A 56,046-nucleotide genomic window follows, 5' to 3' on the forward strand; every position below is an offset into this window, starting at 1 on the left:
AGCCCTTGTACTTGATGAGCTCCTTGAGCCGGTCGACGATCCGGTAGATGCCGTCGTGCGTGACAGTCGCCACATCGCCGGTGTGCAACCAACCATCGGCGTCGAGCATCTCCGCCGTGGCATCCGGGCGATTGAGGTACCCGACCATCACCTGGGGGCCGCGCACCCACAGCTCACCGGGCTCGCTCGTTCCCGACTCGGGCACCGTGACGTCCTCGCCCGACTCGGGGTCGACGAGGCGTGCTTCCGTGTTCGGAACGAGGGGACCGATGCTCGAGCGGTCGATGTCGGTGCGTGTTTCGGAGGTGAGGTTCACCGCGGGACTGGTCTCGGTCATGCCGTAGCCCTGGGTGACGATACAGCCCAGCCGGTTGGCCACCGCCGAGGCCAGCGCTCCGTCGAGAGGGGCGGCGCCGGAGAAGACGACCTTCACAGAGGAGAGGTCGTACTGGTCGATGATCGGGTGCTTCGCAAGGGCGACCGCGATCGGGGGAGCGACGAACACCCACGTGGTGCGGTGCTCGGCGATGATGCGCAGGAACTCGGGAAGGTCGAACTTCGGCATCGTGACGAGTCCGGCGCGCTGTCGCAGCGCGAAGTTCAGCAGCACCGTCATGCCGTAGATGTGGAAGAAGGGCAGGACGGCGAGCACCCGGTCGCTCGCAACGACGCCGAGCACCGGGCCGCACTGCGACACGTTCGCGACCAGGTTGCGGTGCGTGAGCATCACGCCCTTCGGGCGTCCGGTCGTTCCCGAGGAGTAGGGGAGCACGGCGAGGTGGGTGGACGGGTCGAAGGACACAGCCGGTGCCGGGTGCCCTTCGCCGAGGAGTGCAGCGAGCGATGTGTGTCCGTCCGCGCCGTCGAGCACGATCACATGATCGGCATCGAAGCCGAGCTTCTCGGCAGCGGCCTGAGCTCCGGGGAGGAGCGGGGAGACCGTCACGAGCCAGGTCGCGCCGGCATCTGTGAGCTGATTCGCGATCTCCTCCGCCGTGTAGAGGGAGTTGATCGTGGTGGCCGTCGCCCCCGCGCGGAGGATGCCGTGGAACACGGTCGCGAAGGCGGGGACGTTGGGGCAGAGCACCCCGACCGTCGTGCCGACTCCCACCCCACGCGCCGCGAGAGCGCCGGCGAACAGATCGATCTGCCCGACGAGTTGACGATAGGTCGTGGTCGCGCCGCTCACGCCGTCGACGAGCGCGACGGTGTCGAGTTCGGCGTCGGTGAGGTCGCCGAAGAGGAACTGGTGGATGGAGACCTCGGGGATCTCCACATCGGGATAGGTACTGCGAACCATGAGATCTCCTTCGATCCGGGCAGGCTGACGACGTCGTCGGATGCGATCCAGTGTCGCACACAATGGCACTGCGTCCCAGGTGAATCGCGTACGTCCGAGAGTCAGACGGCGGCGCGATACCGGGTGCTCGGGCGGCCCTTGGTCGAGTAGTCGAGGGAGCGCGTCGCACTGCCGGACGCGGCGAGGTGCTCGAGGTAGCGGCGGGCACTGACGCGCGAGATGTCGAGGTCTTCGCCGATCTCGGTCGCCGACGCATCGGGGCGGGCGACGAGGGCGGCGGAGACACGGTCGAGCGTCTCCGCGCTGAGGCCCTTGGGCAGGCCGAGCCGCTGTCGGAAGGCGATGATGGCATCCGCCGCCTCCACGCGGCGGACCACGTCGTGCAGCTCGGTGTGATCGCGCAGCAGGAGCGTCGCGCCGATGCCACCGGTGCCCGCATCGCTTCCGGTGCTCCGGGCGACGAGCACGTGCGACCCCACGATCACCGGCCGTCCGGCCGACTCGCCCTCTCGGAGCACGGTCGTGAGCTCCTCGCCGAGCGCGTCGGCGGCGGGCTCACCGTCGAGGTCAGCCGCGTCTCGGCCCAGGAAGCGGGCGGCGGCGTCGTTCACGAGCGTGATCCGTCCGCCGTCGTCCACCGTGATGACCCCTTCGCTGAGACCGTGCAGCGTCGTCTCCTGGTTCTTGACGAGGGCGGCGATCTGATGCGGCTCGAGACGGTAGATGCGCCGACGGATGATCGAGGTCACCCACGCGGATCCGAACACTCCGAGCACCGCGGCGGCCAGCATGGCGGAGATCAACCACACCAGGTTGGACGAGAACTCCTCGCTGAGCTCCGACTCGAGGATGCCGACGGACGCGGTGCCGATCACGTCGCCCTCGTCGTCGCGGATGGGCACCTTGACCCGCCAGGAGGTGCCCAGCGTGCCGGTCTGCGTGCCGACGTAGATCTCGCCCGAGAGCGGGATCGACGGGTCGGTGGAGACCTTCTCGCCGATGCGGTCGGGGTTCGGGTGGGAATAGCGGATGCCCTCTTCGTTGGCGACGACGACGTAGGCGAGATCGGATGCCTCGCGGATGACCTCGGCGATCGGCTGGATCACGGCGGACGGCTCGACGTCGTCGAAGGCCGCGTGCACCGTGGGGAGGGCGGCGACCGATTGCGCGACGGCCTGCATCCGATCCTTGTAGGCCTCGCGGAGCGCCTGTTCCTGGAACGCTCCAGCCACGATGCCGGTCGCCAGGGTCACCAGGAACACGATCAGCGCTTGCAGCACGAGCAACTGCACGCGGAGCGTCATCTTCGAGGCCACGTGCTCATTCTGGCCTCTCCACGAGTGGGGCGCGAGCGGGGTCGGGAGCCGCTCGCGACCAATAGTTCCGAAACTCCGACCAATGGTTTCCGAAGCTGGAGCACCGGTACTCCGACCTCCATGGTGGATCCACAGCATCACGAACGCTCAAGGAGGAGCGCACATGAAGAACGCACGCATCGGAACGTGGACCGCCCTGGCCGCGGTGGCCGCACTCACACTCACCTCGTGCGCCGGAGGCAGCGCAGCGACCGACGACGCGGGAGGGGAAGCGGAGGTCGCCGCGATCACCGACGTGTCGATCGTCGTGCCGGCGGACCCCGGTGGTGGATGGGATCAGACCGGACGTGCCCTCTCGCAGGTGCTCACCCAGGACGACCTCGTGACCTCCGCTCCCGTGACCAACGTCGGCGGTGCAGGCGGCACCGTCGGCCTCGCGCAGCTCGCGAACGAGAAGGACCCGAACACGCTGATGGTGATGGGTCTGGTCATGGTCGGCGCGGTCGAGACCAACGCCTCGGCGGTGCGGATCGAGGACACCACCCCGATCGCCCGGCTCACCGACGAGCCGCTCGTCGTGGTGGTGCCGGCCGACTCGAAGTACGACACCCTGGAAGACCTCGTGGACGACATCGTCGACAACGGCCAGTCCGTCACGATCACGGGCGGCTCCGCGGGCGGCGCCGACCACATCCTCGCCGGACTCATGCTCGAGGAGGCCGGGCTCGATGGCGCCGAGATCGCGGAGAAGCTCAACTACACTCCGAACTCCGGCGGCGGGGAGGCCGTTCCGCTCCTCATCGGCGGCAAGGTCGCTGCGGGCATCTCGGGGGTGGGCGAGTTCGCCCAGCACGTCGAGAGCGGCGCGCTCAAGGCCCTGGCGGTGTCCAGCGACGAGCCGGTGTCGCAGCTTCCCGATGTACCGACCATCACAGAAGAGGGCTACGACGTGGTGCTCACCAACTGGCGTGGGGTGATCGCTCCCGGCGGCATCTCCGACGGCGAGAAGGACGAGCTCGTGCGGGTGATCACCGAACTGCACGAGTCCGAAGCCTGGACGGAGCAGCTCGAGACCAAGGGCTGGACCGACGCGTTCCTGGTGGGCGAGGAGTTCGACGAGTTCCTCACGGGGAACATCGAAGAGGTCACCGCGACGCTGAAGAACATCGGTCTGGTGCAGTGACATGACGGTCCCCGCATCGTCGGGGACAGGGGAGCAGGGGGTGCGGGTCGACCACGGCGGTCGGCCCGCACGCCGCTCTCCCTCCGTCCCCGTCGGCGAACTCGTGTTCGCCGGAATCATGGTCGCGCTCGGTGTCTTCGCCGTCGTCGGCATCTTCCTGATCCATGTCCCCGTCGGCATGAAGGCCGGCCCCACGGTCTTCCCGATCTTCGTCTCCGTGATCCTGCTCGCCTCCGCGGTCGCTGTGCTCGTCGGCGTGCTGCGCGGGGAGCGCGGCGGTGCCGAGGAGGCGGAAGACATCGATGAGAGTCTGCCCACCGACTGGGTCACCCTCGCCAAGCTGGCCGGCCTCGTCGTCGCGCACCTGCTCCTGATCGAACCCCTCGGCTGGGCACCCGCTGCAGCCCTGCTGTTCGGCGGGGTGGCGTGGTCGCTCGCCGCCAAGCGGTGGTGGATGGCGTTCCTCGTCGGCATCGTCGTGGCGTTCGTGATCCAGGTCGTCTTCGGCGGTCTGCTCGGTCTGTCGCTGCCGTGGGGACCGGCCCTCGGCTGGCTCGGAAGGATGTTCTGATGGACAGCTGGACTCTGCTCCTGGAGGGCTTCGCGACCGCGCTGCAGCCCGAATACCTCGCGTTCGCCTTCCTCGGAGTCTTCGTGGGCACCGCGGTCGGCGTGCTCCCCGGTATCGGCCCCGCCATGACGGTGGCGCTGCTGCTGCCCCTCACCTACACGCTTGACCCCGCCGCCGCGTTGATCACCTTCGCGGGCATCTACTACGGCGGCATGTACGGCGGCTCGACCACGAGCATCCTCCTGAACACACCGGGGGAGTCGGCCTCGATCGTCACGGCCATCGAGGGCAACAAGATGGCCAGGATGGGACGCGGTGCCGCCGCCCTCGCCACCGCCGCCATCGGATCGTTCATCGCCGGCACGCTGGCGACCCTCGGGCTGACCCTCCTCGCTCCGCTGCTCGCGCAGTTCGCGGTGAACCTCGGACCCGCCGACTACGTCGCCCTCATCGTGATCGCGTTCATCACGGTCGGTGCGCTGATCGGCAGCTCGATCTCGCGCGGCATGCTCTCGCTCGGCGTCGGCCTGTTCCTCGGGCTCGTCGGCACCGACTGGCTCTCCGGGCAGCAGCGCTACACGCTGGGTCTGCCCGCGCTCTCGGACGGCGTCGACATCGTCCTGGTAGCGGTCGGACTGTTCGCGGTCGGTGAGACGTTCTACATCGCGGCTCGGCTGCGACACGGCGGGATCGACGTGATCCCGGTCACCCGCGGGTGGCGGTCCTGGATGACGAAGTCCGATTGGCGCAGGTCCTGGAGACCCTGGCTGCGGGGCACCGCGATCGGGTTCCCGATCGGGACGATCCCCGCCGGTGGGGCGGACGTGGCCACTTTCCTGTCCTACGCGACGGAGCGGAAGCTGTCGAAGCACAAGGACGAGTTCGGGCGTGGCGCGATCGAGGGCGTCGCCGGACCCGAGTCGGCGAACAACGCCGCCGCGGCCGGTGTGCTGGTGCCTCTGCTCACCCTGGGCCTGCCGACCACGGCGACCGCGGCGATCATCCTCACCGCGTTCCAGTCCTACGGCATCCAGCCGGGGCCGCTGCTGTTCGAGAGCCAGTCGAATCTGGTGTGGGCGCTCATCGCGAGCCTCTACATCGGCAATGTCATCCTGATCGTGCTCAACCTTCCGCTCGTGGGCATGTGGGTGAAGCTGCTGCAGATCCCGCGGCCGTACCTGTACGCGGGCATCCTGCTGTTCGCGGTGTTCGGTGCGTATGCGCTGCACAGCTCGCCGTCGGACATCGTGATCCTGCTGATCGTCGGCATCCTCGGTTACTTCATGCGCAGATACGGATACCCCGTCGCGCCGCTCGTGGTCGGGATGATCCTCGGACCGATGGCGGAGGAGCAGCTGCGCAAGGCACTGCAGCTGAGCCAGGGCGACCTGAGCACGCTGGTCATGCAGCCGTTCGCCGCCATCGCCTACGGGGTGCTCGCACTGCTGATCGTCGGGGGCCTGTGGCTGCGACGCCGTCAGCGCCGGTACGAGCAGGCTCTCACCGAGTCGATCGCCGTGCCGATCAAGGCCGACTCCGAGGTCTGATCCGGGAGCGGATTCGAGCGGACAGGAGGCCGCGAGTAGGCTGATCCGGTGAATGATGCCCAGGCTCCCGCACGAGGGCCTCGTGCCTACACGGCGTTCATCGGGATCGGCCTTCTCGCAGGCCTCCTCTCCGGTCTCTTCGGCGTGGGAGGCGGTACGGTCATCGTCCCGCTACTGGTGCTCCTGCTGCACTTCGATCAGCGCCTTGCAGCGGGCACCTCGCTCGCCGCTATCGTGCCGACCGCCGGCGTGGGAGTGATCTCGTACGCGACGACCGGATCGGTGGCCTGGATCCCGGCGATCATCCTCGCGGCCGGTGCTGTGGTGGGCGCGCAGATCGGCACTCGACTGCTGCCGCGCATCTCGCAGACCGCCCTGCGCTGGGGCTTCGTCGGCTTCCTCGTCGTCGTGATCGTCAGCCTCTTCCTCGTGATCCCGTCGCGCGATGCCGTGTTCGAACTCTCCTGGCTGAGTGGCCTCGCCCTCGTCGGAGTCGGCGTCGGCACCGGTATCCTCGCCGGGCTGATCGGCGTCGGCGGCGGAGTGATCGTCGTCCCCGTGCTGATGCTGGCCTTCGGCACGAGCGACCTGGTCGCCAAGGGCACCTCGCTGCTCATGATGATCCCGACGGCGATCTCGGGCACCGTGGGGAACTTCCGCAACCGCAACGTCGATCTGCTCGCGGCGCTGCTCATCGGCGTCTCCGCCTGCACGACGACAGCTCTCGGCGCGTGGCTGGCCACCATCGTCGACCCCACCCTGGGCAACATGCTGTTCGCGGCATATCTCGTCGTGATCGCCGTGCAGATGGCGATCAAGGCGGTCAGAGGGCGCAAGCGGGCCTGACGCACGGCGCGGCCTCGGTAGGATCGAGGGGTGGCAGTGAACCAAGAACTGGTCGGCAGGGAATTCCCGCCGACGGCCCCGTACCTCGTCGGCCGCGAGAAGGTGCGCGAGTTCGCTCGTGCGGTCTTCGCCGACGCCCCGCAGCACACCGACGTCGAGGCGGCCCGCGCTGCCGGCTTCTCCGACGTCGTGGCGCCGCCGACGTTCGCGATGGTCATCCAAGACCTCACGCTCCAGCAGCTGCTGGGCCAGGAGGATTCCGGCATCGCGCTCGAGCGCACCATCCACGCAGAGCAGCGCTTCACCTACACGCGCCCGATCGTCGCAGGAGATGAGCTCACCGCCCAGCTGCGGGTCACCGGCATCCGCATGATGGGCGGGAACGCGATGATCACCAGCGAGGCCGAGATCACCGACCCGGCGGGAGCCCACGTCGTGACCGCCACCAGCGTGCTGCTCGTCGGCGCCGAGCCGAGCGCCGAGGAAGAGGGGGCCGCCTGATGGGCTACACCGTCGGAGACGTGGTCGCCGAGCGCACCGTGCACCTCACCCGCGAATCGCTCGTCCGCTACGCGGGAGCATCCGGGGACTTCAACCCCATCCACTACCGCGACGACGTGGCGGCCTCTGTCGGGCTCCCCGGCGTGCTCGCGCACGGCATGCTCACGATGGGCATCGCCTCGTCGGTGGTCGTCGCCGCACTCGCACCGGAGACGCGCATCCTCGATTACGGGGTGCGCTTCACCAAGCCCGTCGTGGTCGACCCGGTCGAGGGCGCCGATGTCACCGTCGTGGCCACCGTCGGCGCTGTCGACGAGGAGGTCGCCCGCATCGACCTCAAGGTCACGTTCGGCGACACCACCGTGCTCGTCAAGGCGCAGCTGCGCGTCGCCGTCTGATGAGGACGGTCTGATGCGGGAGATCGAGGCGGTCCGGCTCGCGGAGCTGACCACACTGCGCACGGGCGCGGCGCCGGAGCGGATGTTCGAGGCGACCACGACTTCCGGACTGGTCGACGCTCTGCGCGAGACCTGGGCTCGCGGCGACGAGTGGTTCGTCCTCGGTGGCGGATCCAATCTCTTCGTGGGCGACGAGCCGTTCGAGGGCACGGTCATCCGCGTGCGCACCGAGGGCATCGACGAGCTGCCGTCCCCCCACGCGGGTCGCATCCGTCTGCGTGCGCAGGCCGGACACGGCTGGGACGACTTCGTCGCGTACGCCGTCGCGCACGGCTACGCGGGTCTCGAGGCGATGAGCGGGATCCCCGGTACCGTCGGCGCGGCCCCCGTGCAGAACATCGGCGCGTACGGCCAGGAGATCCAGGAGACGCTGGTCGAGGTCGAGCTGATCGACGAAGCGACCGGTGAGGTCTCGACCGTTCCCGCCGCGGAACTCGGGCTGGGCTTCCGCACCTCGGTGCTCAAGCATCACCACGGCAGCGTGCCGCTGCGCCGTGCCGTGATCCTCTCGGTGACCGTCGACCTGCTGGTCGCCGGTGAGCGCGTGGTGCGCGGCGAGCAGCTGCGTCGGGCGCTCGGCCTCACGGACGACACCCCGGTTCCGCTGGGCTGGGTGCGGGAGCGCATCCTGGCGACTCGGGCATCGAAGGGCATGCTGCTCGATGCGGACGATCCGGACACTCACGGTGTCGGCTCGTTCTTCCAGAACGCGATCGTGACGGCGACCGTGGCCGCAGCGCTGCCGCCGGAATGCCCGCGCTGGCCGGTCGCCCCCGACCTCGACGCCGTGACGGTCATCCCGCTCGCGTCCTACGACGGGCAGGTGCCGCTGTCGAAGCCGGCCGCCGTCTCCGACGTCAAGGTGAGCGCGGCGTGGCTCATCGAGCAGGCAGGCATCCGCAAGGGGTTCAAGCTGCCGCACTCCCGCGCATCCGTGTCGACGAAGCACGCGCTCGCTCTGACCAACCGAGGCGGCGCGACCGCTGGTGAGGTCGCCGAGCTCGCGCGGTTCATCCAGAGCAGGGTGCACGCCGAGTTCGGTCTCGTGCTGCAGCCGGAGCCCGTTCTCGTCGGCGTCGAGCTCTAGAGCGTCGAGGGGTAGGGCACGTCGTCGGTCGCGGCTACACTCGCGGCATGAGCGGACTGATCCCGTACCTGTTGTTCCCCGGCAACGCCGCAGAGGCGCTCGGTCACTATCGATCGGTGTTCGGCGGTGAGCTCCAGCTGCTCGACTATGCCACGGCAGGACGCCACGACGGTCCGGGCGACGCGGTCGCGCACGGACAGCTGAGCGGGCCGGTCGAGGTCGCCGGGGCGGATGCGGGTGCGGATGACGACGCGGTGCAGATGAGCGGCATGTTCCTCTCGCTCCTCGGCACAGCGGATGCCCTGACCCTCACCGACTGGTACGACAAGCTGGCGGCAGACGGACGAGTCATCGACGCGCTGCAGAAGCGTCCGTGGGGAGACTTCGACGGCACGCTCGTCGACCGCTACGGCGTCCGCTGGCTGATCGGCTTCCACCCCGAGGACTGAGGTGTGTCCCTGCCGAAGTAGGGACGAGACGACGGCAGGAAGATCAACACGACCGCCGTGGTGGTGAGGACGAGGGCCGCGAGGCCGACCGGGAACTCCCAGGTCGTGCCCGTTGCCGCAGGGACGTAGAGCGCGAGCGGGAGCGGGAACAGCACGGTCGCGTATCGGGCCCACGACTTTCCTCTTGTGACGAGCACGGTGATGGTCGCGTAGACGACCACCGGTACGAAGGGGAGCACACTGAGCAACGCTCGCCACTCTCCTCCCCAGTACCAGAGGAAGGGGGCGACCAGGAGCGAGGCGAAGAAGATCAGCACGGTCACCGTGATCAGGATGGCGAAGGCCACCCGCAGACTCACAGGCATCCCCTCACCCTCCACTTCGTCCCTCTCCATCCCCACACCTCCAGTATCCCCCCTCACCCCTCGCCCCTCACCCGCGTCGAGACCCATCGTCGACGCCGAGACCCACTCCCGCAAGCGACTGCAGGAGTGGGTCTCGGCGAGTGCAATGGGTCTCGACGGGGGTGCCGGGGGCGTGGCGCGACTCAGGCGAACAGACGCTGCAGGCGCTGGACGCCCTCGAGCAGCTGGTCGTCGCCCAGTGCGTACGACATGCGGATGTAACCGGAGGGGCCGAAGGCCTCACCGGGCACGACGGCCACCTCGGCCTGGTCGAGGATGAGGTCGGCGAGCTCGAGCGAGGTGGTCGGCGTCACACCGCCCCAGGTGCGACCGAGCAGACCCTGCACGTCGGGGTACACGTAGAACGCGCCCAGCGGGTTCGGCACCACGAGGCCGTCGATCTTCGACAGCTCCGAGACGATGAGCTGGCGGCGGCGGTCGAAGGCCTGTCGCATCTGCTCGGCCTCGTCCTGCGGACCGGTGAGGGCGGCGATCGCAGCCTTCTGGGCGACGTTGTTCACGTTGCTGGTGAGGTGCGACTGCAGGTTGCCCGCGACCTTGATGGCGTCGGCCGGGCCGACCATCCAGCCCACGCGCCAGCCGGTCATGGCGTAGGTCTTCGCGACGCCGTTGACCAGGATCGTCTGGCCGGCGACCTCGGGGACGGCTTCGACGATCGAGGTGGCCTTGACGCCCTCGTAGATGAGGTTCTGGTAGATCTCGTCGCTGATGATCCAGATGCCGTGCTCGAGCGCCCACTCGCCGATGGCTCTGGTCTCCTCGGCGGTGTAGACGGAGCCGGTGGGGTTCGACGGTGAGACGAACACGAGTGCGGTGGTGCGGGCGGTACGAGCGGCCTCGAGCTGCTCGACCGTGACCTTGTACTCCTGGTCGGCGCCGGCGAAGACCTCGACGGGGGTGCCGTCGGCGAGGCGGATCGCCTCGGGGTACGTGGTCCAGTACGGCGCGGGCAGCAGCACCTCGTCGCCCGGGTTCACCACGGCCTGGAAGGCCTGGTAGACCGACTGCTTGCCGCCGTTGGTGACGATGACCTGGCTCGGCGACACCTCGAGGCCCGAGTCGCGGAGGGTCTTCGCCGCGATCGCCTCGCGCAACGCCGGGAGGCCGGGAGCGGGCGTGTACCGGTAGCTCGCCGGGTCGGCTAGAGCTTCGGCCGCCGCATCGACGATGAACTGCGGCGTCGCGAAGTCGGGCTCGCCGGCGGCGTAGGAGATGACGTCCTTGCCTTCGGCCTTGAGGGCCTTGGCCTTGGCGTCGACCTTGAGGGTCGCGGACTCGGCGATGGCGGACAGCTTGCGAGAGAGAGGAGCGCGTTCGGTCACGATTACGAGCGTACTCGGGTCGGTGCGGCAGGTGAGGTGTGGGATGCCGCCAAGATCCGGAGTTCTTTCGGGTTCGGAAGGTCAGTCGGTCGTGAGTCCGTGGGCCTGCGCGACGGCCTGGAGCGTGATGCGTCCGCCCTGCACGTTCAGCCCCTTCGCGAGCGCTGCGTCCTCAGCCGCCGCACGCTCCCAGCCCTTGCCTGCGATCGCCGAGACGTAGGGGAGGGTCGCGTTGGTCAGCGCACGGGTCGCCGTCTCCGGCACCGCGCCCGGCATGTTCGCGACGCAGTAGTAGATCGAGTCGTGCACGGCGAACGTGGGGTCGTCGTGGGTGGTCGGGCGCGACCCCTCGAAGCATCCGCCCTGGTCGATCGCGATGTCGACGAGCACCGAGCCCGGCTTCATCGCGGCGACCATGTCGTCGGTCACCAGCTTGGGAGCGGCGGCACCCGGGATCAGCACGGACCCGATCACGAGGTCGGCGCTCTTCAACTCCTCGGCGATGTCGTAGCGGCTCGATGCGCGGGTCTCGAGAGCGCCGCCGTAGCGGTGCTCGAGCTCACGCAGGCGCGGCAGGGAGACGTCGATCACGGTGACCTTCGAGCCGAGTCCGAGTGCGTTCGCCGCGGCGTGCTCGCCCGCGACGCCGCCACCGATGACGACGGTCTTGGCACGCGGCGTGCCGGCGATGCCACCGAGCAGCATTCCGCGTCCGCCCTGCGACCGCAGCAGTGAGTACGAGCCCATGGTGACGGAGAGGCGTCCCGCGATCTCGCTCATCGGCACCAGAAGGGGCAGGCTGCGGTCGGGAAGCTGCACGGTCTCATAGGCCACGGCCGTGGTTCCCGCGTCGACGAGGGCGGTCGTCAGCGCACGGTCGGCGGCGAGGTGCAGGTAGGTGAAGAGGGTGAGGTCCTCGCGCAGGAAGCCGTACTCCTGGGCGATCGGCTCCTTGACCTTGATGACCAGATCGGCCTCGCCCCACGCGTCGGCGGCGGTCGTCACGATCTCGGCGCCGGCCGTGCGGTAGTCGTCGTCGGTGATGCGCGAACCGAGCCCTGCTCCGGACTGCACCAGCACGCGGTGGCCCTCGCGCACCAGGCGGTCGGCGCCGGCGGGAGTGAGGGAGACGCGGTTCTCGTTGTTCTTGACCTCGGTGGGGACGCCGATCTTCATTGATCCTCCAGGTTCGATGTGGTGCGGCACCAGGATCGCAGAAACATCGACGGAACAACAGAATCGGTGAAGATGATTCGCTCTGCGCACGGATCCTGAATAATGCTTCGTATGGAGACGACATCGGAGGCCCCGGAGCCGAATACCGTTCGGGCGCCGGCGCTCGATGCGGTCGACGCGAAGATCGTGCAGCTGCTCACGGCGGACGGCCGCATGACCAACGCCGAACTCGCCGGACGACTCGGCGTCGCCCCTTCGACGGCGCACACCCGCCTGCGCGCCCTGGTGGACCGCGGGGTGATCACGGGGTTCCACGCGAGTGTGGACGAGCGGATGCTGGGTGCCGGGCTGCAGGCTGTGATCGGCGTGACCCTGCGGCCGAGCGGACGGAGGGAGAGCATCGTCGAGTTCGCGGATCGCGTGCGGGTGCTGCCCCAGGTCATCCAGGTGTTCTTCCTGGGTGGAGACGACGACTTCCTCTTGCACATCGCCGTCGCGGACTCATCCGAGATGCGCGAGTTCGTGCTGGAGCACCTCTCGGCGCAGAGCAGCGTCGCCTCCACCCGCACGAGCATCGTGTTCGACTATCACCGCAACTCGGTGGCCGCGTCCTTCCGCTGAGGCGCCGGAGCGTTCTCGTCAGGCGCCGTAGGAGGCGGGCAGGGCGCAGTAGTCCGCGAACCGCCGCTTCGGATGTGCCGGGTCGGAGACGTCGACGATCGAGCCGGCCACGGTGTGCGGCGGCTCGTCGCCCGCCAACTGCCACAGGGCGTAGTTCCACATTCCCCTGGTGCGCTCGCCGATCAGGGCGGCTGGGCCGGAGACGAGCAGGATGTCGTCGCTCTTCGGTCCCTCCCGGAACGCGGTGACCACGCTGCGGAGCTCGGTCTCGTCGCCCTCTGCGGAGTGTTCGCGCACGACCTGCTGTCCCGACGCCGTCAGAGCGGTGGCGAGTTCGTCGCCTGCCTGTCGTGAGCGCTCGGCGTCCGCCCCGGCCACCGCGAGCAGCCGCCGCCCACGCGGATAGAAGTGCAGGAACTCGGTGGCGATGTCCGCCCAGACGTCGGTCATGCCTCCAGGCTACGCCCGCGTGCCCGCCCCGGCTCCGGACGCGGAAGAGTCCCGGGCCGCAGCTGCCGCCCGGGACTCTTTCGTCTCCTGCTCAGTCCTCGTCGATCAGGTATCGGCTGTAGGCGCCCAGCGTGAGGAAGGTCGGGAACTCCTCCTGCAGGGCGACCTCGCGGAAGATCTCCGCTGCGTCGTCGTAGCGGTCGCCGTGGCTGCGGGTCGCCTGTGCGAGCACCTGGTCGATCAGCCCCTCGATGTACTCCGCCGTGATGGGGGTGCCGTCCTGCGTGGTGCGGTCCTGGTGGATCCACTGCCACACCTGTGAGCGGCTGATCTCCGCGGTCGCGGCATCCTCCATGAGGTTGTCGATCGCCACAGCGCCGAGCCCGCGCAGCCAGGCCTCCAGGTAGCGGATGGCGACCGACACGTTGTCCCGCACACCCTGGGCGGTGATCGGGCGGCCGATGTGCAGGTCGAGCAGGTCGCGCGCCTCCACGTGCACGTCGTCGCGCTGGCGGTCGACCTGGTTCGGGCGGTCGCCCAGCACGGCGTCGAACTCGGCCTGCGCCGTGGGGATCAGGTCGGGGTGCGCGACCCACGTGCCGTCGAAGCCGTCTCCGGCCTCGCGCTTCTTGTCGGCAGACACCTTCTCGACCGCACGCGCCGTCACCTCGGGGTCGCGGCGGTTCGGGATGAACGCACTCATGCCGCCGATCGCGAAGGCTCCGCGCTTGTGGCACGTCTGCACGAGCAGGTCGGTGTAGGCCCGCATGAACGGCACCGTCATCGTGACCTCGCTGCGGTCGGGGAGCACGAAGCGCGCCCCACGGCCACGGTAGTTCTTGATGATCGAGAAGATGTAGTCCCAGCGCCCGGCGTTCAGGCCCGCGCAGTGGTCGCGCAGCTCGTACAGGATCTCGTCCATCTCGAACGCGGCGGGCAGCGTCTCGATCAGCAAGGTGGCGCGGATGGTGCCGTGCGGGATGCCGATGTACTCCTCGCTGAACGAGAAGACGTCGTCCCACAGCTTCGCCTCCTCGCTCGACTCCAGCTTCGCGATGTAGAAGTACGGGCCTCGCCCGGCCTCGATCAGCGCCTGTGCGTTGTGCAGGAAGTAGAGACCGAAGTCGACCAGCGACCCGGATGCCGAGGTGCGACGGCCGGCCCGGTCGATGAAGGCGACGTGCTTCTCGGGCAGGTGCCAGCCGCGGGGGCGCATCACGATCGTGGGCGTGCGCTCCGCGGTGACGCGGTACTCCTTGCCGGGTCCGGATTCGGAGGCGGGGGCGGTGAAGGAGAGTTCTCCTCGGATCGCGTCCTTGAGGGAGAGCTGACCCTCGATGACGTTCTTCCAGGTGGGACTCGTGGCGTCCTCCTGGTCGGCGAGCCAGACGCGGGCGCCGGAGTTGAGCGCGTTGATGGTCATCTTCGGGTCGGTGGGTCCGGTGATCTCCACGCGGCGGTCCTCGAGGCCGGGCCCGGCACCGGCGACCCGCCAGTCCCGGTCCTCGCGGATGTGGGCCGTGTCGTCGCGGAACTTCGGGTCGTGCCCGTTGCCGATCTCGAAGCGTCGGCGCATCCGGTCGGCGAGCCGATCGTGACGGCGGGACGCGAACCGATGGTGCAGCTCGGTGAGGAAGGCGATCGCCTCAGGCGTGAGGATCTCCTCGTAGCGGTCGCGGATGGGGCCGGTGACCTCGATCGCCGGACCCTGCTGGGTCGTCTGGATCGGTGCCGTGGTGGTCGGAGTGGTCATGATGAGTCCTTGTACGTCGGTGTCCTCATCCGCCGAGACCCACGGTGGTCGCCGAGACCCAACGCTGCAGACGATCGCGGCGGTGGGTCTCGACGGCGGGGATGGGTGTCGGCGAGACGGGAACGAAGTGGGGATCAGTGGAACTGCGCGGCTTCGGTGGAGCCGGCGAGGGCGAGGGTCGCGCTGTCGGGGTTGAGCGCGGTGGAGATGACGTCGAAGTAGCCGGTGCCCGCCTCGCGCTGGTGCTTGGTGGCGGTGTAGCCGTCCGCCTCTGCGGCGAACTCGGCCTCCTGCAGCTCGACGTAGGCGCTCATGGCGCGATCCGCGTAGCCGCGGGCGAGGTCGAACATCGAGTAGTTCAGGGCGTGGAATCCGGCCAGCGTGATGAACTGGAACTTGTAGCCCAGGTCAGCCAGCTCCTGCTGGAACGTCGCGATCTCGGCGTCCGACAGGTGCTTCTTCCAGTTGAAGCTCGGCGAGCAGTTGTAGGCCAGGAGCTTGCCGGGGAACTGTGCATGGATCGCCGCGGCGAACGAGCGGGCGAGCTCGATGTCGGGCTCTCCTGTCTCGACCCACAACAGGTCGGCGTAGGGGGCGAAGGCGAGGCCGCGGCTGATGACAGACTCCAGACCGGGGTGGATCCGGTAGAACCCCTCGGTGGTGCGCTCGCCGGTGGTGAACTGCTGGTCGCGCTCGTCGACGTCGCTGGTGAGCAGGTCGGCGGCGAGGGCATCGGTGCGGGCGATGATGACGGTCGGGACGCCGGCGACGTCAGCGGCGAGACGGGCCGCGTTCAGGGTGCGGATGTGCTGCTGGGTGGGCACGAGCACCTTGCCACCGAGGTGGCCGCACTTCTTCTCGCTCGCCAGCTGATCCTCCCAGTGGATGCCGGCGGCACCGGACTGGATGAGCGACTGCGCGAGTTCGTAAGCGTTCAGCGGTCCGCCGAAGCCGGCCTCGGCGTCGGCGACGATCGGGGCCAGCCAATCCTGCGTGGTCTCACCCTCGGCGTGCTCCAGCTGATCCTGGCGGATGAGCGCGTTGTTGATGCGACGCACGACCGCCGGCACCGAGTTCGCGGGGTACAGCGACTGGTCGGGGTAGGTCTGACCGGCGAGGTTGCCGTCGGCGGCGACCTGCCAGCCGGAGAGGTAGATGGCCTTGAGGCCGGCCCGCACCTGCTGCACGGCCTGGCCTCCGGTGTAGGCGCCGAGCGCCCTGACATAGTCCTCGGTGTGCAAGAGGTTCCAGAGGTTGTCGGCCCCGCGGTGAGCGAGCGTGGCCTCTTCGCGAACCGATCCACGGATGCGGATCACATCCTCGGCCGTGTAGGTGCGCTCGACACCGTCCCACCGGGGATCGGTATCCCAGATCTCCTGGAGCTCGGCTGCCGTCTGAACCTGGTCGCCGGCTCGCAGACCGGCGGGGCGGGGCGTCGGGGTGTTGGCGGTGTTCGTCATGGTGTCTCCTCGGTGGATCCGGCTGCGGTGCCGGAGTGGCGTGGTTCCACTGTGAGTGAAGTTCCGCACCCCAGCTGACCGAATTCCAAGAGAAGATCGGTCGAAATTCTGTTTCTGTGACAGAATCGCCCGCATGAGCACCATCGACGCTGCAGAAGAGACCGACGCCCTCACGATCGGCCGCCGCATCCGCCAGCTCCGTACGGCGAAGGGGATGACCCTCGACGACCTCGCCTCCGCCGTCGACCGGGCGCCGAGTCAGATGTCGATGATCGAGACCGGCAAGCGCGAGCCGAAGCTCACGCAGCTGCAGGCGATCGCCCGGGCTCTCGGGGTCACGATCGACGCGCTGCTGGAAGGCGAGCCGCTCGATGAGCGCAGCGCGGTCGAGATCGCCCTGGAGCGGGCGATGAAGGGCCAGACGTTCCAGGCCCTGGGCATCGAGCCGTTCCGCATCGCGAAGAGCCTGCCCACGGATGCGCTGAAGGCGCTGCTCGCTCTGCACGGCGAGATCGACAGGCTCAAGGACGAGCGGGCCGCGACGCCCGAAGAAGCTCGCCGGGCGAACGTCGAGCTGCGGCACCTGATGCGGCGGCAGGACAACCACTTCGCCGACCTAGAGACGAAGGCCGCCGAGATCCTCGCCGCGGTCGGTCACCCCGGCGGCCCGCTGACGCAGCGCACCGCATCCGAGATCGCGGCCTACCTGGGCTTCACCCTGCACTACGCCCCCGACCTGCCGCAGACCACTCGCAGCGTCGCCGACCTCGCCAACGGCAGGCTCTACCTCTCCAGCAGCGTGCCCGCGAAGGGCGATGCCCGCACCGCGGTGCTGCAGGCGCTGTCGAGCCGCATCCTCGGGCACTCCGAGCCGCGCAGTTACGCCGAGTTCCTGCGTCAGCGCGTCGAGACGAACTACCTCACCGGCGCCCTGCTCGTCCCGGAGGCGCACGTCGTCCCCGCCTTGAAGGACGCCAAGCAGCGGAGGGCGATCTCGATAGAAGACCTGCGCGACGGATACTCGGTGTCGTACGAGACGGCGGCGCACCGCTTCACCAATCTCGCCACTCGACACCTCGACATCCCGGTGCACTTCCTCAAGGTGCACGAGTCGGGCACGATCACCAAGGCGTACGAGAACGACGACGTGAACTTCCCGACCGACCGTCTCGGGGCCATCGAGGGACAGATGTGCTGCCGCCGGTGGACCTCGCGCGTGGTGTTCGACGAGGACGACCGCTTCAACCCCTACTACCAGTACACCGATACCGGCAACGGGACGTACTGGTGCACCGCGCGGGTGGAGTCGTCGAGCGAAGGGCTGCACTCGGTGAGCGTGGGCGTGCGCTTCGACGACACGAAGTGGTTCGTGGGTCGCGACACCTCGCACCGCGGCGTGTCAAAGCACTCGGTCGAGGTGTGCTGTCGTCGGGCTCCCGCGGACCTGGAGGACCGCTGGCGCGAGAACTCCTGGCCCAACGTGAAGACTCCTCGCACACTGCTGGCGACTCTGCCCACAGGAGCCTTCCCCGGCGTCGACACCACCGACGTGTACGAGTTCCTGGAGGCCCACGCACCGCGGTGAGACCCCGGTCGATACGCTCAGTCGATGAGCAGCGACGTCTTCCCCGGTCCGTTCGGCCCGATGCCCGAGGTAGGGTCCGCCGCGATCATGTGGATGCCGTCGCCGGCGGATGCGCGGAGATCGGTGCGGTTCGTCGACGGCTTCGAGCTGTTCGCCGGGTTCGCCCGGAGTCAGGGCGCGGACCCGAATCTCCTGGCCGACGACCTCGCGGCGACGTGGGATTTCGTGGCCGCGCATCATGCGATCCTCGACAGCGCCGACCTGGCCGCTGCGGCGGCGCGTTTCGTGGGCAACGTCATCGCCATGGTGCATCCGGCAGCGACATGGCGGATGGCGGCCGAGCCCGAGATAGGGACGAACACCCTCTCCATCCCGGTCGAGGCGCTCGTGCAGGGGATGGTGCGGCAGCCCGACCAGCGCGAAGCCTTCCTGCGGATGATCGAGTCGTGGGATCAGGACGACCTCGACGACCAGGAGGTGAGGGCGCTGTCCGCCGAGGCGCCCGAGCGCACCGCCGTGCTCCCTGCGAGCGCCTACGTCCGTCCCGCTCTCCCGCTCCTGCTCTTCCGCGACGACCGGGGCGAGGTCATCCGCTACGGACGCCGCTGGTCCGAGGGTGCCCCGCCGGAGGAGGCCTACTCCCGGGAATCGCACCCGGAGCGCTTCGAACCGTTACTTCTCGTGGTCGAAGCCCTCGTCGAACACCTTCGTGCCGGGTACGAAGTCGAGGTGCGGCGTGAGCGCGATGAGGGAGGTGCCGAATGCATCGTGCTCGACCCCGCGGTCGGAGCGGCGATCAGCATCGCTCCGATGCCTCCCGTCGTCCGCGTCGAAGCCGGGGCACTCTTCCATGCGATCGTCCCGTTGTGCGTGTGCGACGCCTGCGACGAGACTGCCGAAAGCGCGGCGGACGAGATGGAGCGGATCGTGCTGTCCGTCGCCTCAGGCGGGTTCCGGGAGAAGTACCCCGTCGGGCGACGCGCCTGGCTGTACACGGAGGTGCGGTCCCCCGACGGGGAGCGTCGGGAGACCGCCGCGGGTCCGGCCCCGGAGCTGACCGCGGACGAGCGGGAGCGCGTGACGTCGCTGTTGAGCGGACTCGATGGCGGCTGGTGGCCGGCCTGGCCCCTCCGCTCGACCTCGGTCTGACCTCCGGTCTCCGCTGTCCTCATGGGCGGAGGCATGGTGCGCCCGTCATGCCGTTCGTCAAAACTTAGTTTGATCTTGCTTAGTCAAGATTGACTATGTTACTTTCATCGAGCCATCAACGACGAACGGCCGAGAAGGGACCCTCATGGCTACTTCCCCTGCGGAAACCCGATTCCGCATCACTGCCACCCTGACGTGCGTTCTCGCCGCCACGCTGACGCTCGGAGCATGCTCCGCGCAGACGCCAGGCGGCGATACCGCCCCCACGAGTGCGAACGACAGCGACGCCTGCAAGCGGAATCAGGATGCCGGCACCATCACCTACATCTCCGGTTACGGCTACTCCGCCAGCGCCGGTCAGCTCGATGTGTTCCTCGCCGAGGAGCTGGGCTACTTCGACGATCTGTGCCTCGATGTCGAGATCAACGCCTCAGGGGCGAACGGGCAGCAGCTCGTGGCTTCGGGGCAGGCGCAGTTCACCGCGCTCGGCTCCGCGTCCGATGTGATGCTGGCGGCCGCCAACAGCAGGAACCTCACGGCGGTCGCCACCTACGGCACCACCCCGCCGTTCTCCATCTTCGGCAACGAGAAGCTCGAGAGCCTCAAGGACCTCGAGGGCGGATCGCTCGGGTACTTCATCAACCTGACACCGATCGCCTCGGCCATGCTCGACGAAGCCGGGGTCGACGTCTCGAAGGTCGAGATGGTGAAGATGACCAACTACGACCCGACCGTCGTGGTGCGCGAGCAGGTCGACGCGATCGTCGGCTACGCCTCGAACCAGCCCCAGTCGCTCAAGGCACAGGGCCTGCCGTTCAGCGAGTTCCTCCCCTCCGACCTCGGCGTCGAGGGCACGTACAACGTGATGGAGGTCAACTCCCGGTTCCTCGATGAGCACCGCGAGGTCGCCGCCGACTTCATGCGCGCGAGCCTCAAGGCGCTCCAGTACTGCCTCGACGAATCCGATGCGTGCATCGACAAGCTGGCGAAGCTGGCCGAGGACAACGGGCAGGGAGCCGCGTTCCCGCGCGAGCAGCTCGCCCGCACGTGGGAGGTGGAGTCCGCCTGGGTGCGCGAGAGTGCCGGCGGCAACCCCGGCGTGCAGAACGAGTCCATGTGGGAGCCCGAGTACGCCCTCGTGAAGAAGTACGGCGACGTCAAGGAGCTGCCCGCGATCGCCGACATGATGGACGCCGACCTGGTCGCCGACCTCTACGACGGTGACACCCTGATCTGGCAGGAGAAGTGATGACGGTCGCACACGGCGCCGGCGTCGAGGTCAGGAACGTCTCGAAGTCCTTCGGCGTCGACGGCGCGAAGGTCACCGTGCTCGATGACGTGAGTCTCACGATCGGGATGGGCGAGTTCGTCTCGGTGATCGGGCCCAGCGGTTGCGGGAAGTCCACGCTGCTCAAGGTGGTCGCCGGACTCCTCGACGCCGACTCCGGCACCGTCACGATCGACGGCGAGAGCGTCAGGGCGGCCTCGCGTGACAAGAAGATCGGACTCGTGCCGCAGTCTCCGGCGCTGCTGCCGTGGAAGACGGTGCGCGAGAACGTCGAGCTCCCCGTGCGGATCAACCGCGGGGCCAACGGCGACCGTGCGCTCCGCGACCCGGCCGAGCTGCTGTCGACCTTCGGCCTCGGCCATGCGCTGAAGAAGTACCCGGGGCAGCTCTCCGGGGGTATGCAGCAGCGCGCCGCGATCGCCAGGGCGTTCGTGTTCGACCCGGCGATCATGCTGATGGACGAGCCGTTCTCCGCCCTCGACGAGATGAACCGGGACCTGCAGCGGATCGCTCTGCTGGACTTCTGGCAGTCGAACCGCAAGGCCGTGATGTTCGTCACGCACTCCGTGCCGGAGGCGATCATGCTCTCCGACCGCATCGTGGTCATGGCCGCGCACCCGGGACGCATCGCCCAGGTGATCGACGTGAACCTGCCGCGACCGCGTACCGAGGAGGCCTACGCGACGGACGAGTTCCGCGAACTGGAAGCAGTCGTGCGCGGTGCGCTGCGCGCGCAGACGGAGAAGGCCCATGTCTGAGCTGACGATGAGAGACACCACCGCGACGATCGCAACCGCCCGTCTGAAGGCCCAGCCCCGCCGCGGCGCTCCCTCCTGGCTGCGGTGGGGATCGTGGGGCCCCACTCTGATCACCTTCGTGATCGCCGCGCTGCTGTGGCAGCTGGTGGCCTGGACCAATCCGTATGTTCTCCCGACGCTGGAGGCGATCGGTACCAGCCTCGTCGACGACGCCGGCATGTACTGGTCGAACTTCCTCGTCACGCTGCTCGAGGTCGTGGTCGGTGCCTCCGCCGGCATCCTCGCCGGGTTCCTCCTGGCTGTGGTGATGGCGGAGTTCCAGATCATCGAGCGGGCGGTCATGCCGCTCGTGATCATCGTGATGGTGACCCCCATCGTCGCGATCGCCCCGGCGCTGGTCGTGGCGTTCGGCTTCGGCATGGTGCCGAAGTTCATCGTGACCGGCCTCGTGGTGTTCTTCCCGATGCTCGTGAACTCCCTCGCAGGGCTCCGCGACGTCGACCAGAAGGCCATGGACGTGTTCAAGACGCTGCATGCCTCGCGGTGGGAGATCTTCCGCGAACTGCGCTTCCCCGGCAGCATGCCGTACGTGTTCGCCGGCCTCCGCATCGCCCTGCCGCTCGCCGTGGTCGGCGCCGCGGTCGCCGAGTTCGTCGCGGCGGGGCAGCAGGCCGGCCTCGGCTCGCTCGTCACCACCTCGGCCGCCCAGGCGAACCTCCCCGTCACCTGGGCCAGCATCGCCCTGCTGTGCCTGCTCGGCGTGCTCCTCATCATCGTCCTCGCCCTGGTGCGCAAGCGCGTGCTCTGGTGGAGCGACGGCGAGGTCACGGCCAAGGGCTGACGCGGCACCCGCCTCCCGGGACGGGATCCCCCACCCGTCCCGGGGTTCCTCCGGCGTGCCCGGAGAACAGCCCAGATCCACCCGAACCACCCACAAGGAAGGCACCCGCACATGACCGATCAGAACACCGTCAAACCGCTGCGTCTCGGCCTCTTCGAGAACGCGCAGGCGAACGACTCCGGTACCGCGACCTGGCGGCACCCCGACAACGGGCGCTACCTGTTCGACAAGCTCGAGTACTGGCGCGACACTGCGCGCATGGTCGAGGACGCCGGGTTCGACTTCCTTTTCCTCGCGGATGCCTGGGGCTGGGCCGACGTCGCGGGTGAACGCCCCGACATCTGCTCCGTCGAAGGCCTCGATCTGCCCCGGCTCGACCCGGCGATCATCCTTGCCGCACTCATCCCCGAGACCACGCGACTGGGGCTCGTCGCCACCGGATCCACGCTGCTCGAGCCGCCCTATTCCTTCGCCCGCCGCATGGCGACGCTCGACATCCTCTCGGGCGGACGCATCGGCTGGAACGTGGTCACCACGGGCACGGCCGACACCGCGGTGCAGGGCTTCGGTGTGCCGATGGTCGGCCACGACGAGCGCTACCTCATGGCCGACGACTTCATGCAGGTCGTCTACAAGCTGTGGGAGCAGGCCTGGGAGGAAGGCGCCCTGGAGCGCGACAAGGCCGGTCGCTTCGCCGACCCGTCCAAGGTGCACCGCATCGCGCACGACGGTCCCTATTTCCGCTCGCACGGCTACGGCAACACCTCGCGCTCGCCGCAGGGGACGCCGGTGCTGTTCCAGGCCGGGGCATCGCCCGCCGGTCGCGAGTTCGGCGGCAAGCACGGCGAGGCGATCTTCGTCGGCAGCGGTTCGGTCGAACAGCTCAGTGCGCACTCGAGTGCGATCCGCGAGGAGGCCGTCAAGAACGGTCGCGGGGCCGACGAGGTCAAGATCATGTCGGCGTTCGCCGCGGTCGTCGGCAGCACCGAGGAGGAGGCCCGGCGCAAGTACGCCGAGGTCGCCGACGCGCAGAACCCCGATGTCACGGTCGCCTCCTATGCATGGTTCACCGGCCTCGACCTCTCGGCGTACGCGCCGAACACGCCGATGTCGGAGCTCAGCACCGAACTCTCGCAGACGCAGGTCGCCCGCTTCGCGGACAAGACCGTCGGCGATGTGCTGGGGGATTGGCACGCGCACGGCGTCGGAGCCCGCCCCATCGTCGGCACCCCGGAGCAGGTCGCTGACCGGATGATCGAGCTCGCCGACGGCGCCGACCTCGACGGGTTCCTGTTCGCCCCCGTCATCCCGCCGGCCTCGACCGTCGACTTCATCGAGCACGTGCTGCCGATCCTCAAGGAGCGCGGCGCGATCGCGGAGCCCTCGTCCGAGCCGCAGTCGCTGCGCGAGCGCCTGATCGGCACGCCCACGCCCGCGCTCGCAGAGTCGCACACGGGCTCGCAGTACCGGCGGACGATGTCGCGTGTCTGACACCCTCGCCGGCGTCGCCGTGGTGGGGAGCGCGAACCTCGATCTCGTGGTCGAGGTCTCGCGCCCCCCGCTCGTCGGTGAGACCCTGCTCGGCCGGGCCGGTGGCCGCTTCTGCGGAGGTAAGGGGCTGAATCAGGCCGTCGCCTCCGCCCGCAGCGGGGCGTCCACGCGGTTCTGCGGGGTCGTCGGAACGGACGAGGCCGGCGACGTGCTGCAGCGGACGCTGGCGGATGCCGGAGTAGAGGCGGCCCTGCGCCGAAGCGCCGTCGCCCCGACCGGTGTCGCCCATGTGCTGGCCTTCGACGACGGGGACAACAGCATCATCGTGGCGGCCGGCGCGAACGGTGAGCTCGGCGCCGATGACGCGGTCGCCGGGGTCGAGGGCGCCGCGGTCGTCCTCGCTCAGCTGGAGGTTCCTCTCGCGAGCGTGGCGGCGGCGCTGCGGGCCGGCCGCGCAGCGGGAGCGCTGACGATCCTGAACGCCGCGCCCGCACACGCGGCGACGATCGGGATGCTCGCCGACGTCGATGTGCTGGTCGTGAACGAGACCGAGTGCGCCGAGCTCGGCGGCATCGACCGGCTGTACGCCGCCGGTGCCGGGCTCGTGGTCCTCACCCGAGGTGCCGGGGGAGTGACGCTGCACCGGGCCGGAGACGACCCGCTGCACGTCGACGCCTTCCGGATCGATCCGGTGGACACGACCGGCGCCGGTGACGCGTTCTGCGGGGCACTGGCAGCTGCGCTCGCTCAGGGGGCTGCCATCGAAGCGGCGCTGATCCGCGCCTGCGCTGCCGGCGCCGTCGTCGCCCAGCACCGCGGCGCGACGACGACTGCTCTCTCGCCCACCTCGATCGCGGCGCTCGCGGCGTCGCGCTGAGGTCAGTCCGACGCGGCAGCGTCAGCCGTTGCCGCGCTCTCGGCCGTCTCGCCGGCGAAGGTGTACTCGCCGGCGCGCAGACGATCCAGCAGGTCGAGCAGCCACTGCTTCTCGGCGGTGAGACGGGCGGTGGAGAGGTCGAAGATCTCCCGCACGTACTTCGGTGTCGTCTCGGAGCGCAGGGTGTCCTGCACATCGAAGCCGTTCTGCGTGATGATCGCGTCGCTCTTGATGAGGCGGTGCTCGAGGCCGGCGATCACCTCCTGCCGGCTCAGCACGAACATGAACGAGGCCACGGTCATGATCGCCTGCGTGTCGAAGGCCGCCACGTTCCAGAGGTTCTCGCGCAGCATCCGCTGCAGCTCGACCTCGCCGGCCGGAGTGATGCGGTACGTCGTGCGGGCGGGGCGCTTGCCCTCGGCCTCGGTGCCGCTCTCGGCAATGTACCCGTCGACCTCGAGGGCACGCAGGGCGTTGTAGATCGATCCGGGCTGAATGTGCGCCCATTCGTCGACATGCCACGTCATGAGCTCGCGGCGGAGGAAGTATCCGTGCACGGGCTGGAACTGCTTCACGGCGCCGAGGACGACGAGGCGGGTGGTCGACATGACCCTCATGCTAACGGCTGGCCTCGCACATTCCTGTTGTTTGCATGATCAAAGTTGCCTATTATCAATACTAGTCAAAGTTGACTAACGAAAGGAAGCCGAAATGACGACTGCCGTGACCGACGCCCTGCCGCGCGACCTCGCCCTCCGCCGGGCCTTCTCGGTGTATCCGACCGGTGTCGTGGCCCTCGCCGCGCACATCGACGATCGAGCCGTCGGGATGGCGGTCAACTCCTTCACCTCGATCTCGCTCGAACCTGCACTCGTCGCGATCAGCGCAGCCCGCACGTCGAAGACCTGGCCGGTGCTGCGCACGGTGCCCGAGCTCGGCATGAGCGTGCTCGCCGCGCACCATGAGCCACTCAGCCGCTCGCTCTCGGCGCGTGAGGGCGACCGGTTCGGCGGACACGAGTGGCAGCGCACCGACGGGGGAGCCGTGCTGATCGCGGATGCGGCGCTCTGGCTCACCTGCCGCCTGCACAGCACGTTCGACGGCGGGGATCACGAGATCGCCCTGTACGAGATCGCCGACGTCACGCTCTTCGACGATGTCGAGCCCCTGGTCTTCCACCAGAGCCGCTACCGGTCCATCGCCGCGCCCGAGAGCGCGTGAGCGCTCCGCCGCTCGGGGCGATCGTCGGAATGGTCGTCCCGGGTGACGGCCGGGGGCGTGAGCTCGGCTTCCCGACGGCGAACCTGGAAATGGACGAGGGAGACCTCCCTGAGGACGGGATCTACGCGGCCTGGGCGCGGATCGACGACGATCAGCCGCTCTGGGCGGCGAGCGTGAGCGTCGGTGCGAATCCGACGTTCGACGGCGACCGTGCGCGACGTGTCGAGGTGCACCTCCACGATGCGGATCTCGAGCTGTACGGCCGGCGCTTGTTCGTGACCCTCGTTGCACTCCTGCGCCCGACCCTGCGCTTCGACCGCGTCGACGCGCTGATCGCGCAGACCGCTGAAGACGTCATCCGCTGCCGAGCGCTGCTGGCTGATCGCGCTCGGGTCCGCTCCTGACCCCCCTGCTCCGGTCGCAGTTGCTGCCGTTCAGAAGCCGCGCGGGCGGTACGAAGCGCGACCGGAGGCGTCGGAGCCGGGGAGGCTAGACCGCGTTCCAGCGCAGGCGCGGATCCGCGAGGAACTCCGTGAGGGGGATGGTCGCATCGGCGACCGGGAACATCGTGACCAGCAGAGGGGTGGTGCCTGCGGTCGGCGCGACGGCGTAGGCGAGCGCGGTCGGGCCCTGCACTGCACCGAGGGCCAGCCTGGCCTCGCGGGCGTCGATCACCTGGGTCGCGCCGGCAGAGGGGGTGGCGAGGAGTGCGGATGCGGCGGCGGTCGCTCGCGCGAGCAGCGTCGGCCCCTCGCCCCAGGGGCGGAACGCGTCCGGAGGCAGGTGGCATGCCCGAGCCAGCGCGCCCTCGGTCCAGCGTTCGCGCTTGAGGCCGTAGGGCGTGGGCTCCAGCGACAGCAGGTAGCCGTAGCAGTGCAGCACTCCCGCGTTGCCGAGCGGCCAGTCTGCGGCGATGTCCGCGTGCCCGTGCAGTTCCTCGAACAGCGCGCGGGGGATGACCGCCGCACCCGTGTTCTCGTCGATCACCGACGACCGCCCCCACACGGCGAAGCGGCCGGCCGCGCGGTCGTCGTGGATCGCGGATGCCAGCCAGGGGAGCGCATGGAGGGCGGAGCGTGCACCGGCGTCGGATCCGTCGGCGGCGAGGTGCGCCGCATGCGTGAGCTGTTCGAGTTCGGACACGGCGCTCACCATACGCGAGTGGAGTGGACGGATTGTTCACACGGCGTTCACGCGTTCGGGACTTTCTGTCCACAATCGTTCCTCATCATGGACGGAGCGTCCCCACAGAAAGAACTCCGTGAACTCCATCCTCCTCTTCGATTTCGACGGCACGATCGCCCTCGGCGACGGTCCGGTCCTCGCCTACGCCCAGCAGGTCGCTGCCGGCCTCGGTGACGATGTCACCTTCCTCGACGACGTCCGCGCGGTCCTCGCCGCAGCCGACGGGGATGCGCTCGACGGCTACGACGCGGTGCGCCGGGTCGCCGAAGCCAGGGGAGCGGATGCCCGTCTCCTGAGCAACGCCTATCTCGCCAGTCGTGCGCAGCTCGGCACTGCCGATGCCCCGATCACCGCACCGGACGGGCTCGCCGAGTTCCTCTCCTCGGTCGACGCCGAGCGGATCCTCGTCACGAACGCTCCGGCCATCCGCATCGTCGACGCGCTGGAGACCCTCGGGCTTCGCGGACTGTTCGACCGGATCGTCACCGGTGCCGGCAAGCCCCGGGGGCTCGAGGCCGTGCTCGCCGAGCTCCCCGCGGACGCCCGGGTGCTGAGCATCGGCGACATCTGGCACAACGACCTCGCCCCCGCGCACGCCCGCGGCCATGCGACCGCGCTGATCGGCGGATTCTCCGACCCTGACGCCACCCCGACCTTCCGCGCCGCCGAGTTCTCGACGCTGGTTCCCCAGCTCGAGGCCTGGCTGCGCGGCTGAGACCTCTCCCTCCCCGCTCATACCCCTCCCTCACACACCCACCCCCATCGAAGGATGAACATGCGTACCTCTCTCCTCCGCTCCTCCGCAGCGGGCGTCGTCGCGGTCGGCGCCCTGCTGACCGTGGTGCTCGCCGGCTGCTCCAGCAGCACCGCCGCGCCCAAGGATTCCGCAGCCCCCGCTGCCGACCCCGACTCGATCGTGCTCGCCCTCGTGCCCTCGCAGGACCAGGACGGACTCGTCGACACCGCCGCGCCCCTCACCGACTACCTCACCGAGGAGCTCGGCATCGAGGTCACAGGCGTCGTGTCGAAGGACTACCAGGCCGCCGTCGAGGCGATGGGCGCAGGCCAGGCGCAGATCGGCTTCCTGCCGTCGCTGCAGCTGTGGCAGGCGAACGACATGTACGACGCGAAGGTCGTGCTGCAGACCGAGCGCAACGGCAACATCACCTACCCCGCGCAGTTCATGACGAACAACCCCGACAAGTACTGCGACGACGAGCCGGTCGAGCGTGACGGGATGCTGTTCTGCAACGGCGCCGACGCCATGAAGGGCCCGGCCGGCCTCGACAGCATCGACAAGGTGAAGGGCGCGAAGGTCGCCGTGCTCGGCCCCGGTTCGCCCGCCGGCTACATCTACCCGATCGTCGCGCTGCAGGAGGCAGGTCTCGACACGGACACCGACATCCAGCAGATCCCTGTCACCGCGAACGACGCCTCGGTGCTCGCGGTCTACAACGGCGACGCCGAGGTGGGATTCAGCTTCTGGGACGCCCGCACGATCGTCGCGAAGGACACCCCCGACGTCGGCCAGAAGGTCGTTGTGTTCGCGATGACCGAGGAGATCCCGAACGACGGCGTCGCCCTCTCGTCCGACCTGTCACCCGAGCTGCAGGATCGCATCACGAAGGCGCTCGAGGACTTCTCGAACACTCCGGAGGGTTCCGAGATCCTCACCAGCATCTACTCGATCACCAAGCTCGCGCCGGCCGACCCCGACTCGCTCGACGTCGTGGCCCGTGCCGCACAGGCTCTGGGGCTCCAGTAAATTGTCCGATCAGATCCAGCACGTGGACGCCGCAGCTTCGGTTGCGGCGTCCACGCCGTGGTCCATCCGCCTCGACGAGGTCACGGTGCGCTATCCCAACGGGACGGTCGGTCTGAACCGGGTGTCGCTCGACATCGAGGCCGGCGAGATGGTCGCCGTCGTCGGGCTCTCCGGCTCGGGCAAGTCCACCCTCATCCGCACGATCAACGGCCTCGTGCCGGTGACGAGCGGCGCCCTCGACGTGGGGGAGCACCGGGTGAGCGGCGCCTCGTCGCGCACCCTCCGCCGCCTCCGCGGCGACATCGGCATGGTCTTCCAGGGCTTCAACCTCGCGGGCCGCGCGAGCGTGCTGCAGAACGTGCTCGTCGGGCGCCTCGCCCACACGCCGCTCTGGCGCACGCTCCTGGGCGTCTACCGCGAGGCGGACAAGCAGCTTGCGTATCACGCGCTCGATCGTGTCGGCATCCTGCCAAAGCTGCACTCCCGCGCTTCCGAGCTCTCGGGCGGCCAGCAGCAGCGGGTCGCGATCGCCCGTGCCCTCGCCCAGGAGCCGCGCATCGTCCTCGCCGACGAGCCGGTCGCGAGCCTCGATCCGCCCACCGCGCACGGGGTGATGAACGACCTGCGCCGCATCAACCGGGATCTCGGGATCACGGTGCTCGTCAACCTGCACCTCCTCGACCTCGCCCGCGAGTACGGGGCGCGGATGATCGGCATGCGCGCCGGGGAGATCGTCTACGACGGGCCCGCCACCAGTGCGACGGACGCCGATTTCGAGAGCATCTACGGCCGCTCGCTCACGCCCGACGACCGGCTGGACGCATGAGCGGCGCCCAGAACGCGACCGTCCTCGACATTCCCGCCCGCCCGCGAGGAGCGTGGAAGGGGCCTGTGATCCTGGCCGCCGTCGTGACCGTCACAGTGGTGATGTGCCTGCCGGTGATCGGCATCGGCGTCGACTTCTCGGCCATCGCGCGCAACTGGCAGAACGGCGCCGACAAGATCGTGAAGCTGCTCCTGCCCGACTGGAGCTTCTTCCCCCGCACCGTCGCGCCCCTCATCGAGACCCTGCAGATGGCGGTGATCGCGACCGCCATCGGAGCCGCCGTGTCGCTGCCGCTCAGCTTCTGGGCCGCGCGTGCCACCAACCCGAACACCACGGCGCGCGTCATCGTGCGCGGCATCCTCAACGTCATCCGCAGCGTGCCCGACCTGCTGTATGCGGCGATCCTGGTCGCGATGGTCGGGGTCGGTGCGCTCCCCGGAATCCTGGCGCTGCTGCTGTTCAACGTCGGCATCATCGTCAAACTCGTCTCGGAGGCCATCGACACCAACGACCGCGGCCCCCTCGAGGCCGGACGCGCGGTGGGGGCGACGCAGGCGAAGATCAACCGTACGCTCGCGCTGCCCGACGCCTGGCCCGCCTTCGCGAATCAGACCCTGTACGTGTTCGAGCTGAACGTGCGCGCCTCGACCGTGCTCGGTCTCGTCGGCGCCGGAGGCATGGGGCTGCTGATCGACGCGGTGCGCACGTTCTACCGCTACGACCAGCTCTCGCTCATCATCCTGGAGATCCTCATCGTCGTCATCGTGATCGACCTCGTCTCGGACGCCATCCGACGGAGGCTCGTATGAGTGCGGCGCTCACCGTCATCCCCGCCAAGCCTCGCCGGCCCTGGCTGATCGCCGGATGGGCGCTCGTCACCGGCATCGTGGTCCTGGCGTTCTGGTCGATCGACATCGACTGGTCCCGCCTCTCCGATCTGCCGTCCGAGATCATCCGGTACACGTTCCTGATGTTCGCCGATCCGAACTGGGAGAAGCTGCCGGAGGCGCTGTGGCAGACGTGGCGGAGCATCGAGATGGCCTGGGTCGGCACGATCCTCGGCATCCTGCTCGCCACCCCGCTGAGCCTGGTCGCCGCGCGCGGATTCGGGCCCGCGTGGCTGCGGGCGCTCCTGCGCGGACTCTTCTCGCTGATCAGGGCGGTCCCGGAGATCATCATTGCGATCGTGATCCTCTCGGTCACCGGCCTCACCCCGTTCACCGGCGCGCTCGCCCTCGCCATCAACGGCGTCGGCACGCTCGGCAAATGGGGGTATGAGGCGGTCGAGGCCGTGCCCCGAGGTCCGATCGAGGCGGCGCGCGCGGCCGGTGGCGGCACGCTGCAGGTGCTGCGCTGGGGTGTGTGGCCGCAGGCCGAACCGGCGTTCTGGTCGTTCTGGCTGTACCGCTTCGAGATCAACGTGCGCTCCTCCGCGGTGCTGGGGCTCATCGGCGTCGGCGGAATCGGCGACATGCTCACCTCCTACACCCAGTACCGTGAGTGGTCGACGGTGGGTGTCCTGCTCATCGTGGTGGTCGTGGTGACGATGCTGATCGATGCGGCGTCCGGTGCGATCCGTCGCCGCATCATGGAGGGAGCCCGAGCCCGTGTTCTCGCCTAGCGCCCCGCCCACCGCACGCATCGCGGCCGTGCTCAACACCCTGCAGCCGGCCGAGCGCCGCGTCGCCGAGCTGATCGTCGAATCGGCCGACGAGGTCGTGGAGTGGACGGCGCAGGAGCTCGCCGATCGGGCCGGCGTCGGCCGCGCCACCGTGGTCCGCACCTGCCAGGGCATCGGCTATCGCGGTTATCCGCAGCTGCGGGTCGCGCTCGCCGCCGAACTCGGCAGCACGCCCGGGGAGGCGGCCGTCGACCACGGTCCCGGCGTGCTCGGACGCATGCGGGGGGAGATCGATCGTCTGGCGGGCTCCCTGCCGGCGCTCGCCAGCCTGCTCGACCCGGATGCTGTCGCCGAGGCCGTGCGCCTCTCGGCATCCGCCCGTCGTCTGCTCGTGCTCGCCAACGGACTGTCGTCGCCGATCGCCAACGACCTCGCCATGCGGCTGACTGCCGCCGGGCGGTCGGCGGAATTCATCGCCGACGCCATCGCCCAGCAGATCGCGGCCCGCCACCTCACGGCCGAAGACGTCTGCCTCGTGGTGAGCGGTTCCGGTGCGAACGAGGCGAGTCTGCGCGTCGCGACGGCGGCCGCGCGGGGCGGTGCGACCGTGATCGCCCTGACGTCGTTCGCCTCGTCGGCCTTGACCGAGGCGGCGTCGCTGTCGCTCGTGATCGCGCCGACCGGGGTGAGCTTCCGCGACGAGCTCGAGCACACCTCCCGCGTGGCCTACCTCGTGTTCGCCGAGGTGTTCGCCGCCGCGGTCGCGACCGAGCGTGGCGTGGATGCGGTCCAGGCGCGCGCCCACGCCCTCGAGGTCGTCTCCGCGAACCTCGGCGAGGGATCCACCGACTGACCAGGCATCAATCCCGAGCGGTCTGCAGGATCGTCCAGAGCTCGGCGCGAGCCGGGAAGGTCGACAGGTCGATGTCGAGCAGCGCGCCCGCGTGGGCGATGCGGGAGCGCAGGGTGTGTCGGTGCACCCCGAGAGCGTTCGCGGCGGATTCGGCCTTCGCATCGTGCTCGAGCCAGGTGCGCAGCGAGCCCTCGAGGTCGGCGCCGGTGCGGGCATCGTGCTCGCGCACCGGGGCGAGTCGAGACTCGGCGACCAGGCGGGCCTCGTCGGTCGCGAGGGCGGTGAGGATGCTCGACCCCACGGTGTCGGCGTACCGGGCGACCCCGTGCGAGCCCTGCTGGCGCAGCGCGGTGAGTGCCTGCGCATGGGCACGGGCGAACGAATCGTAGCCCTCCGAATCGGAGACGCCGATGCGGATGCCGAACCGCGCGGCGACCTCATCGAGCAGCCCTTCGTCGGCGACCGACACGCACATCGTGACGCCGTCCTCCGACTCGGCCAGGAAGAAGGAGGTGCCGTGTTCGGACCGATGTCGCTCCCACCAGTCGGCCAGGGGTCCCGCAGGGGCGTCGGCCGCGACCGCGACCAGCACGGGCGCGGGTGGCAGGCTTCCCAGCACCCGCCTGGCGAGAGAGGGGTCGTCGGCGAGGAGAGAGCCGAGGAGCTGGGTGTGCAGGCGGCGTCGGCTGCGCGCCAGCTGCTCGCTCTGCTCCATCGCGAGTCCCGCCATGGCGATGACCGATGTCACGACCGAACGTGCTTCGGGGTCGAGCGTCTCGATGGCCAGGGCGATGACGCCGCGCAGGTGTCCGCCGCGGCCCACCGTGAACAGCATGAACGAGTGACCCTCGATGCTGAGCGACTGCCCGGCCTCGAGCCCCCGCGTGAGGATCTCGACCACGCGGGAGCCGAGTTCGTGGAGCACACGCGCCTCGATGGCGTCACGCGGGTGAGCGAACGTGAGGGCTCCGGCGGCGTCGAACATGCCAGACCAGACGTCGAGCCGACGCCCGAGCTCCGCGATCGTCGCGTCGAGGCCGTGCGGACGGAGGGCGGCGAGGGCCAGAGCGCGCTGCGTGTCGAGTGCCCATGACCGTCGTGCATAGGCCTGAGCCGCGATGGCCTCGGAGTGTGCACGTGCGACGGCGATGAACGGGGTGCGGTACGGTACGGCGAACAGGGGCATCCCGTGCACAGCGCAGGCCTCGACGAGCTCGTCGGGGATCCCTGAGCGATGCACCTCGGTACCGAACCCCAGGCCGATCACGCCGCGGTCTGCGAGTCGCCCGACATACGTGTCGATGCTCACGGCCTCGTCGAACTGCGTCCCCGTGGTCAGCAGTGCCAGGTCTTCCGAGAGGAACGGGGTCGGGTCGGCGAGGTCGGAGCTGTGCACCCAGCGCAGGGGGCGGTCGAGAGCGCCTTCCGGGATGTCGGCTTCGCGAGGCACGAGCGAGAGCCCGAGGTCACGACGCTGCAGCAGCGCACGCAGGGTCGGCTGAGCGGTGACGGCCATGACATCCTCCGGAACTTATACACGCAGGCGAACTGACGCTACAGATTGTACAGACCGGTGAATGCAGCAGTCTCGGTCACCGCCGTACGCTCGCGAACATGGCACTCCTCGACACCGCAGCCCCCGCAGTCCCTCTCGGTGGACCCGACCTCCCGCAGGAGCGTCGCCTGGTCACGGACCTCCCCGGCCCCCGTTCGGCCGAGATCCTCGCGCGCAAGGCGGACGCCGTCGCCGCGGGTGTCGGACACACGGTTCCGATCGCGGCCGTCGCCGCGGGCGGCGGAGTGGTCGTCGACGCCGACGGCAACTCGCTCATCGACCTCGGTTCCGGCATCGCCGTGACCACGGTGGGCAACGCGCACCCCAAGGTCGCTGCGGCCGTCGCCGCTCAGGCCGCGCAGTTCACGCACACCTGCTTCATGATCTCGCCGTACGAGTCCTACGTGGGCGTGGCCGAAGCACTCAACCGCGTCACCCCCGGCGACTTCGCCAAGAAGAGCGCCCTGTTCAACTCGGGCGCCGAAGCGGTCGAGAACGCGATCAAGATCGCCCGCAAGCACACCGGTCGCCAGGCCGTCGTCGCATTCGACCACGGCTACCACGGCCGCACGAACCTGACCATGGCGCTCACCGCCAAGTCGATGCCCTACAAGAGCGGCTTCGGCCCGTTCGCCCCCGAGGTGTACCGCGCGCCGATGTCGTACCCCTTCCGCGACGGACTCGACGGGCGCGAGGCCGCGGCCCGCGTGATCCTCCAGCTCGAGAAGCAGATCGGTGCCGACAACCTGGCCGCGGTCATCATCGAGCCCATTCAGGGCGAGGGTGGCTTCATCGTCCCGGCCGACGGCTTCCTCCCCGCGATCGTCGACTGGTGCCGCGCGAACGGCGTCGTCTTCATCGCCGACGAGGTGCAGACCGGCTTCGCCCGTACCGGTCATATGTTCGCGAGCGAGATCTTCGGCATCGAGCCCGACCTGATCACCACGGCCAAGGGCATCGCCGGCGGCCTCCCGCTCGCCGCCGTCACCGGTCGTTCCGAGATCATGGACGCCTCGCACTCCGGCGGTCTCGGCGGCACCTACGGCGGCAACCCGATCGCCTGTGCCGCGGCCCTCGCCTCGATCGACGTGTTCGAGAACGACGGCGTCATCGAGCGGGCACGCGAGATCGGCACCATCCTCATCGACCGTCTCACCGCGATCCAGCAGAACGACCCGCGCGTCGGAGACATCCGCGGCCACGGCGCCATGATCGCCGCCGAGTTCGTGGATCCCGAGACCAAGGCGCCGAACGCCGCTCTCACGGCGGCCGTCGCGAAGGCGTGCATCGCGCAGGGCGTCATCGTCCTCACCTGCGGCACCTACGGCAACGTCATCCGCTTCCTTCCTCCGCTCTCGATCGGCGACGACCTGCTGAACGAGGGACTCGACATCGTGGCCGCTGCGCTGGCCGGAGCCGCCGAATAACATGCAGGCCGCGCTCCCGCGCGGCCTGACCCCCTGTCCGGTCGCGACCCCAATCGGGGGATTTCGGGTCGCGACCGGCACTACTTCCCCCAACGAAGGAGTTGCAGATGTCTGAGATCACCCGCGACGTACTCATCATCGGTGCCGGAGCCGCAGGGCTCACGGCCGCGAACGACCTGCGCAAGGCCGGCCTGTCGGTCGCCGTGCTGGAGGCCCGCGACCGCGTGGGCGGCCGCCTGTGGACCGACGTCATCGACGGTGCCATGCTCGAGATCGGCGGCCAGTGGGTCTCGCCCGACCAGGACGCGCTCAAGGACACGATCGAGGAGCTGGGCCTCGAGACCTACAGCCGTTACCGCGAGGGTGACAGCGTCTACGTCGGACCCGACGGGAAGACCCACCGCTTCACGGGGGAGATGTTCCCCGTCTCGCCGGAGACCGAGGCCGTGATCGCCCGCATCACCGGCATCCTCGACGCGCTGGTCGCGGAGATCGACCCCGATCAGCCGTGGGCGCACCCCAAGGCCGAGGAGTGGGACTCCATCACCTGGGATGCCTGGCTGCGTTCGCAGACCGACGACGACGAGGCCGTGCGCAACCTCGCCTTCGCCACGGGCTCCGCGATGCTCACCAAACCCACGCACTCGTTCTCGCTCCTGCAGTCGCTCCTGATGGCCGCGTCCGCCGGTTCTTACTCGAACCTGGTCGACGCCGACTTCATCCTCGACAAGCGCGTCGTGGGCGGTCTCCAGCAGGTGCCGCTGCGCCTTGCCGAGCGTCTGGGCGACGACGTGCTGCTGAACCAGCCCGTCCGCCGCCTCGAGTGGTCGGATGCCGGTGTGGTCGCCGTCACCGACGAGCTCACCGTGCGCGCCCGTCACGCGATCCTCGCGCACGCACCGGTTCTCTACAGCCGCATCTCGTTCGACCCGCCGCTGCCACGCCGCCAGCACCAGCTGCACCAGCACCTCTCGATGGGCTTCGTCATCAAGGTGCACGCCGTGTACGACCGGCCGTTCTGGCGCGAGCAGGGTCTCAGCGGCACCGCGTTCAGCCCGTACGAACTGTCGCACGAGGCCTACGACAACACCAACCACGGCGATGAGCGTGGCACCCTGGTCGGCTTCGTCTCCGACGCCAACGCCGACGGTGTCTTCGAGCTCTCGCCCGAGGAGCGCAAGGAGCGCATCCTCGAGTCGCTGTCGCACTACTACGGCCCCGAGGCCAAGAACCCGGTCGTCTACTACGAGAGCGACTGGGGCAGCGAGGAGTGGACGCGCGGCGCCTATGCCGCCAGCTTCGACATGGGCGGCCTGCACCGCTACGGCGCCGACCTGCGCACCGCGGTCGGACCGATCCACTTCGCGTGCAGCGACATGGCAGGCGCCGGGTATCAGCACGTGGACGGTGCGATCCGGATGGGACACCTGGTCGCCTCCAACATCGTCGATGCGAGTCGTGAGGCCGGCGCTGTCGAGAGCAGCAGCTGATGACCGGGTCGGTCGTCGTCGGATACACGGCGACGGACGCGGGAGCGGATGCCGCAGCGCTGGGTGCGCGCATCGCCCGCAGCCTGGGAGCGACCCTGCACCTGGTGATCGTGCTGCCCAACGAGGGCACGCGCAGCGCCGCGGTGCCGCCGGAGCGCGCCTACGAGGAGCACATCCGCTCGCAGGCCAAGAAGTGGCTCGGCGACGCCGTCGTCCGGTTGCCGCAGGAGCTGATCCGCAGCGGACACGTCCGCTTCTCCGAGTCCTTCGCCGAGGGGCTCATCGCCGCCGGTGAGGAGTTCGGCGCACGTCTGATCGTGATCGGCGCGGCGGGCGGCGGCATCTTCGGGCGCCACCGTCTCGGCAGCGTGGCCTCCGAGCTGCTGCACTCGTCGACCATCCCGGTCGCCCTGGCACCTGCCGGCACCGCGCAGCAGGACGACCACGTCATCCCGCGTGTCACGGTCGCGGTCGGCTCACGGCCGGGCGCGGACGCGCTGCTCGACGAAGCGGTGTCGCTCGCCGGAGACAGCGGTGTCGATCTGCGACTCGTCTCCCTCGTGCCGTTCGACGTGCCACCCGGACTCGACACGGGAGCCATCCGCACCGTAGGGGACACGCACGGTCGAGAGGTTCTCGCGATGGCGACCGAGCTCCTTCCGGACGGGCGCACCGCCGCGGTCGAGAAGGCCCCAGGCGACACGGTCGAGGATGCGGTCGCGAACCTCTCCTGGCTTCCCGGTGAGGTCATCCTGGTCGGATCGAGCCGGCTGGCACAGCCGCGCCGACTGTTCCTGGGCTCCACGGCGGCGAAGATGCTGCACGTTCTGCCCGTCCCCATGATCGTCGTCCCGCGCACCCGCAACGAAGCAGGAGAACGCTGATGAGCAGCACCCACCGGGCGACGGAGCCCGAATCCGGCGTCACCACCGGGATCTCCACCAAGGGCCTGAGCGCCGGAACGGTCGGCCTGATCGGCGCGGTCGTGATCGGCATCTCGTGCATCGCGCCCGCCTACACGTTCACGGCGGCCGTCGGACCCGTGGCCTCCACCGTCGGGTCCCAGATCCCGGCGATCATCCTCGTCGGGTTCATCCCGATGCTCCTGGTCGCCTTCGGCTACCGCGAGCTCAACAACCGGATGCCCGACTCCGGCACGTCGTTCACCTGGGCGGCCCGTGCCTTCGGTCCCTGGGTGGGCTGGATGGCCGGCTGGGGCCTCGTCGTCGCCACGATCCTCGTGCTGTCCAACCTCGCTGGCATCGCCGTGGACTTCCTCTTCCTGCTGATCTCGCAGATCACGGGCAACCCCGACATCGCCTCCCTCGCGAGCGTCACCTGGATCAACATCGGCGTGTGCCTGCTGTTCATGCTCGGCGCGACGTGGATCTCGTACCGCGACATGCAGACGACGCAGAAGCTGCAGTACTGGCTCGTCAGCTTCCAGATCCTCGTGCTGCTGTTCTTCGCCGGGGCCGCGATCGTGCAGGCGGTGAACGGCAACGGCTTCGACTACCAGCCGTTCGACCTCGGCTGGTTCAACCCGTTCGCGATCTCGTCGTTCAGCGCCGTCGCCGCCGGCCTCTCCCTGTCGATCTTCATCTTCTGGGGCTGGGACGTCACCCTCACCATGAACGAGGAGACCAAGGATCCGGAGAAGACCCCGGGGCGTGCCGCCACCGTCACGGTGCTCATGATCGTCTCCCTGTACCTGCTGCTGGCGGTCGCGATGATCATGTTCGCCGGCGTCGGCACCGGAGCGTTGGGCCTCGGCAACGAGGACATCCAGGAGAACGTGTTCTTCCACCTCTCCGGCCCGATCCTCGGCCCGCTCGCGTTCCTCGTGTCGCTCGCGGTGCTGACCAGTTCGGCATCGTCGCTGCAGTCCACGTTCGTGGGTCCCGCGCGCACCCTGCTGGCGATGGGGCACTACGGCGCACTGCCCAAGTCGTTCGCGAAGGTCAGCCCGCGGTTCTTCACCCCGGGGTACGCGACCATCGCCTCCGCCATCGTGGCATCGGCCTTCTACGCCGTGATGCGCATCGTCAGCGAGGACACGCTGTGGGACACCATCCTGACGCTCGGCATGATGATCTGCTTCTACTACGGGATCACCGCATTCGCCTGCGTCTGGTACTTCCGCAAGCAGTGGTTCGACTCGACGCGGAACTTCTTCTTCACGTTCCTGTTCCCGCTGGTCGGCGGCGCGATCCTCGCGGTGCTGTTCTTCACCACGCTGATCGACTCGATGGACCCGGCCTACGGCTCCGGCTCGCAGATCGGCGGGGTCGGCATCGTGTTCATCCTCGGCATGCTGATCATCGTCGTCGGCATCGTCGTCATGATCTGGAACGCGATCAGACGGCCCGCCTTCTTCCGCGGACAGACCCTGGGCATCGACGCACCGCCCAGTCGACGCAAGCGCTCCTAGCCCTCCTCACAGAAAGAGAATCATGAGCACTCAGACCGAACAGGCGCTCCTGGACAGCATCCCCACCGGACTCTTCATCGGGGGCCAGTGGATCGACGGCGAGACCGGCGGCACCTTCGATGTGAAGGACCCCGCGACCGGTTCCGTGATCCGCACCATCGCCGACGCGACGCCCGGCGACGGCATCCGCGCCCTCGACGCCGCGGTCGCCGCGCAGGACGCCTGGGCCGCGACGGCTCCGCGCGTGCGCAGCGAGATCCTCCGCAAGTCCTTCGACCTCGTTCAGGAGCACAAGGAGGATCTGGCCCTTCTGATGACGCTCGAGATGGGCAAGCCTCTCGCCGAAGCACGTGGCGAGGTCGGCTACGGCGGGGAGTTCCTGCGCTGGTTCAGCGAGGAGGCCGTGCGCATCAGCGGTCGCTACGGCATCAACCCCGAGGGCACCGGCCACATGGTCGTATCGCAGCGCCCGGTCGGACCGTCGTTCTTCGTGACGCCGTGGAACTTCCCGTTCGCCATGGCCACCCGCAAGATCGCCCCCGCACTCGCAGCGGGCTGCACCGTCGTGATCAAGCCCCCGGCACTCACGCCCCTGACGACCATGTACTTCGTCTCGCTGCTCGAGCAGGCAGGCCTTCCCGCCGGTGTCGTGAACGTCGTGCAGACGTCGAAGTCGAGTGCGCTGTCGGCGCCCATCATCGCCGACCCGCGCCTGCGCAAGCTCTCCTTCACCGGGTCGACCGAGGTGGGCCGCAAGCTCATCGCCCAGGCGGCCGAAGGCGTGCTGCGCGTGTCGATGGAACTGGGCGGCAACGCTCCGTTCGTGGTGTTCGACGACGCCGACCTCGACAAGGCCGTGGACGGTGCGCTGGCCGCGAAGTTCCGCAACATCGGCCAGGCCTGCACGGCCGCGAACCGCTTCATCGTGCACAAGGACGTCGCCGGGGAATTCGCCAAGCGCGTGACCGAGCGCGTCAACGGCATGAAGATCGGCCGCGGCACGGAAGAGGGCGTGGCGATCGGACCGCTCATCGACGAGGACGCTGTGGCCAAGGCCGGCGAGCTCGTGGACGATGCGGTCGAACGCGGTGCGACCCTGCTCGCCGGCGGCAAGGCCGTCGAGGGCACCGGCACGTTCTACGAGCCCACCGTGCTCACCGACGTGGTCGCCGGAAGCGCGATCCTCCGCGAGGAGATCTTCGGACCGGTGCTCGCGATCGCGACCTTCGAGACCGAGGAAGAGGCCGTGCGCCTGGCGAACGACACCGAGTACGGGCTCGTGTCGTATGTGTTCACCGAGAACCTGCAGCGCGGGCAGCGGATGATCGACGGGCTCGAGACCGGCATGATGGGTCTCAACGTGGGAGTGGTCTCGAATGCGGCCGCACCCTTCGGAGGCGTCAAGCAGTCCGGCGTCGGACGCGAGGGCGGCTTCGAGGGCATCCACGAGTACCTGTCCACCAAGTACACGCTGATCCCGGTCTCCTGACCTTCCGGGTGGGTCCCTGAGCTTGTCGAAGGGCCCACCCCACCCGAACGGCCTGGGTCCCTGAGCCTGTCGAAGGGACCCGCACACGAGAGGACAACCCATGACCGACTACGCCGTCATCAACCCCGCCACCGGAGAGACGCTGGCGTCCTTCGACACCTTCACCGACGCTCAGATCGAAGAGGCCGTGGCCGCGGCCGACGAAGCCCACCGCGGGTGGTCGCGTTCGTCGACGGTCGCAGAGCGCGCTGCCCTCGTCCGCCGTGCGGCCGAGCTGCACCGCGAGCGCCGCGAGGAGCTCGCGGACATCTTCGTGCGCGAGATGGGCAAGCCCCGCGAGGCCGCGCTCGGTGAGGTCGACTTCGCCGCGGACATCGCCGAGTACTACGCCGACCAGGCGGAGTCGATCATGGCCGACCAGCCGATCGCGATCCTGGGGGAGGGGTCGGCCATCATCCGCCGCTCCTCGCTCGGTCCGCTCGTCGGCATCATGCCGTGGAACTTCCCGGCGTACCAGATCGTGCGCTTCGCCGCGCCCAACCTCATCGTGGGCAACACGATCCTGCTCAAGCCCGCACCGCAGTGCCCGGAGTCGTCGACCGCGATCGAGAAGATCTACCACGACGCCGGCTTCCCGAAGGGCGCCTACCAGAACGTGCTCGCCACGAACGAGCAGATCGCGACCATGATCGCCGATCCGCGCGTGCAGGGCGTCTCGCTCACCGGTTCCGAGCGCGCAGGCGCCGCGGTCGCCGAGATCGCGGGCCGCAACCTCAAGAAGGTCGCGCTCGAGCTGGGCGGCTCCGACCCCTTCATCGTGCTGTCGACCGACGACCTCGACGCCACCGTCCAGGCCGGCGTCGATGCGCGTCTGGACAACAACGGCCAGGCCTGCAACGGCGCCAAGCGCTTCATCGTCGTCGACGGTCTCTACGACGCGTTCGTGGAGAAGTTCACGGCGGCGATGGCCGCGGTCGAGGCGACCGACCCCATGCGCGACGACACGGTGCTCGGTCCGGTGTCGTCCGAGACCGCGGCGGAGAACCTGCAGAAGCAGATCGATCAGGCCGTCGAGCAGGGCGCCACGCTGCTCACGGGTGGCACCCGCGACGGTGCGTTCTTCGCTCCGACCGTGCTGGCCGACGTGACGCCGGAGATGAACGTCTACCGTGAGGAGCTCTTCGGACCGGCAGCCGTCGTCTACCGCGTGGCGGATGAGGACGCAGCGGTCGAGCTCGCGAACGACACCACGTTCGGGCTCGGCTCGTACGTCTTCACGACGGATGCGGAGCAGGCCGAGCGCGTCGCCGACAAGATCGAGGCGGGCATGGTCTACGTCAACCTCGTGCTGGCGGACAGCCCCGAACTGCCCTTCGGCGGCGTCAAGCGCAGCGGCACCGCCCGTGAGCTGGGACACCTCGCCGCAGACGAGTTCGTCAACAAGAAGCTCATCCGCATCGGCTGAGCGTGCGACGGACGGCCCCTCGCAGAGCGCGAGGGGCCGTCCGCATGCCCGCCTCGTGTTGCGGGACGGGACGCCCTGTCGGCGGGGACACCGGGTGAGGGACAATGGCCGCATGAGCGCGCACACCGATCCCATCGAGACGCTGACCACCGAACAGAGCTGGGAGCGGCTCCGCACGCAGGAGCTCGGCCGGCTCGTCACCCACGTGGGGGAGACGATCGACATCTTCCCCGTGAACTTCGTGGTCGACGGGGACGGCATCCTGTTCCGCACCGCACCCGGCAGCAAGCTGTTCGAGCTCACGGTGAACACCGATGTGCTGTTCGAGGTCGATGACCACACCGACACGGACGCCTGGAGCGTGATCGTGCGAGGCCACGCGAGTGCGTTGGAGTCGGACGCCGACGTGCACAGGGCGGATGCGGCCGGCCTCCGCCCATGGATCCCCACCCTCAAACGGGTCTATGTGCGCATCGCCCCGACGTCGGTTTCGGGGCGGGCCTTCCGTCGCAGTGCCGAGCCGGAGCTCGACGGGCCCCAGGAGTACTGACTGACCGTCAGGCCGATAACCGTCAGGCCCATAACCGTCAGGCCGAGAACCGTCAGGCCGAGAAGAGCTTCAGGTCGGTCGGGGTGAAGTAGTTCTGGGTCACATCGGTGATCCGCACGAGGAACTTCCCCCGCTTCTCGTCGATCGAGACGACCGTCCCGACATTGCCTGTCATCGTCGGTCCAGTGATCTGCACGGTGTCCCCGATGGCGAATTCGTTCATGGGAGTTCCTCTCCTTGCCGTACTGCTCCGGATCGGTACAGCACTCCGGTTCTTCTGATGGTCCGAGGCTAGATCGAGTGCGGTTGTGGAGACAGTGCCAGACGTCGCCATTTCGGGTGACATCTGTCACGGGTCCGGACGAGCCTCGCGCCCGCCCCCGGGCGTAGGGTCGAAGCATGGCAAACGTCGCTGAGAACATCGTCAAGACTCTGCACGCCAACGGGATCGACCGTGTCTACGGCATTCCCGGGGACTCGTTGAACGGCTTCACGGACGCGCTCCGCAAGGACGGCACGATCCGCTGGGTGCATGTGCGGCACGAGGAGTCCGCCGCCTTCGCCGCCGCCGCCGATGCCGCCACCACGGGCGAGCTCGCCGTGGTCGCGGGCTCCTGCGGGCCGGGCAACCTGCATCTCATCAACGGCCTGTACGACGCGAACCGCTCCCGCGTCCCCGTGCTCGCGATCGCCGCGCACATCCCCACGACCGAGATCGGCACCGGGTACTTCCAGGAGACGCACCCGCAGGAGCTCTTCCGCGAGTGCAGCGTGTACGTGGAGTATGTCGCCGACCCGAAGCAGATGCCGCGCCTGATGGAGATCGCCATGCGCGCAGCGATCGAGGAGCGCGGTGTCGCCGTCCTCGTGATCCCCGGTGACGTCGCCCTCGCCGACATCGCCGACGACCGCGCCGTCGTGATCGAGCGCGCCCGCCCCGTGGTGGTCCCCAACGGCGCAGAGCTCGAGAAGGCGGCGACGCTGCTGAACGCGGCGAAGAACGTCACGATCCTCGCCGGCGCCGGGGTCGAAGGCGCCCACGACGAGGTGATCGCGCTCGCCGACAAGCTGGGTGCTCCCATCGTCCACGCCCTTCGCGGCAAGGAGTTCATCGAGTACGACAACCCCTTCGACGTCGGGATGACGGGACTGCTCGGTTTCGCGTCCGGCTACCGCGCGATGGAGGCCGCCGACGCGCTGCTGGTGCTCGGCAGCGACTTCCCGTACGAGCAGTTCTACCCTGACGGTGCGAAGACGATCCAGGTCGACATTCGCGGCGCACAGCTCGGCAAACGGCATCCGCTCGATCTGGGACTGGTCGGCGACGTCCGGGCCACGGCCGAGGCGCTGCTGCCGAGGATCGCGCGCAAGGACGATCGCGGTCACCTCGACGACGCGATCGCGCACTACCGCAAGACCCGCAAGAAGCTCGACGAGCTGGCGGTGCCGGCGAAGGGGAAGCGCCCCATCCATCCGCAGTACCTCGCCAGGCTCCTGGACGAGTACGCGACCGATGACGCGATCTTCACCGCCGATGTCGGGTCACCGACCGTGTGGGCGGCGCGCTATCTCTCGATGACCGAGAACCGGCGCCTGATCGGCTCCTTCACCCACGGCTCGATGGCGAACGCGCTGATGCACGGCATCGGTGCGCAGGTCGCCCACCCCGACCGTCAGGTCGTCGCACTCGCGGGCGATGGCGGATTGGCGATGATGCTCGGCGAGCTGCTCACGCTGACGCAGAACAAGCTCCCGGTGAAGACGATCGTGGTCAACAACTCGTCGCTGAACTTCGTCGAGCTCGAGATGAAGGCCGCCGGCTTCGTCACCTACGGCACAGGACTGGACAACCCCAGCTTCGCCGCGATCGCCGAAGCCATGGGCATCTTCGCCCGTCGGGTGGAGCGCAGCGAAGACCTCCCTGATGCCGTGCGCGAGGTGCTGGCTCACGACGGTCCGGCCCTGCTCGACGTGGTCACAGAGCGGCAGGAGTTGTCCATGCCGCCGGCGATCGAGGCCGCGCAGGTCAAGGGCTTCGCGCTCTATGCGATCCGCACCGTGATGTCCGGACGCGGGGACGAGCTTCTCGACCTCGCGAAGGCGAACTGGCGCCAGCTCTTCTGAGCCGGCGCCACGCCGGGATCCGACGCTCAGCTCTCCAGGTGGGCGCGGATCTCGGCGGCCTCGCCGTGCCGCCCGAGCGCCTCGAACACGTTGCCGAGTTCGAGGGCCGCGACCTGCAGCAGCGGCGGGTGGCCGGCCGCGTGATCGATCGCGCTGCGGTACACCGGCACGGCGTCGGCTGAGCGGTCGTTGCCGGCGAGCACCCGCGCGGCGAACAGCTCGGAGCTTCCGGCCGCCCCCAGGTCTCCCAGTGCAGCGAAGCCGTCGGCCGCGGTGAGCGCGGCCGACACGGCCTCGTCGATGCGTCCGAGCTCAGCCAGAGCGCGTGCCCGTGAATCGGTGACATCGGCGAGCAGCCACCCGGCGTCGTGCTGCTGTGCGAGGGCGGCGACCTCGTCGAAGAGAGCGAACGCCCGCTCGTCGCCGCGCCCACCGTAGGCCTGCCCGAGGCTGTGCAGCACCTCGGTGAGCGCTCCGACGGCGTCCGGCGCGCGTCGGACGGTCTCGGCCGCGGATTCGAGCAGGGCGATCGCATCGTCGTGCTCGTCGAAACGCGCGAGGATCTTCGCCTGCTCGGTCATCGCCATCGCCTGGTCGGCGTGCTCCTCGGCCTGCCCGAACAGCTCGGAGGCGTAGCCGTGGGCGCCCACCGACTGGCCGAATTCCCCGGCCGCACTCAATGCGCGGGCGAGCATCGAAGCGGTCATCGCTCGAGAACCGGCGGGGACGTCGGCCTCCTCCTCGCGCTGCAGCACATCTCCGAAGAGCTCGGCGGCCTCCTCCGCATCACCGACCCGCAGCATGGCGCGGGCGAGTCGGAAGTCGAGTCCGGTCGTGTCGCCTCCCGCGTCGCCGCCGAGGCGAGCGGCGAGGCGATAGCGCGAGACGGCCTTCTCCGGCTCGTCGGCGTCCTCCCAGAGCGCGCCGGCGAGCAGATGGGCGTCGCCGAGTGCACGGGTCGCTCCCAGCTCGGCGAGCAGGCGGCAGGACTCGTCGGCGTCGACCGCCCCCTCGGCGTACGAGCTGGTGCCACCGCGCACGCGTGCGCGGGTCTGCAGGGCCTGCGCCCGGTGCCCCGTGCTGACGTCCTCCTGGGCGAGGAAGCGGTCCAGCAACGCGCTGCCGGCTTCGAGATCGCCCTTGCTCAGCACGGCCGAGATGGCCACCAGCGTCGTGGTGTTCGTCAGGCGGGTGTCGTCCGCTTCGGCGAATGACCGGGCGGCCACCTCCGCGTGGTCCAGCGCGGCGTCCGGCTCGCCGGACTGCAGGTGCAGGGCCGCGCGGCTGATCGCGAGGTCACCGCGCGTCCACGCGGGAAGCTCGTCCGATGCGCCGATCTCCTCTTCCAGAGCGGCGGTCGTCTCCGGCGTGTTCAGGCCGAATGTCGCGAGTCCGATGCGCTCCTCGAGGTCGGCCTGCGCCTCGTGCCCAGCGGCGCGGAGTGCGGCGATGCGCTCCGGCAGCAGCTGCAGGGCCTCGTCCGCGCGCTCCAGTGCGACCAGGATCCCCAGCCGCATGGACAGCAGCTGGGCGCGCTTGGCGGGATCTTCGACTTCGAGGGCGCGGGGCAGGGCTTCGAGCGTCTCGTGCTCGGCGCCGAACTGCGCGAGCTGCATGGCGCGCTCGAACCAGCCCTCTGCGTCGACCGGGGCGGTGGTGGAAGCAGGGGTGATGAAGGCGTCGGACCGGATCGGCACGTCGTAGCTCTCCTTCGCGAGTCCACGCATCCGCTGCAGGCTGCGGGCGTGGCCCTCGGTACCGTCGCGTTCGTCGAAGCCTCGGCCGATCCGCTCGGCGGCGGCCCACGAGGCGGCAGCCAGGTCGGCCGCGCCCCAGGCGCCGTCGTGCTCGCCGAAGAACGGCACGAGCGCAGGGGAGTCGGCTCCGCGCACCGGGGTGTCGCCGTGCCCGGCTGCCGTGACGCGGTCGAGCGCCACGGCGAGGGCGGCGAGGGCGGCGAAGTGCGCGTCGACGTTCAGGCCGTCGTGCGCGAGCCAGGAGATGTGCTTCTCGACCAGGGCGAGAGCACGCGCCTCGTTCCCGGTGACGGCTGCGAACACGATGTTGTTGGCGACGATGCGCAGGTTGTCCGGGTTGTCCTTGGCGAGGCGGTAGCTGCGCAGGTGGGCTGTCTTCGCCTCCTCGAGACGTCCGGCGCGCAGATAGGGGAGCAGCACGCGGGACAGAGCGTGCTCCGGCTCTTCGCCGCAGGAGAAGCCGCCTTCGATCATCTCCTCGACCAACACGATCGCCTCGGCGTCGCGATCGGTGTCGGCGAAGAATCCGGCGAACTGGCTGCGTCCGCACGCGTCGCAGTGGCTGTGGTCGTCGCGCGGCGTGGCCTCGAGCTGCACGCGGAGCGCCTCGGCCTCGTCCATGCGTCCGGCATCCCAGGCGTCTTCGAAACGAGCCGTGAGCACCCCGCTGACGCCGAGACCTGCGGCACGGTAGTGAGACTCCATGTCGTCGAGGACGGCGGCGATCTGCTCCTGGGAGAAAGCCGGAGAGGACCTCAGCGACGAGGCCATCCACTTGAACTGCCACATCAGATCGGCGCCGCCGTTGTCGAGGTCGGCGGGGAAGCGCTGCGGGTCCGCGTCGTGATGAGCGAGGCACCACGCGAACGAGTTCAGCATGACGTCGGTCGCACCGTTCATGTTCGCCGAGGCCGTCTGGCGCATCCTGGCCTCGTACTCGAGCCGCTCGTCGCCGATCTCCACCGCGAGGGCCACTGCCTCGGAGACCAGGGCCTGCTCTGCGGGACCCCAGGGAGTGCGATCGATCTCCTCGATCAGCTGCTGGAAGCGCTTCTTCGGACGTGCCATGGACAGAACCTTTCGGGAGGGTCAGCGGGCGTCGCCGAAGGGAAGGGTGTCTCCCTCCAGACCGGCCGAGAGCGAGACGAGGTCGGAGAGGGCGCTGGTCATCAGCGCCCGGTCGGCGTCGGCGAGCGGGTGATGCCCGGCCAGGAGAGCCTGGATGTAGAGCAGCTGCACGGTTCGGGCGAAGACCGCCTCATCCTGCACCCTCACCAGGGCGCGCACCACCCTGTTCGACCAGTTCAGGCACAGTCGGGCGCGCAGATCCTCCTCCCTGGCGGAGGACAGGGTCTGGTCGATGCGGTCGAGCACGCCACCCCAGAGCGATCCGGTGATGCCCTTGGTGCGGCCGCGGTCGATCGCCCTGAGCACCTCGGGGTCGGCCACGTAGAGGGCGGCGAGGTCGGGGCGATCGATGGATCGCACGACAACGGAGCAGTCGGACGCCGCGAGCACCGCACCGGCACGGGCTTCCAGGGCCACCGCGGAGTCGCGGTCGTCGAGGGGCGGCGGGTCGAGCCGGTCGAGTTCGCCCGTGACGTCCACCTGCTCGACGGTGACGTGGGGGTACAGGTCCGGCAGCATCCGGATGAGGTCGGAATCGTAGAGGTAGCCGCCGTTGACGAGCACCTCGTCTGCGGGAGAGATGCCTGCCACCTGCCGGAACTCGTCCACTGTCTGCGCGTACCTGATGTGCGGGTATCGCTCGACGAGGTCGCCGATGCGCATGGCGCCGTGCGTTGTCTCGACGGTCAGCCAGCGCGAGATGAAGTGGGAGAGCTCTTCGTCGTGGCGCACCAGCGACTTGAGCCCGACCTCGTGCACGGCGACGAACTGGGCGAGACGGTGCGGTTCGCGCAGCCCCAGCTCCAGCACCCAGCGGCGGATCCCGGCGCCCAGCTGCTCGCGCACGCGCTCGAGGGCGGCGTCCTCGACGAGCGATTCCCTGCTCGCGGTCGGGGCGAGTCCGGTGGAGTCGACCACGGCCCGCACGAAGAAGGCCCAGTCGGGGAGCACGTCGTCGACGCGTTCGGAGAGCAGCATCCGGCCGAGGTACATGCGGGTCGCCTGGCGTGCGCCGGGCGGCGGGGCGAACGGCAGCACGTAGGCGAGGCCCCGGGTGCCCGTCGCCGGCTCGCTGAGCTCGATGACGTCGAGCGGACTCGCACCGAGAAGGTCGCGACCGAAGTCGACGGCGGCCTCGGGGTGCTGTGCGGCGTGCAGGAACGGGGCGTCCCTGGTGATGTCGACATCGCCGGCCGCGGTGTCGATCGTGACGCGCACGGGGAGGAACTCGCCGAACGTCGTGGCCAGCTCGCGCACGGCTGCGGGACGCAGCAGCTCGTCGGCGTCGAACCGCGGGACGAGATGCACGCTGGTCCCGATCGGCAGCTCCTCGTCGATCTCCGTCACCTGGAACGTGCCGTCCGCGCTCCCCGTCCACTCGACCGAAGCGCCGCCGCGGGCGCTGCGGGAGCGGATGACGATCGTGTCGGCGACCATGAAGCAGCTCAGCAGACCGATGCCGAATTGGCCGAGATAGTCGCTGCGCGGGAGGTCGAAGATGTCGCGCTTGGAGCTGCGTCCGACGGTCGCCAGCAGGTCGGCGACCTCGGCGGACGTCAACCCCACCCCGTCGTCGCGCAGCACGAACTCGCCGTTCTCCGCGGTCAGCGGAGTGATCCGGATGCGCCCGCCGCCGCCGTCGACCTCCTGGCGGGCGGTGATCGCATCGCGGGCGTTCTGCAACAGCTCCCGCAGGTACACGCGAGGACTGGAGTAGATGTGCCGACTGAGCAGATCGACGACTCCGCGCAGATCCACCTGGAACTGCTGCACTTCAGCGCTCACCGGCGCTCCCTCCTCCTGCATACGCTCGCCGAGCCTAACAAGAACACGCCATCGCGATCCCGGTTCGGCGCCGCCGCATCGATGCCGTATGCTTGTGGGGCAGTTGTTCTCTGCATTCTTTCGCCGTGCCTGGGGTCTCCGGGTCGCAGTCGCGGTGGCAGGGTGGGGAGAGCACCCCGAGGCCTTCCGGTCTCTAGGGCGGTAGCTCAATTGGCAGAGCAGCGGTCTCCAAAACCGCAGGTTGCAGGTTCGATTCCTGTCCGCCCTGCGCGTCAGCGCAACGCTGACACACGAAAGGTACATTCAGGATGGATCAGGACGAACCGCGCGGCGAGGTCGTCGCGGCCGGCGCCACCCGCGAGAAGAAGGGCAACCCCTTCTCCCGGTTCTTCGGGAGCATCGCCCTGTTCATCCGCCAGGTCATCGCCGAGCTCCGCAAGGTCGTCACCCCGACTCGCAAGGAGCTGTTCAAGTTCACCGGGGTGGTGCTCGTCTTCGTGATCATCGTCATGGGCATCGTCTACGGCTTGGACACGCTGTTCGCGTTCGTGACGCACTGGGTGTTCGGAATCCCTGGCTGATGACCCCCGCGGCTCGCGCCGCAGCTATGGAGAAGAAGCAAAGTGTCTGAACGATATTCCGACGACGCCGACTGGGCGACCGCCGCCGAGCAGTCCAGCGAGGAAGACGAGGCCCAGGAGGGCAACGTGCTCGCTCAGGAAGAGCTCTCGGTCACCTCGGCTGAGCACGTCGCCGTCCACGTCGAAGACGAGGACGGCGAAGAGGATGACGTGGTTGACACCGACATCGACATCGACGACCCGGAGGCGGACGCCATCGTGAACGACGCTCTCAACCTGGACGAAGCGGCTGAGTCCGAGGCCGCCGCCGAGGTTCTCAACGAATCCGTGGCCGAAGAGGTCGCCGAGCAGGAGGCGGAGGCGGCCGACGAGGTCACCCCGTACGACGGCCCCGACGTGAACGGTGAAGACGACCGTCCAGCGGGCGAGGACGCCGAGTCCGAGGACGACGCGGAGGAGGACCCGTACGAGGCCTTCCGCATGGACCTCCGCATGCTCCCGGGCAAGTGGTACGTCATCCACTCCTACGCCGGTTTCGAGCGCAAGGTCAAGGCCAACATCGAGCAGCGCAAGTCGACGCTCGAGGTCGAGGACGAGATCTACCAGGTCGAGGTCCCGATGGAAGACGTGGTCGAGATCAAGAACGGCCAGCGCAAGATGGTCACCCGCGTGCGCATCCCCGGCTACGTGCTGGTGCGCATGGAGCTCACGGAGGACACCTGGTCCGTCGTCCGCCACACGCCCGGTGTGACCGGCTTCGTGGGCAACGCCCACAACCCGACGCCGCTGCGCTTCGAGGAGGCCTTCAACATGCTGAAGTCGCTCGTCGAGGTCAAGGACGTGCCGACCGCCAAGAACATCGCGTCGAAGGGCGGCGTCGCCGTCGCTCGTCCGCTGCCCGCAGAGGTCGACTTCGAGGTCGGCGAGACCATCACGATCAAGGAGGGCTCGTTCGCGGGTCTTCCCGGTTCGATCAGCGAGATCAAGCCCGAGAGCGGCAAGCTCACGGTGCTCGTCTCCCTCTTCGAGCGCGAGACCCCGGTCGAGCTGTCGTTCGACCAGGTCACCAAGATGATCTGACACCCGTCAGCGAGAACGGCCGTCCCATTCGGGGCGGCCGTTCTGCGTTGGTACATCCGACCGGGGCAGGGGGGATCCGGAGACGTCCGTCGCTGCGCTCCGGATCAGGTAGACTTGTGTGGTTTGTGCGACAGCCCGCATGGGTCTCTGAGCTTGTCGAAGGGCGCGCAGACGACCACGTTCCGGAAACGCCGGATCCGTGGGAGAAGCGGATGCTCCGGTATCCGATTCGATGAAAGGAAAGAGAATGGCACCGAAGAAGAAGGTGACCGGCCTGATCAAGCTTCAGATCAACGCCGGTGCAGCCAACCCGGCGCCGCCGATCGGCCCCGCGCTCGGTCAGCATGGCGTCAACATCATGGAGTTCTGCAAGGCGTACAACGCCGCGACCGAGTCGCAGCGCGGCAACGTCATCCCCGTCGAGATCACCGTCTACGAGGACCGCAGCTTCACCTTCGTCCTGAAGACCCCGCCCGCGGCGGAGCTCATCAAGAAGGCCGCAGGCGTCCCCAAGGGCTCTGCAACCCCGCACACCGTCAAGGTCGCGAAGATCACCAAGGACCAGGTCCGTCAGATCGCCGAGCAGAAGCAGGCCGACCTGAACGCGAACGACATCGAGGCCGCCTCGAAGATCATCGCCGGCACCGCCCGTTCCATGGGCATCACGGTCGAGGGCTGAGGAGAATAATCATGGCTACCAAGTCCAAGGCTTACAAGGCTGCCGCCGAGAAGATCGAGGCAGACCGTTTCTACACCCCGACCGAGGCCGTCGCCCTCGCGAAGGAGACCGGCTCGTCGAAGTTCGACTCGACCGTCGAGGTCGCGCTGAAGCTCGCCGTCGACCCCCGCAAGGCGGACCAGATGGTGCGCGGCACCGTCATCCTGCCCCACGGCACCGGTAAGACCGCCCGCGTCATCGTTTTCGCCACCGGCCCCGCAGCCGAGGCAGCGATCGCCGCAGGTGCAGATGAGGTCGGCGGCGCCGAGCTCATCCAGAAGGTCGCCGACGGTTGGACCAACTTCGACGCCGCCGTCTCCACCCCGGAGCTCATGGGCCAGGTCGGTCGTCTCGGAAAGGTGCTCGGACCCCGTGGTCTGATGCCGAACCCGAAGACCGGCACCGTGACCCCGAACCCGGCCAAGGCCGTCGAGGAGATCAAGGGCGGAAAGATCGAGTTCCGCGTCGACAAGCACGCCAACGTGCACTTCGTCGTCGGCAAGGCCTCCTTCACCGCCGAGCAGCTCGACGAGAACATCGGCGCAGCGCTCGAGGAGATCGTCCGCCTCAAGCCGTCGAGCTCGAAGGGCCGTTACATCCAGAAGGGTGCGGTGTCGACCACGTTCGGCCCCGGCATCCCGCTGGACGTCAACGCCATCTGAGTCTGACTCTCTGAAACGCCCCCGGGTCCGCCCGGGGGCGTTTCTGCGTCCCGTCGGAACCGCGAAACGCAACGTCATCGGATGCGGGGAACCGACATGCGCCACGTACTGTGGGGAAGTTCCCGTGACGGTCGCGTAAACTCGCACCGCGCTTCACACCCCAGGAGGGTTCATGTCCCGTCGTCTCATCGCCGTCACCGCACTCGTCGCCGCCGCCGCGGTCCTGACCGCCTGCAGCGGGTCCAGCACTCCCGCGAGCACCTCGGGCTCCGGTGAGAGCTCCGCGAGCTCGGAGTACGGCCTCGCGAAGGACGGCGTCCTCACCGTCGGCACGGAGGGCACGTATCGTCCCTTCAGCTTCCACGGCGACAACGGAGCGGGCGACCTGACCGGCTACGACGTGGAGATCATCGAGGCCGTCGCAGACAAGCTCGGCCTCGACGTGAAGTTCGAGGAGACCCAGTGGGATGCGATCTTCGCGGGTCTCGACGCCGGCCGATTCGACGTGATCGCCAACCAGGTCACGATCAACGACGAGCGTGAGGCCAAGTACCTCTTCAGCACCCCGTACACCGTCTCTCCGGGCGTGATCGTCGTGGCCGAGGACGACGACTCGATCTCGTCCTTCGCCGATCTCAAGGGCAAGACCACCGCGCAGTCCCTCACCAGCAACTGGAACGACCTCGCCACCGAGTCCGGCGCCAAGGTCGAGGGTGTCGAGGGGTGGGCCCAGGCGGTCGAGTTGCTCCGCCAGGGCCGCGTCGACGCGACCATCAACGACAAGCTCACCTTCCTCGACTACGAGACCACCAACAGCCCGACCGGACTGAAGATCGCGGCCGAGACCGATGAGGCGGGCAAGTCGGCGTTCGCGTTCACCAAGGACAAGGAAGCTCTCGTCACGGCCGTCGACGGAGCGCTCGACGAGCTCCGCGCTGACGGCACCCTGGCGGAGATCAGCAAGAAGTACTTCGGCGAAGACGTCTCCCAGTAATCGATGGAGAGTCCCTGGCAGCTGTTCCTCGACTCGCTCGGGCCGATCGCCTGGGCGGGTCTGACAGCGACGGTGCCGCTCGCGCTGGCGTCGTTCTCCCTGGGGCTGATCATCGCCATCGGCATCGCGCTGATGAGGATCTCCGTGAACCCGATCCTCTCGGGCGTCGCGCGGTTCTACATCTCGGTGATCCGCGGGACGCCGCTGCTGGTGCAGCTTTTCGTGATCTTCTACGGCATGCCGTCGATCGGGATCACGATCGACCCGTGGCCGAGCGCGATCATTGCGCTGTCACTCAACGTCGGCGGCTACGGCGCCGAGGTGGTGCGTGCGGCCATCCTCTCCGTCCCGCAGGGACAGTGGGAGGCGGCGTACACGGTGGGCATGAACCGCACGCGAACGCTCACGCGCATCATCCTGCCGCAGGCGGCACGGGTGTCGGTGCCGCCGCTGTCGAACACGTTCATCTCGCTCGTGAAGGACACCTCGCTGGCGTCGCTGATCCTCGTGACCGAGCTGTTCAAGGTGGCCCAGCAGATCGCCTCGACGACCTACGAGTTCATGGTGCTCTACCTCGCCGCGGCGCTGGTCTACTGGGTGTTCTGCCTGGTGCTGTCGTTCGGCCAGAGCGCTCTCGAGAGGAGGCTCGACAGCCGTGTCGCGCACTGACAACACCGCAGAGGCTCTGCTCACCGCCCGCGGCCTGCGCAAGAGCTTCGGCGACAACGAGGTGCTCCGGGGGATCGACCTGACCCTGCACCGCGGAGAGGTCGTCGTGCTCATCGGCCCCAGCGGTTCCGGCAAGACCACGGTGCTGCGCGCCCTCAACGGTCTCGAGACGCCTGACGCCGGCACGATCGTGGTCGATGGCGGGCCCGAGATCGACTTCGCCCCCGCGGTGAAGCCCTCGCCCCGGGTGCAGAAGCAGAAGCGGCTCGCCCTGCGCGACCGGTCGGCGATGGTGTTCCAGCACCACAACCTGTTCCCGCACCTCACTGTCCTCGAGAACGTCATCGAGGGTCCGTGGCGCGTGCAGGGTCGACCGAGAACCGAGGTCGTCGCCGAGGCGCTCGTCCTCCTCGATCGCGTGGGTCTGGCCGACAAGTCTGACGCCCGGCCGCATCAGCTCTCCGGAGGACAGCAGCAGCGCGTCGGGATCGTGCGGGCGCTCGCGCTCAAGCCCGACCTGCTGTTGTTCGACGAGCCGACGAGCGCGCTCGACCCCGAGTTGGTGGGGGAGGTGCTGCTCGTCATCAAGGAGCTGGCCGACGAGAACTGGACCATGGCCGTGGTCACGCACGAGCTCAGCTTCGCGCGGGAAGCCGCGGATCACGTGCTGTTCATGGACGGCGGCGTCGTCGTCGAACAGGGCCCACCTGCCCAGCTCTTCAGTGCACCCACGCACGAGCGCACGCAGCGGTTCCTCACCCGCATCATGCGTCCTCTCGACGGTGCCTGAACTCCACGGTGCCTGAGCAGAGGCGCTGAGCCCGCGCGACCCTCGCCTCTGAGGTGGATCGGTGAGAGGATGCCCTCGTGGGCACCATCGACGACTATCTCGCGGACCTCGAACCGGCCGATCGGGCCGCTGTCGATCGTGTCTACGCGGTCGCGCGCACGGAGGTGCCGGATGCGGAGCAGGGCAAGGGCTACGGGATGCCGGCGCTCGTGCACCACGGCAAGCCGCTGCTCTCCGTGATGCGGGCCAAGAAGCACATCGGCGTCTACCCGTTCAGTCCCGATGCTGTGGCGACCGTCGCCGACGCGCTCGGGAACCACCCCGGAGCCAGCGTCGACAAGGGCACCATCCGGTTCCAGCCAGAGCATCCGATCCCGACCGAAGTGCTGGAGACTCTCGTCCGCGCGCGTCTCGCTCAGATCGACGCCTCCTGATCCGTCACGCTCCCAGCACGGGGAGGACGAGACTGATCGCGATCGAGATCATGACGACGGCGATCACGGCGTCGAGGATGCGCCACGACCGTGGGGTGCGCAGCCATCGTCCGAGATAGCGCGCCCCGAAGCCCAACGCGGTGAACCACAGCAGGCTCGCGGCCATCGCCCCGACGGCGAAGAGCCAGCGCTGATCACCGTGGGTGGCCGCGATCGAACCGAGCATCAGCACCGTGTCGAGGTACACGTGCGGATTGAGCCAGGTGAGCGCGAGGGTGGTCAGGATGACCGGTGCCAGCCGCGTGCGGGTCATCGTGGGCGTCGTGCCTCCCGCGGTCGGGGCGCGGAGTGGCGCGGAGTCCGCCGCGTCGACGTCGAGCTCCTCGCCGCCCCGCCAGGCCCTCCGCGCGGCGAGTGCTCCGTAGGTGAGCAGGAACAGCGCGCCCGCCCATCGGGCGACCACGACCAGCCAGGGTGCTGCGGAGATCACGAAGCCGAGGCCGGCGACCCCCGCGGCGATCAGCGCTGCATCGGAGAGCGCGCAGATGATCACCACGGCCAGGACGTGCTCGCGACGGATTCCCTGACGCAGCACGAACACGTTCTGCGCGCCGATGGCGACGATGAGGGAGAGGCCGAGTCCGAGGCCGGCGAGAATCGTGAGCATGTGTCCAGCGTAGGAACGGACCCACATGAAGAGAAGCGAAGATTCCTACGGAACCATTAGCCTGGCTTATGTGCGTATCGACCCGGAACTCGCGAACACCCTCGCCGCGATCGTCGATGAGGGAACGCTGGACGCGGCTTCGAGGCGTCTGCAGATCACGCCGTCCGCGGTGAGCCAGCGTTTGAAGACCCTCGAGCAGCAGCTCGGCCGCATCCTGGTGGTGCGCACCAAGCCCGCACGCCTGACCGAGGCGGGGGAGGCCGTCGTCCGTCTGGCCAGACAGATCTCCCTGCTGGAGCATGACGCGCTCGCGGGGGTGGGCATC

The 56,046-nt window shown here is 68.8% G+C and carries 56 protein-coding genes and 1 tRNA gene (2 of these 57 running past the window's edge); 42 read left to right on the forward strand and 15 right to left on the reverse strand.

All coding sequences use genetic code 11. From position 1 onward, the window contains the following. Together MOX01_RS05435 and MOX01_RS05440 are read right to left on the reverse strand one after the other, a co-directional pair. Window positions 1-1,300, reverse strand: the 5' portion of a protein-coding gene (locus tag MOX01_RS05435) for an AMP-binding protein (RefSeq protein WP_141368705.1). It extends 275 nt beyond the left edge of the window; 1,300 of the gene's 1,575 nt are visible here — the first part of the coding sequence; the start codon lies at window positions 1,298-1,300; its stop codon lies off the left edge, out of view. A 101-nt stretch (window positions 1,301-1,401) separates the two neighbouring features. Beyond that, window positions 1,402-2,616, reverse strand: coding sequence for a PAS domain-containing protein (locus MOX01_RS05440; RefSeq protein ID WP_141368707.1), 1,215 nt, complete (start codon window positions 2,614-2,616; stop codon window positions 1,402-1,404). A 163-nt stretch (window positions 2,617-2,779) separates the two neighbouring features. On the opposite strand from MOX01_RS05440, the gene MOX01_RS05445 reads away from it, so the two are divergent. From MOX01_RS05445 to MOX01_RS05480, 8 genes are read left to right on the forward strand one after another with little or no spacing between them, the layout of a single operon-like run. Next, window positions 2,780-3,799, forward strand: a complete 1,020-nt coding sequence (locus MOX01_RS05445) for a Bug family tripartite tricarboxylate transporter substrate binding protein (protein WP_113680411.1) — start codon at window positions 2,780-2,782, stop codon at window positions 3,797-3,799. Window position 3,800: 1 nt separating this feature from the next. Continuing rightward, on the forward strand, window positions 3,801-4,370 hold the full coding sequence (locus MOX01_RS05450; RefSeq protein WP_230977809.1) for a tripartite tricarboxylate transporter TctB family protein: 570 nt from the start codon (window positions 3,801-3,803) through the stop codon (window positions 4,368-4,370). Continuing rightward, window positions 4,370-5,917, forward strand: coding sequence for a tripartite tricarboxylate transporter permease (locus MOX01_RS05455; protein WP_113680412.1), 1,548 nt, complete (start codon window positions 4,370-4,372; stop codon window positions 5,915-5,917). The genes MOX01_RS05450 and MOX01_RS05455 overlap by 1 nt, the downstream gene beginning before the upstream one ends. Window positions 5,918-5,965: 48 nt before the next feature. Then, window positions 5,966-6,763 (forward strand): sulfite exporter TauE/SafE family protein, encoded by a 798-nt coding sequence (locus MOX01_RS05460; RefSeq protein WP_141368709.1) that lies wholly within the window; start codon window positions 5,966-5,968, stop codon window positions 6,761-6,763. 30 nt (window positions 6,764-6,793) lie between these two features. Next, entirely contained in the window at window positions 6,794-7,264 is a 471-nt protein-coding gene (locus tag MOX01_RS05465; RefSeq protein WP_045264659.1) for an FAS1-like dehydratase domain-containing protein, read from the forward strand. Continuing rightward, complete coding sequence (locus tag MOX01_RS05470) at window positions 7,264-7,662, forward strand: MaoC/PaaZ C-terminal domain-containing protein (protein WP_061018535.1); 399 nt, start codon at window positions 7,264-7,266, stop codon at window positions 7,660-7,662. The genes MOX01_RS05465 and MOX01_RS05470 overlap by 1 nt, the downstream gene beginning before the upstream one ends. Window positions 7,663-7,675: 13 nt before the next feature. Next, the gene (locus MOX01_RS05475; RefSeq protein ID WP_058632593.1) at window positions 7,676-8,809 is read left to right on the forward strand and encodes a UDP-N-acetylmuramate dehydrogenase; all 1,134 of its coding nucleotides are present in this window, start codon (window positions 7,676-7,678) and stop codon (window positions 8,807-8,809) included. 47 nt (window positions 8,810-8,856) lie between these two features. Further along, window positions 8,857-9,258 (forward strand): VOC family protein, encoded by a 402-nt coding sequence (locus MOX01_RS05480; protein ID WP_058632594.1) that lies wholly within the window; start codon window positions 8,857-8,859, stop codon window positions 9,256-9,258. Here MOX01_RS05480 and MOX01_RS05485 read toward each other — a convergent pair. The 3 genes from MOX01_RS05485 to ald form a co-directional block, all read right to left on the reverse strand. Next, window positions 9,216-9,653, reverse strand: a complete 438-nt coding sequence (locus MOX01_RS05485) for a hypothetical protein (protein WP_151485311.1) — start codon at window positions 9,651-9,653, stop codon at window positions 9,216-9,218. The two genes, MOX01_RS05480 and MOX01_RS05485, sit on opposite strands and share 43 nt — an antisense overlap. A gap of 152 nt (window positions 9,654-9,805) precedes the next feature. Continuing rightward, the gene (locus MOX01_RS05490; protein WP_141368711.1) at window positions 9,806-11,005 is read right to left on the reverse strand and encodes a pyridoxal phosphate-dependent aminotransferase; all 1,200 of its coding nucleotides are present in this window, start codon (window positions 11,003-11,005) and stop codon (window positions 9,806-9,808) included. Window positions 11,006-11,086: 81 nt separating this feature from the next. Further along, window positions 11,087-12,181 carry an alanine dehydrogenase gene (gene ald / locus MOX01_RS05495; protein WP_141368713.1) on the reverse strand — a complete coding sequence of 365 codons (1,095 nt, stop codon included), beginning with the start codon at window positions 12,179-12,181 and terminating at the stop codon, window positions 11,087-11,089. 102 nt (window positions 12,182-12,283) lie between these two features. Between ald and MOX01_RS05500 the strand changes: the two genes are divergently transcribed. Further along, window positions 12,284-12,802, forward strand: a complete 519-nt coding sequence (locus tag MOX01_RS05500; RefSeq protein WP_082682732.1) for an Lrp/AsnC family transcriptional regulator — start codon at window positions 12,284-12,286, stop codon at window positions 12,800-12,802. 18 nt (window positions 12,803-12,820) lie between these two features. Here the strand turns inward: MOX01_RS05500 and MOX01_RS05505 are convergent, their stop codons facing one another. The 3 genes from MOX01_RS05505 to aceA form a co-directional block, all read right to left on the reverse strand. Next, window positions 12,821-13,252, reverse strand: coding sequence for a hypothetical protein (locus tag MOX01_RS05505; RefSeq protein ID WP_141368715.1), 432 nt, complete (start codon window positions 13,250-13,252; stop codon window positions 12,821-12,823). 91 nt (window positions 13,253-13,343) lie between these two features. After that, window positions 13,344-15,005 carry a malate synthase A gene (aceB, locus tag MOX01_RS05510; protein ID WP_141368717.1) on the reverse strand — a complete coding sequence of 554 codons (1,662 nt, stop codon included), beginning with the start codon at window positions 15,003-15,005 and terminating at the stop codon, window positions 13,344-13,346. A gap of 134 nt (window positions 15,006-15,139) precedes the next feature. Next, window positions 15,140-16,465 (reverse strand): isocitrate lyase, encoded by a 1,326-nt coding sequence (gene aceA, locus MOX01_RS05515; protein WP_141368719.1) that lies wholly within the window; start codon window positions 16,463-16,465, stop codon window positions 15,140-15,142. Between the two features lie 133 nt (window positions 16,466-16,598). On the opposite strand from aceA, the gene MOX01_RS05520 reads away from it, so the two are divergent. The 7 genes from MOX01_RS05520 (at window position 16,599) to MOX01_RS05550 (ending at window position 24,454) form a co-directional block, all read left to right on the forward strand. Next, window positions 16,599-18,050 (forward strand): helix-turn-helix domain-containing protein, encoded by a 1,452-nt coding sequence (locus tag MOX01_RS05520; RefSeq protein ID WP_141368721.1) that lies wholly within the window; start codon window positions 16,599-16,601, stop codon window positions 18,048-18,050. Between the two features lie 24 nt (window positions 18,051-18,074). Beyond that, window positions 18,075-19,199: a DUF6226 family protein gene (locus MOX01_RS05525; protein WP_141368723.1), complete on the forward strand. Its 1,125-nt coding sequence runs from the start codon at window positions 18,075-18,077 to the stop codon at window positions 19,197-19,199. 145 nt (window positions 19,200-19,344) lie between these two features. Then, on the forward strand, window positions 19,345-20,448 hold the full coding sequence (locus MOX01_RS05530; protein ID WP_141368725.1) for an ABC transporter substrate-binding protein: 1,104 nt from the start codon (window positions 19,345-19,347) through the stop codon (window positions 20,446-20,448). Next, on the forward strand, window positions 20,448-21,245 hold the full coding sequence (locus tag MOX01_RS05535; RefSeq protein ID WP_017201539.1) for an ABC transporter ATP-binding protein: 798 nt from the start codon (window positions 20,448-20,450) through the stop codon (window positions 21,243-21,245). The genes MOX01_RS05530 and MOX01_RS05535 overlap by 1 nt, the downstream gene beginning before the upstream one ends. Further along, window positions 21,238-22,086: an ABC transporter permease gene (locus MOX01_RS05540; protein ID WP_061016140.1), complete on the forward strand. Its 849-nt coding sequence runs from the start codon at window positions 21,238-21,240 to the stop codon at window positions 22,084-22,086. The genes MOX01_RS05535 and MOX01_RS05540 overlap by 8 nt, the downstream gene beginning before the upstream one ends. A 111-nt stretch (window positions 22,087-22,197) precedes the next feature. After that, on the forward strand, window positions 22,198-23,577 hold the full coding sequence (locus tag MOX01_RS05545) for an NtaA/DmoA family FMN-dependent monooxygenase (protein ID WP_058633055.1): 1,380 nt from the start codon (window positions 22,198-22,200) through the stop codon (window positions 23,575-23,577). After that, window positions 23,570-24,454 (forward strand): ribokinase, encoded by an 885-nt coding sequence (locus MOX01_RS05550; protein WP_141368727.1) that lies wholly within the window; start codon window positions 23,570-23,572, stop codon window positions 24,452-24,454. The genes MOX01_RS05545 and MOX01_RS05550 overlap by 8 nt, the downstream gene beginning before the upstream one ends. A 2-nt stretch (window positions 24,455-24,456) precedes the next feature. Here the strand turns inward: MOX01_RS05550 and MOX01_RS05555 are convergent, their stop codons facing one another. After that, a complete protein-coding gene (locus MOX01_RS05555; RefSeq protein ID WP_061017351.1) occupies window positions 24,457-25,062 on the reverse strand; it encodes a PadR family transcriptional regulator in 606 nt (201 codons plus the stop codon). 103 nt (window positions 25,063-25,165) lie between these two features. Between MOX01_RS05555 and MOX01_RS05560 the strand changes: the two genes are divergently transcribed. Together MOX01_RS05560 and MOX01_RS05565 are read left to right on the forward strand one after the other, a co-directional pair. Continuing rightward, complete coding sequence (locus tag MOX01_RS05560) at window positions 25,166-25,675, forward strand: flavin reductase family protein (RefSeq protein WP_058633058.1); 510 nt, start codon at window positions 25,166-25,168, stop codon at window positions 25,673-25,675. Further along, window positions 25,672-26,079, forward strand: coding sequence for a riboflavin kinase (locus MOX01_RS05565; RefSeq protein WP_061017354.1), 408 nt, complete (start codon window positions 25,672-25,674; stop codon window positions 26,077-26,079). The genes MOX01_RS05560 and MOX01_RS05565 overlap by 4 nt, the downstream gene beginning before the upstream one ends. 85 nt (window positions 26,080-26,164) lie before the next feature. Here the strand turns inward: MOX01_RS05565 and MOX01_RS05570 are convergent, their stop codons facing one another. After that, complete coding sequence (locus MOX01_RS05570; RefSeq protein WP_230977810.1) at window positions 26,165-26,818, reverse strand: amino acid deaminase; 654 nt, start codon at window positions 26,816-26,818, stop codon at window positions 26,165-26,167. A 118-nt stretch (window positions 26,819-26,936) separates the two neighbouring features. Between MOX01_RS05570 and MOX01_RS05575 the strand changes: the two genes are divergently transcribed. The 6 genes from MOX01_RS05575 to MOX01_RS05600 are packed head-to-tail and all read left to right on the forward strand — an operon-like array spanning window position 26,937 to window position 31,925. After that, window positions 26,937-27,575: an HAD family hydrolase gene (locus MOX01_RS05575; RefSeq protein WP_061017358.1), complete on the forward strand. Its 639-nt coding sequence runs from the start codon at window positions 26,937-26,939 to the stop codon at window positions 27,573-27,575. A gap of 60 nt (window positions 27,576-27,635) precedes the next feature. Beyond that, window positions 27,636-28,625, forward strand: coding sequence for a phosphate/phosphite/phosphonate ABC transporter substrate-binding protein (phnD, locus tag MOX01_RS05580; protein ID WP_141368731.1), 990 nt, complete (start codon window positions 27,636-27,638; stop codon window positions 28,623-28,625). Between the two features lie 22 nt (window positions 28,626-28,647). Further along, window positions 28,648-29,451, forward strand: a complete 804-nt coding sequence (phnC, locus tag MOX01_RS05585; RefSeq protein ID WP_174799751.1) for a phosphonate ABC transporter ATP-binding protein — start codon at window positions 28,648-28,650, stop codon at window positions 29,449-29,451. Then, entirely contained in the window at window positions 29,448-30,260 is an 813-nt protein-coding gene (gene phnE / locus MOX01_RS05590) for a phosphonate ABC transporter, permease protein PhnE (protein ID WP_061015307.1), read from the forward strand. Before phnC ends, phnE (MOX01_RS05590) begins: the two co-directional genes overlap by 4 nt. Then, the gene (phnE, locus tag MOX01_RS05595; protein ID WP_058632122.1) at window positions 30,257-31,072 is read left to right on the forward strand and encodes a phosphonate ABC transporter, permease protein PhnE; all 816 of its coding nucleotides are present in this window, start codon (window positions 30,257-30,259) and stop codon (window positions 31,070-31,072) included. The genes phnE (MOX01_RS05590) and phnE (MOX01_RS05595) overlap by 4 nt, the downstream gene beginning before the upstream one ends. Continuing rightward, window positions 31,059-31,925, forward strand: coding sequence for a MurR/RpiR family transcriptional regulator (locus tag MOX01_RS05600; RefSeq protein WP_058632123.1), 867 nt, complete (start codon window positions 31,059-31,061; stop codon window positions 31,923-31,925). Before phnE (MOX01_RS05595) ends, MOX01_RS05600 begins: the two co-directional genes overlap by 14 nt. A gap of 7 nt (window positions 31,926-31,932) precedes the next feature. Here the strand turns inward: MOX01_RS05600 and MOX01_RS05605 are convergent, their stop codons facing one another. Further along, window positions 31,933-33,441 (reverse strand): PucR family transcriptional regulator, encoded by a 1,509-nt coding sequence (locus MOX01_RS05605; protein ID WP_141368735.1) that lies wholly within the window; start codon window positions 33,439-33,441, stop codon window positions 31,933-31,935. 98 nt (window positions 33,442-33,539) lie between these two features. Here MOX01_RS05605 and gabT point away from each other — a divergent pair, with 98 nt between their 5' ends. The 7 genes from gabT to MOX01_RS05640 all read left to right on the forward strand — a co-directional run bounded on the left by gabT (window position 33,540) and on the right by MOX01_RS05640 (window position 42,332). Next, window positions 33,540-34,907: a 4-aminobutyrate--2-oxoglutarate transaminase gene (gabT, locus tag MOX01_RS05610; protein WP_141368737.1), complete on the forward strand. Its 1,368-nt coding sequence runs from the start codon at window positions 33,540-33,542 to the stop codon at window positions 34,905-34,907. 107 nt (window positions 34,908-35,014) lie between these two features. Next, complete coding sequence (locus MOX01_RS05615; protein ID WP_141368739.1) at window positions 35,015-36,397, forward strand: flavin monoamine oxidase family protein; 1,383 nt, start codon at window positions 35,015-35,017, stop codon at window positions 36,395-36,397. After that, window positions 36,397-37,281 (forward strand): universal stress protein, encoded by an 885-nt coding sequence (locus MOX01_RS05620; protein ID WP_113680748.1) that lies wholly within the window; start codon window positions 36,397-36,399, stop codon window positions 37,279-37,281. Before MOX01_RS05615 ends, MOX01_RS05620 begins: the two co-directional genes overlap by 1 nt. Further along, complete coding sequence (locus MOX01_RS05625; protein WP_046747856.1) at window positions 37,281-38,828, forward strand: APC family permease; 1,548 nt, start codon at window positions 37,281-37,283, stop codon at window positions 38,826-38,828. Before MOX01_RS05620 ends, MOX01_RS05625 begins: the two co-directional genes overlap by 1 nt. 22 nt (window positions 38,829-38,850) lie before the next feature. Next, a complete protein-coding gene (locus MOX01_RS05630; RefSeq protein ID WP_058632127.1) occupies window positions 38,851-40,317 on the forward strand; it encodes an NAD-dependent succinate-semialdehyde dehydrogenase in 1,467 nt (488 codons plus the stop codon). Window positions 40,318-40,417: 100 nt separating this feature from the next. Continuing rightward, window positions 40,418-41,782 (forward strand): NAD-dependent succinate-semialdehyde dehydrogenase, encoded by a 1,365-nt coding sequence (locus tag MOX01_RS05635; RefSeq protein ID WP_058632128.1) that lies wholly within the window; start codon window positions 40,418-40,420, stop codon window positions 41,780-41,782. 112 nt (window positions 41,783-41,894) lie between these two features. Further along, window positions 41,895-42,332, forward strand: a complete 438-nt coding sequence (locus MOX01_RS05640; RefSeq protein WP_058632129.1) for a pyridoxamine 5'-phosphate oxidase family protein — start codon at window positions 41,895-41,897, stop codon at window positions 42,330-42,332. 52 nt (window positions 42,333-42,384) lie between these two features. On the opposite strand, the gene MOX01_RS19110 is transcribed toward MOX01_RS05640, so the two are convergent. Beyond that, window positions 42,385-42,555 (reverse strand): KOW domain-containing RNA-binding protein, encoded by a 171-nt coding sequence (locus tag MOX01_RS19110; RefSeq protein WP_164734110.1) that lies wholly within the window; start codon window positions 42,553-42,555, stop codon window positions 42,385-42,387. A 176-nt stretch (window positions 42,556-42,731) separates the two neighbouring features. Here MOX01_RS19110 and poxB point away from each other — a divergent pair, with 176 nt between their 5' ends. Beyond that, entirely contained in the window at window positions 42,732-44,456 is a 1,725-nt protein-coding gene (poxB, locus tag MOX01_RS05645) for a ubiquinone-dependent pyruvate dehydrogenase (protein ID WP_046747860.1), read from the forward strand. Between the two features lie 26 nt (window positions 44,457-44,482). On the opposite strand, the gene MOX01_RS05650 is transcribed toward poxB, so the two are convergent. Continuing rightward, the gene (locus MOX01_RS05650; protein ID WP_061015301.1) at window positions 44,483-47,281 is read right to left on the reverse strand and encodes a hypothetical protein; all 2,799 of its coding nucleotides are present in this window, start codon (window positions 47,279-47,281) and stop codon (window positions 44,483-44,485) included. Window positions 47,282-47,302: 21 nt separating this feature from the next. After that, window positions 47,303-49,126 (reverse strand): HSP90 family protein, encoded by a 1,824-nt coding sequence (locus MOX01_RS05655; protein WP_170224128.1) that lies wholly within the window; start codon window positions 49,124-49,126, stop codon window positions 47,303-47,305. Between the two features lie 195 nt (window positions 49,127-49,321). Here MOX01_RS05655 and MOX01_RS05660 point away from each other — a divergent pair. The 9 genes from MOX01_RS05660 to MOX01_RS05700 all read left to right on the forward strand — a co-directional run bounded on the left by MOX01_RS05660 (window position 49,322) and on the right by MOX01_RS05700 (window position 55,054). Continuing rightward, window positions 49,322-49,394 (forward strand) — tRNA-Trp (locus tag MOX01_RS05660). A 40-nt stretch (window positions 49,395-49,434) separates the two neighbouring features. Further along, window positions 49,435-49,707: a preprotein translocase subunit SecE gene (secE, locus tag MOX01_RS05665; protein ID WP_017201518.1), complete on the forward strand. Its 273-nt coding sequence runs from the start codon at window positions 49,435-49,437 to the stop codon at window positions 49,705-49,707. A gap of 42 nt (window positions 49,708-49,749) precedes the next feature. After that, window positions 49,750-50,787: a transcription termination/antitermination protein NusG gene (gene nusG / locus MOX01_RS05670; RefSeq protein WP_046747863.1), complete on the forward strand. Its 1,038-nt coding sequence runs from the start codon at window positions 49,750-49,752 to the stop codon at window positions 50,785-50,787. 247 nt (window positions 50,788-51,034) lie between these two features. After that, entirely contained in the window at window positions 51,035-51,466 is a 432-nt protein-coding gene (gene rplK, locus MOX01_RS05675; RefSeq protein ID WP_046747864.1) for a 50S ribosomal protein L11, read from the forward strand. A gap of 11 nt (window positions 51,467-51,477) precedes the next feature. After that, a complete protein-coding gene (rplA, locus tag MOX01_RS05680; RefSeq protein ID WP_046747865.1) occupies window positions 51,478-52,167 on the forward strand; it encodes a 50S ribosomal protein L1 in 690 nt (229 codons plus the stop codon). A 172-nt stretch (window positions 52,168-52,339) separates the two neighbouring features. Further along, window positions 52,340-53,161, forward strand: a complete 822-nt coding sequence (locus MOX01_RS05685; protein WP_061015299.1) for an amino acid ABC transporter substrate-binding protein — start codon at window positions 52,340-52,342, stop codon at window positions 53,159-53,161. A gap of 3 nt (window positions 53,162-53,164) precedes the next feature. Then, window positions 53,165-53,830, forward strand: a complete 666-nt coding sequence (locus MOX01_RS05690; protein ID WP_141368743.1) for an amino acid ABC transporter permease — start codon at window positions 53,165-53,167, stop codon at window positions 53,828-53,830. Beyond that, window positions 53,817-54,620 carry an amino acid ABC transporter ATP-binding protein gene (locus tag MOX01_RS05695; protein WP_141368745.1) on the forward strand — a complete coding sequence of 268 codons (804 nt, stop codon included), beginning with the start codon at window positions 53,817-53,819 and terminating at the stop codon, window positions 54,618-54,620. Before MOX01_RS05690 ends, MOX01_RS05695 begins: the two co-directional genes overlap by 14 nt. A 77-nt stretch (window positions 54,621-54,697) precedes the next feature. Then, entirely contained in the window at window positions 54,698-55,054 is a 357-nt protein-coding gene (locus MOX01_RS05700) for an iron chaperone (RefSeq protein ID WP_141368747.1), read from the forward strand. 4 nt (window positions 55,055-55,058) lie between these two features. Here the strand turns inward: MOX01_RS05700 and lysE are convergent, their stop codons facing one another. After that, window positions 55,059-55,721, reverse strand: a complete 663-nt coding sequence (gene lysE / locus MOX01_RS05705) for an L-lysine exporter (protein WP_141368749.1) — start codon at window positions 55,719-55,721, stop codon at window positions 55,059-55,061. 70 nt (window positions 55,722-55,791) lie between these two features. On the opposite strand from lysE, the gene MOX01_RS05710 reads away from it, so the two are divergent. Further along, on the forward strand, window positions 55,792-56,046 hold the beginning of the coding sequence (locus MOX01_RS05710) for a LysR family transcriptional regulator ArgP (RefSeq protein WP_058632135.1). 690 nt of this gene lie beyond the right edge of the window; the window shows 255 of its 945 coding nt (coding positions 1-255); it begins with the start codon at window positions 55,792-55,794; the stop codon falls past the right edge of the window.

The sequence above is a fragment of the Microbacterium oxydans genome (assembly GCF_006540085.1).
Lineage (GTDB): Bacteria > Actinomycetota > Actinomycetes > Actinomycetales > Microbacteriaceae > Microbacterium > Microbacterium oxydans.

Bases quoted from the DNA above. Each gene is read 5' to 3' on its own strand.
- MOX01_RS05525 (WP_141368723.1), top strand. From the start codon at position 18,075: ATGAGCAGCGACGTCTTCCCCGGTCCGTTCGGCCCGATGCCCGAGGTA.
- MOX01_RS05625 (WP_046747856.1), top strand. From the start codon at position 37,281: ATGAGCAGCACCCACCGGGCGACGGAGCCCGAATCCGGCGTCACCACC.
- phnE (WP_058632122.1), top strand. From the start codon at position 30,257: ATGAGTGCGGCGCTCACCGTCATCCCCGCCAAGCCTCGCCGGCCCTGG.
- MOX01_RS05615 (WP_141368739.1), top strand. From the start codon at position 35,015: ATGTCTGAGATCACCCGCGACGTACTCATCATCGGTGCCGGAGCCGCA.
- MOX01_RS05475 (WP_058632593.1), top strand. From the start codon at position 7,676: ATGCGGGAGATCGAGGCGGTCCGGCTCGCGGAGCTGACCACACTGCGC.
- aceA (WP_141368719.1), bottom strand. From the start codon at position 16,465: ATGACGAACACCGCCAACACCCCGACGCCCCGCCCCGCCGGTCTGCGA.
- MOX01_RS05455 (WP_113680412.1), top strand. From the start codon at position 4,370: ATGGACAGCTGGACTCTGCTCCTGGAGGGCTTCGCGACCGCGCTGCAG.
- rplK (WP_046747864.1), top strand. From the start codon at position 51,035: ATGGCACCGAAGAAGAAGGTGACCGGCCTGATCAAGCTTCAGATCAAC.
- MOX01_RS19110 (WP_164734110.1), bottom strand. From the start codon at position 42,555: ATGAACGAATTCGCCATCGGGGACACCGTGCAGATCACTGGACCGACG.
- MOX01_RS05630 (WP_058632127.1), top strand. From the start codon at position 38,851: ATGAGCACTCAGACCGAACAGGCGCTCCTGGACAGCATCCCCACCGGA.
- MOX01_RS05690 (WP_141368743.1), top strand. From the start codon at position 53,165: ATGGAGAGTCCCTGGCAGCTGTTCCTCGACTCGCTCGGGCCGATCGCC.
- MOX01_RS05685 (WP_061015299.1), top strand. From the start codon at position 52,340: ATGTCCCGTCGTCTCATCGCCGTCACCGCACTCGTCGCCGCCGCCGCG.
- MOX01_RS05535 (WP_017201539.1), top strand. From the start codon at position 20,448: ATGACGGTCGCACACGGCGCCGGCGTCGAGGTCAGGAACGTCTCGAAG.
- MOX01_RS05540 (WP_061016140.1), top strand. From the start codon at position 21,238: ATGTCTGAGCTGACGATGAGAGACACCACCGCGACGATCGCAACCGCC.
- secE (WP_017201518.1), top strand. From the start codon at position 49,435: ATGGATCAGGACGAACCGCGCGGCGAGGTCGTCGCGGCCGGCGCCACC.
- MOX01_RS05635 (WP_058632128.1), top strand. From the start codon at position 40,418: ATGACCGACTACGCCGTCATCAACCCCGCCACCGGAGAGACGCTGGCG.
- phnE (WP_061015307.1), top strand. From the start codon at position 29,448: ATGAGCGGCGCCCAGAACGCGACCGTCCTCGACATTCCCGCCCGCCCG.
- lysE (WP_141368749.1), bottom strand. From the start codon at position 55,721: ATGCTCACGATTCTCGCCGGCCTCGGACTCGGCCTCTCCCTCATCGTC.
- MOX01_RS05480 (WP_058632594.1), top strand. From the start codon at position 8,857: ATGAGCGGACTGATCCCGTACCTGTTGTTCCCCGGCAACGCCGCAGAG.
- MOX01_RS05445 (WP_113680411.1), top strand. From the start codon at position 2,780: ATGAAGAACGCACGCATCGGAACGTGGACCGCCCTGGCCGCGGTGGCC.
- MOX01_RS05485 (WP_151485311.1), bottom strand. From the start codon at position 9,653: ATGGAGAGGGACGAAGTGGAGGGTGAGGGGATGCCTGTGAGTCTGCGG.
- MOX01_RS05605 (WP_141368735.1), bottom strand. From the start codon at position 33,441: ATGGCCGTCACCGCTCAGCCGACCCTGCGTGCGCTGCTGCAGCGTCGT.
- MOX01_RS05470 (WP_061018535.1), top strand. From the start codon at position 7,264: ATGGGCTACACCGTCGGAGACGTGGTCGCCGAGCGCACCGTGCACCTC.
- gabT (WP_141368737.1), top strand. From the start codon at position 33,540: ATGGCACTCCTCGACACCGCAGCCCCCGCAGTCCCTCTCGGTGGACCC.
- MOX01_RS05560 (WP_058633058.1), top strand. From the start codon at position 25,166: ATGACGACTGCCGTGACCGACGCCCTGCCGCGCGACCTCGCCCTCCGC.
- poxB (WP_046747860.1), top strand. From the start codon at position 42,732: ATGGCAAACGTCGCTGAGAACATCGTCAAGACTCTGCACGCCAACGGG.
- MOX01_RS05505 (WP_141368715.1), bottom strand. From the start codon at position 13,252: ATGACCGACGTCTGGGCGGACATCGCCACCGAGTTCCTGCACTTCTAT.
- MOX01_RS05500 (WP_082682732.1), top strand. From the start codon at position 12,284: ATGCTTCGTATGGAGACGACATCGGAGGCCCCGGAGCCGAATACCGTT.
- ald (WP_141368713.1), bottom strand. From the start codon at position 12,181: ATGAAGATCGGCGTCCCCACCGAGGTCAAGAACAACGAGAACCGCGTC.
- MOX01_RS05450 (WP_230977809.1), top strand. From the start codon at position 3,801: ATGACGGTCCCCGCATCGTCGGGGACAGGGGAGCAGGGGGTGCGGGTC.
- MOX01_RS05545 (WP_058633055.1), top strand. From the start codon at position 22,198: ATGACCGATCAGAACACCGTCAAACCGCTGCGTCTCGGCCTCTTCGAG.
- aceB (WP_141368717.1), bottom strand. From the start codon at position 15,005: ATGACCACTCCGACCACCACGGCACCGATCCAGACGACCCAGCAGGGT.
- MOX01_RS05620 (WP_113680748.1), top strand. From the start codon at position 36,397: ATGACCGGGTCGGTCGTCGTCGGATACACGGCGACGGACGCGGGAGCG.
- phnD (WP_141368731.1), top strand. From the start codon at position 27,636: ATGCGTACCTCTCTCCTCCGCTCCTCCGCAGCGGGCGTCGTCGCGGTC.
- MOX01_RS05530 (WP_141368725.1), top strand. From the start codon at position 19,345: ATGGCTACTTCCCCTGCGGAAACCCGATTCCGCATCACTGCCACCCTG.
- MOX01_RS05650 (WP_061015301.1), bottom strand. From the start codon at position 47,281: ATGGCACGTCCGAAGAAGCGCTTCCAGCAGCTGATCGAGGAGATCGAT.
- MOX01_RS05640 (WP_058632129.1), top strand. From the start codon at position 41,895: ATGAGCGCGCACACCGATCCCATCGAGACGCTGACCACCGAACAGAGC.
- MOX01_RS05520 (WP_141368721.1), top strand. From the start codon at position 16,599: ATGAGCACCATCGACGCTGCAGAAGAGACCGACGCCCTCACGATCGGC.
- rplA (WP_046747865.1), top strand. From the start codon at position 51,478: ATGGCTACCAAGTCCAAGGCTTACAAGGCTGCCGCCGAGAAGATCGAG.
- MOX01_RS05555 (WP_061017351.1), bottom strand. From the start codon at position 25,062: ATGTCGACCACCCGCCTCGTCGTCCTCGGCGCCGTGAAGCAGTTCCAG.